The following is a 57671-nucleotide window of genomic DNA, read 5'->3' on the forward strand; positions in this document are numbered from 1 at the left end:
TGCTCTTTCCGTTGGAAAGCCCGCCGCAAGACGCCGGCCTGTCGGATGCCCTCGGGTCCACTGGCGCCGAACCAATGGGGGGAGGTCACCGCCGCTCTCCCTGATACCCGGTGCGCACCAGGTTCCCGCAAGAGCGATGGGCTGGAGTATGGGAGGGATTGAGAGGGTGTGGACAAGAATGCCGGCGGTTTCTTGTCGAAGCGAGCGGGATCAATGGATTGGCGGAGTGAAGGGGGTTGGTTTGATCCACGATTGACCGCCGCGATCAGCTTTCAACGCTGTCGAACGGATCGCAGGTCTGGGCCGCTGGCCTATTGCCAACATGTCACGAAATGGATTCCGGAAAAGACAAGCCGGCAGTCTTTTACTGCCGGCTTCGTGTTGCGGTTTGTGGACGTGGTGCGACCGGCCGCGCCTGCCTACTTGGCCGGTGACGGTTTCTTTCGGAACAATCCGATCAGATTGTCCCACAGTTCGATCTTGACGCCCTGGCGCTTCATGATGACGCCTTGCTGGATGATGGAAAGCAGGTTGTTCCAGGCCCAGTAGATGACGAGGCCTGCCGGGAACCCGGCCATCATGAAGGTGAAGACCACCGGCATCCAGGTGAAGATCATGGCCTGTGTCGGATCGGGCGGGGTCGGGTTCATGCGCATCTGCAGGAACATGGTGACGCCCATGATCAGCGGCCACACGCCGATATGCAGCAGCGTCGGCACGGCAAAGGGCAACAGGCCGAACAGGTTGAACAGCGATGTCGGATCGGGCGCGGCAAGGTCGTGTATCCAGCCGAAGAACGGCGCGTGCCGCATCTCGATGGTGATGTAGAGCACCTTGTAGAGCGCGAAGAAGACCGGAATCTGGATCACCACCGGCCAGCAGCCGGCGATCGGATTGATCTTCTCCGTCTTGTAAAGCTCCATCATCGCCTGCTGCTGCTTCATCTTGTCGTCCGCGTATTTCTCGCGGATTTCCATCATCTTCGGCTGCACCTTCTTCATGTTGGCCATGGACGCGTAGGATTTGTTGGCCAGCGGGAAGAAGACCGCCTTGACGAGAACGGTGGTGGCGATGATGGCAAGGCCGAAATTGCCCAAAAGCTTGTAGAGCGTGTCGATCAGCCAGAACATCGGCTTGGTGATGAAATGGAACCAGCCCCAGTCGATCAAGAGGTCGAAGCGGCGGATGTCGCGCTCCTGCTCATAGGCATTGATGGTGCCGACTTCCTTTGCCCCGGCGAACACCAGCGATTCAACGGTGGCCGACTGTCCGGCTGCAACCGTGATCGGGTCGCTGAGGAAGTCCGACTGATAGCGCGGGCGGCCGTCCTCGAAATAGGCGAAGCGCGGCTGGAACGGCTGCTTTGCGGCAGGGACCAGTGCAACCGCCCAATACTTGTCGGTAATGCCCAGCCAGCCATCGGTGGACTTGCCCGGCGTGAACTGCTTGTCGTCCTCCATAGCGGAGTATTTGTGTTCCTGCAGGCCTTCCTCGCCGGTCACGCCGATGAGGCCCTCATGCAAGACATAGATCGAGGCGGTCGTCGGCTTGTCGAAACGGGTCACTCGTCCATAGTTGGACAGCGTGATGTCGGCCGCGGCCGTGTTCTGGACCGTATCCGATACCGTGAACATGTAGTTGGCATCGACGGAATAGGTCCGCTTGAAGGTCAGGCCCTTCTCGTTGGTGAAGGTAAGCGTGACGGGCGTCGAGGGGGTCAGCGTGCCGTTGCCGTCCACCGTCCATACGGTCTGCGGGCCGGGCACCGTGCCTGTCGTGTCGTTGCCGACGAAGCCGATCTCCGCATAATAGCCATTGGGCAACGCTGCCGGATTGAGCAACTCGATCTCGGGCGAACGGTCGTCGACGGTTTCGTGATACTGCTTGAGCTTCAGGTCGTCGAGACGCGCGCCGGTCAAATTGATCGAGCCGACAAGCCTCGGTGTCTCGATCTTGACGCGCTGTGTCGAGGCAAGGATGTCGTCGCGGCCAAGGATGCCGCCGGCATCGGCTCCGGGAGCCGACGGGATCGCACCGGGTGCGGGTGCCGGCGTATCGGTGCCGGTCTGAGCCGTCCCTTGGGCGGCCTGAGTTTCCGCGCGGCCCGCCTCGACCTTGGCGGTTTCACGCTGCGCTTCTATGCGCGGGTTCATGTAGAAGACTTGCCACAGCGTCAGGATCAGCACCGACAGCGCGATGGTGATGAAGAAGTTACGGTTGTTTTCCATCGAAAACCCTATTGTGATCCGCGCAGTCGGCGGGAGAGTTCGGCTTTGAGCAGTCCGAACGGTGCAGCAAGCACATCGTTGCGTCCGACGATGACATAGTCATTGCCGGGCACCATGTCACTCGCCGCATGGACGCGAACAGCCTCTTTCAGGCGCCGCCGGACGCGGTTGCGAACCACGGCGTTGCCTACTTTCTTGGTGACGGTATAGCCGACACGAGGCGCGCCGCTGTCGCCGCGCTCAAGCGTTTCAACGAGAAAAAGCCGCCCGCGGCGCTTTTCACCACGCCGGACGGCTAGGAATTCCGCACGTTTCAGCAGCCGGCCGGGTCTTTGCCCTGTTGGCTTGCCTGCAGCGGGCAACGATCTCGTCTTCCGTTCAGGCGCTGAGACGCTGGCGGCCACGGTTGCGGCGGGCAGCAACGACGCTGCGGCCTCCCTTGGTGGCCATGCGTGCACGGAAGCCGTGCCGGCGCTTGCGGACGAGTTTGGACGGTTGGTAGGTACGCTTCATTTGTTTTAATACCGCGGCGTGCGGCCCTTCTTGGAACTGTCACTGGTGCAACAGGAGCTGTGCCGGGGCTCTATTTGGCGCGACCGAAACCGCGCCGGGATGGATGGCCCGAGCGTGAGCGGCTTATATGGACAAGCATTTTGGAAGTCAATGCGCGGCCTGGCCCACGCATTGACCCGGCATTGGGGAAGCAAAGCGGGCGCATTTGCGTTAGTTATCGCACAGACGTCGTGCCGTTGTTTCGGTATCTTCAGGCTGCCGCAGCCCGCCATGCCGGGCTGCGGCGGGTGTCGTGGAACGTGGTCCAAAGGGCGGCACTCCAAGGTGGCCTCGGACAATGGGGAACCCGCTTGTCTTTCTGGAGTTGCATGGGAACAAGGAGGGTGGAGGCGGTTTGGCACCGAGACGAAAGCCAAGACCGCTTCGGGATCAGGAGCGCATGAGCCAGGAAACGCCCGCCGACAGCGATAATCCGGGGCAGGACCAGCCGCACCGCACGGTGCCGCTGGCGCGCGGACTTTCCACAAAGCTTCTGTTCTTGACCATTGCATTCGTGCTTCTGGCCGAAGTGCTGATTTTCCTCCCCTCGATCGCCAGCTACCGGATGAGCTGGTTGCAGGAGAGACTGGGCACCGCCGCCGCCGTCTCGATCGTGCTTGTCCAGGGAGACCCGGCCTCGCTTTCGCGCGCCGCGCAAAACGATGTGCTGATGGCGATTGGCGCCAAGGCGATTGCAGTGCGCGATGGTGGCGTGTCGCGCCTTCTGGTGGTCGCGGACATGCCGCCGCAGGTCGATGAGCACATCGACGTTGCAAATACCTCCATGGCCGAGGAAGTGATGGGCGCGCTCGACACGCTTGCGTTCGGCGGCGAGCGCATGCTGCGCGTGTTCGGTCCGGTCGGTGACAGCCACATGGAATTCGAGCTGATCATGCCCGACCGCGACCTTCGCAGCGCGATGCTGACCTATTCGCGCAATGTCGCCTTTCTGTCGTTGCTGATTTCGCTGTTCACGGCGACGCTGGTCTATGCGGCGATCGATCGGATCATGATCAGGCCGATGCGCACGATGACCCGTTCGATGCTGGCCTTCTCGCAGGCGCCCGAAGATCCCGGCCGCGTCATCCAGCCGGCCGATCGCTCCGACGAAATCGGCGTTGCGGAGCGTGAACTGTTCCAGATGCAGGAGCGGCTGCAAAAGATGCTGGCCGAGCGCAAGCATCTGGCCGATCTCGGGCTGGCGGTGTCGAAGATCAATCACGACATGCGCAACATGCTGGCCACCGCCCAGTTGATCTCCGACAGGTTGCGGATGGCCAAGGATCCGACGGTCCAGGCCTTCGCGCCGAAATTGCTTCGGGCCCTCGACCGCGCGGTTTCCTACTCGGAAGGCGTGCTCGCCTATGGCCGTACGCAAGAGCCGCCGCCGTCGCGGCGGAAGCTGCGCCTGCGGCAACTGGTTGACGAGGTCCACGATGTTCTCGACGTCGATAACGACTTCGAGTTCGTCAACGCGGTCGAACCCGGCTTCGAGATCGATGCCGATTCCGATCAACTGTTCCGCGTGCTGACCAATCTGGGCCGCAATGCGGTGCAGGCAATGGCGGCCGATGCGGAAAGCGCGATCGTACGTCGCTTGACCATCTCGGCCGAGCGCACCGGCAGCGTTTGCCGCATTCTGGTCACCGACACGGGTCCCGGCCTGCCGCCGAAGGCGCGTGAGAATCTGTTCGCCGCGTTCCGGGGCTCCACCCGCAGCGGCGGCACCGGATTGGGCCTGGCAATCGCGCAGGAACTGGTCCGCGCCCATGGCGGCACTTTGGAGCTTGCTGAGAGCGTGGGCGGCAACACCTCCTTTGCCGTCACCATTCCCGACCAGCCGGTTCGTCTCGACCAGGCGCGCTCCGGCCTGCGGCGACTGGGATAGTCGGCGGTCATTGGCTGGACGCCGCCGTCGGTTCGATTGAAGATTGTCTCTCGCAAATCTTTGACGGATCGGCTTGCTTTTCCGAAATTCAGTCGCTAGTGAACACGGCACGTTCGCGACTGGTCGTCGAAACCAGATCGTGGGGGCCGTTCTTTGAAGGCCTTTTGCGCGCCCGTAGCTCAGCTGGATAGAGCACCAGACTACGAATCTGGGGGTCAGAGGTTCGAATCCTTTCGGGCGCGCCATTCATTCCCTTACAGCGCAAGGAACACGGCCGAGTTAGAGAGGGGCGCTTGTCCTCCTCATTCTGGCTTATACCAAGTTCATACCACCGCGTAAATCTGGCGGGTTAATCAGATCGAGGCAATTCTAACGAAATCCGGCCGCGCGGTGGGGGCCAACTCCTAGAGCCGGAGGGCGCCCGGGAGAGCTTTCAGCGCTTTTCCGTGACGAACGGAAATGTCCCTTGCATCTTTCCCGTTCGTCACGGAAAATGTTCGGACCGCAGGGAGGGCCAGCCATGTCAGATCAGGAACCTACCAAGCCAAGGCGCGGACGGCCGCCGAAGCTCGGCGCACTGTCGGCAAAGGAGCGCGCCGCCGCATACCGGGATCGGCAAGCTGCTGCCGTCGAGCGGCAGCTATTGCTCTACCGGGCGGCGATCCGTGAAATCGACAAGCTGTCAAACCCATTATCAGACCAGCGGGTGGGCGTGACGCAGGCCGACTCTCCGGCGACGGCACTCACATACATGGAAAGCCGAGTGTCCGCGATCATCCGACAGCTCGACGCTTGGCTGCTGATGGCCGGCACACCCCGAGGCGGGGAGATGGGCTTGATCCAGCCTCATCTTGACCTTGCGTATGCCGACGACCTCCAACTCGGAGAAGACCGCAGGAAGGCGGTCAAGGCGTGGAAAGAGGCGGAGGCTGCGCGTTCATCATCCAAGGCCAGGGCCGATAAATCACCCTGATTTCCCGTGACCTCACTCCCCGGCGACATCGATTCCGTCGCTCTATGGCCCCTCCAGGCGCGACATATTCTTGCGCGATCGCTGTAATCCGCCGTTCTGCCCTGAAAACCATAAGGTCCCGAGCTCGGCTAATGAGGTAGTAGCGAGGGCGGAGGACGCGCGCGAGGGAGTGGAAGCACAACCCGCGCAGCAGGTCATACAGTCCGTTCGTCGGGGTGGGTCGGTCCCGCGTCCCGGCCAATGGGCCGTCGCATACTGACGCTCCTGCGGCACACCTGTTAACCGAGCTCGCGGCCGCGAATTGGCCTCCGGTGCCGTCACGGCAATACCTTCCTGCCGGACGTTCCGGCGCCTCCGCTTTATACGCTGCTCTTCTCTCCTGGTCCGCATGTCGTGCCAGGCACGGAGCGCGGACACCCAAACCAACAATAATTGTGCATTTCGTAACCGCCGCCCTGCTAGGGCCCCCGGTGGGCACGAGGGGAGGCTGGAATGGCAGACAAATTGTCGAAGGTAACGACGTTGGACCACGCGGCCACCGCCGCTCGTTTCGACTATGATGTGGTCGCTCCGGAACGTCGTGATGCTTTGCGGGAGGACGCCCGCGAGATCCGGCTTCGCCTGATCGAGTCGGCGGGGGCCATGATGGACATCGGCGAGCGTCTGGCGCGCTCGCGATCGGCGCTGCCCCATGGAACTTGGCTTCCCTGGCTGACGGCCGAGACGGGTATGTCGGTACAGTGGGCGCGGAATTGCATCAACCTTTATCAGCGGTTTGCCGACGAGCCACTGCTCCTGTCCGACCTCGATCTCGCGCTGCCTCCCACCGCCATTGTCCGGCTAGTCGCCGCGCCGGAGGCGGCATGGGAGGACGTTGTTGACCGGGTGCGCGACGGAGAGAAGATGCGGGTCTCCGATGTCGAGGAGGTCATCAAAGGACACCGCGAGCGTGAGAGAGCAGCGGACGGCAAGGCGCCGCGCGTACAATCATCCGTCTCCGCCAGGGCTGGAACGGTTCCGGCGGTGGATGCCCTTCGCAGGTTGGCGGATCGCGCGCGCGACGACCTTGTGCCGCAAACGGTCGAGCGCATGCGGGCGATGCTCCAGGTTCTGGAAGCTGCCGAGGAAAGGCTGACGACCGGGCCGCGCGTTACCAAGGCTGAACTACAGAAACTCTGGAAGGAAGCCCAATGGCTGACCGACGCCCTTGAGCAGCTTACGCAGCGCCGGGCGGATTCGCGGGCGCATCTCGTCCACAAGACGTTTCTGGACCGTCCGGCATATGAGCCGGGACCATGGGCCGGCGCGGCGGCGTTCCTCGCCGACATCGCGTCGTCGGAGGACTGCGCCGTGACCCTACGCACGACCGACCCGGCGACTTTCGTGCGGCGAGGCGTGAGGCTGCTGCGCGCCGTCCTGGCCCATCCTTCGCCGGAACCAGTCCCACCAAAGCTGCCGAAGGGGCTGAGAAGCATCCACAACGCGCTGACGATGGATTGGATCGTGTGCCTGGAGGATGGCAAGAAGGTCGAAGACCTGGGGGACCATCTGGCGACGCTCGGCATCAGCCCGGAGGACTATCGGCGCAAATGGGGCCTCGCTGAGGAGTATCCGATGCAGGCGCCGCGGAAAATTCTCAGGCACGGGCCGACTTTAGAGGTCGATTACGAAACTGGCGAAATGCATCGCATCACGATCGAGGCCGACGAGACGGGCGGGCCGGAGTAATCCGCTGGACCGCCTTCCAGTGGGTCAGCCTTCGATGCCACAACGTATTGACCCATGCCGGGATGCCGGTCAGCATCAAAAAAGCCGCGATCACAGGGCGGGAACCCTACGCGGCTTTTCAGGGGCTGTTCAACAAAAATGAACATAGACGCTGCCATTGTAAAGCCCCCGCATAAGAGCGGGTGACCCCCAGGCCGGGATATATCCCGGCCGGACAGCAGCCTGAGACTACCCCACAAACCAAATTTGTTGACGCCCGCAGACAGCGCGGGAACTTCCATCCCGAAGGTCTGGACAAACCGCTCAGCTTCCATTGGAAGGCGGACTATTCGGCGCTGGCCGATGTGCTGGACCTTCCGGCCTGCCGGAGCGGTCGCGGCGAGACAGCGATGGCGTCCATCGTGTTCGACGCCGCGCTGACCGCACGGGCGGCCCCCGGCCGACGCATTTCCTATTCGCGCCGCAAGGCCTTCTATGCCGCCGCCGGCCGCTACCACGGGACCGGATACGGCTATGACAGCGTCGTGCAGGCGGTCGATGCCCTTGTGAACGCAGGCCATCTGGTCGAGCACGACAAGGTGAAGGGCGGCCGGGCGACGGGCTGGCAGAGTTCCTTCCGGCCAGCCGACCACCTTGCCGACGCCGTGCTGCCGAAGGCCAAGCGGCATGTCGGCGAGCTTGTCCGGCTGAAGGACGAACAGGGCAGGCTTGTCGCCTATCGCGACACCGAGCGCACTGTGCGGGACCGCCGCTTCCTGGAAACCGTCAACGAACGCATCGCGGCGGCGGACATCCGCCTTCCTGCCCCTGGCGCTGTCCTGGACGGGCATGTGCTGCGCTTCGACCGCCATGCCGTCTATCCGGACATGAAGGCCCTCTATCGGGTCTTCAATGGCGGCTGGACCCTTGGCGGGCGGATGTATGGAGGCTGGTGGCAGCAGGTGCGGTCGCACGACAGGCAGCACTTCACGATCGACGGCGGCAGAACCTGCGAGGAGGACTACCCGCAGCTTCATCCCCGCCTTCTCTACGCGATGGCCGGCCACCGTCTCGATGGCGACGCCTATACGCTGGACGGATGGGACAGGAAGCTCTGCAAGAGGGCCTTCAACATCGTCGTCAACGCCGAGACCTATCACGCCGCACGGGGCGCCCTCCTTCCCTATGTCGAGGGCGACGAGCGGCAGGCCGCAGCGCTGATCCGGGAGATGAAGCGCCGTCATTCTCCCGTCGCGCGGCATTTCCATTCCGGCCTCGGAATCAGATTGCAGTATCTGGACTCGGAAATGGCCAAAGCGGTCTTGACCGAACTGACGGTGAAGAAGGGCATCGCTGTGCTTCCCATCCATGACGGCTTTCTTGTCCGAGAGGAAGACCGCCCAGACCTCCTGGCGGCGATGGAAATGGCATTTTCCCGGCAGGTTGCCACTGTCGAGAAAACCCCTATAAAAACAACCGATTGCCCTACAAACACCCCACATAGGAAGGAACGGCGCGCCGGGACCATGCCGCCGGAACCTCCTCCCGTCTGTCCACTCTCCTTACCTGATGCGGACTTCAATACCGGAAAGGACCTTGCAATGCCGTCTTCGACCTCCGCCCCTGTCAGGCATCTCGGCCCCGGGAGCGCATCGGAGGGCGATGGTGCCCCGGCCGTGCAGGCTGAGCCGATTGTGCTGCCCGAGCGTGTTAGGACGCAGGGCTCGCGGGTGCCGTGGACATCGAGATGCGCACCCACGGGGCGCAGGCGAACGCCAACAACGGATCTGTCGCTCCTCCGGCAGATGCTGGTGCAGACAGCGGCGGCGCGTGTCCTCGCCAGCGTGGGGGAAGGCACGGGGATGGCGGCGGCGGTCGAACGCGTCATCGCCGCCATGACGGCCGAGCACCCGGACATCACCTTTCCGGACTCGCGGCCTGGACCTCGCCTAGCCTTTCGGGAAACCCGCAGCGGCCGGGGGTCGAAATCGGCGCCGCGTCTTCTGACGCCGGGCGAAGTCCTTGCCGCATGCATCGCAGAGGAACGTGGGGCCGAAGCGGAACGGGCTCAGCAACCGCAAGCAACCGGAATCGTCGCGCACGACATCGAGGCGACCTTCTGACAGGCATTACCTGCAATTCGACGGGACCGTGCCGGATGCAACTGCAAACGCCGATCAGGCCGAATCCGGTAATATTCGGCCTTCCCGGGAATTTATGAGGCCCTCAGAAGCCCATTGAGCGCCCGCGCGCGACCTCTCCCTACCTCTGACCCACGGAAAATCGCGCAATTCTCCGGAGGCCGAGCCATCGCGCCATGGCCTTCCAGAACGTGCCGAAGGGCAATCGGCGGCCTCGCCGCCCGCTTCCCCTACCGTGCTGCCTGAGTCCTCCCGTGGCGGCCCAAACCCGAAACAGGGGCCGTTCCTATGGCTTTCCTACGACAGTCACACGGGAGCCGGCCATGGCCGAGCGCAAGCGTCCCTTCGGGAGCCAGCCAGTCCCTCCTGTCCTGCCGTCAGGTTCGCATGGAACGGCCGCATCGGGCGACCGTCGCACAAGGAGACAACCCATGGCACAAGGACAGAAAACGGCCGAGACGGGCAAATCGTCCCTTCCCTCTCACGACGTCTATACCGTCGAAGGCGAGGACGCGGACAAGAGCTTCTGGACGAGGATCGGATCGGCATGGCCACACGCCGATGGCAAGGGCTTCAATCTCGCGCTCATCGCCGTCCCGTTCAATGGACGGATCGTGCTACGGGTGCGCAAGGAGGCGGGCCAATGATCCCCCGCAGCCTGTTCAACGAATTGCTCGCCAACGGCATGGAGACCGCGCGCGGAAGGGAGTGCGACTTTCATCCGGTTGTGAAGCTGTTCGACCCGAACGGCAGCGCGGTCTGGCTGCTCGCCGAAATCGATCCGGCCGAGCCCAGCCGCGCCTACGGACTTTGCGATCTCGGGCAGGGGTTTCCTGAACTCGGTTATGTGGACCTCGGTGAACTCGCTACGGTCCGATCGGGCTTCGGCCTCCCCATCGAAATCGACCGCAGCTTTTTCCCGACCAGACGCCTCTCCGAATATGCGGAGGAGGCGCGCCGCAAGGGCAGGATCGTCACCTGACAACGGTTCGGGGACAGGCTCGGCGGATGGAGCCTGTCGCCCTGTCCGCCGGACGGCTCCTTCCGGACACGCGATTGCCGCCTCGCCGTGAAGGCGTGTTGTACGGCTTCGCTCCTCCAGGCGTTGACGGCGGAGCGGTCACGGCTTCCGAGGCCTGGTGTCGGGGCTGTCGTCAGCGTCGGGTATCGGGACATTGCCGGGCGACGGATCGGCAGCGCGCCCGCCTGTCATGAGGTCCTCGCCGCGCTTTGCCCATTCCGGCGCCAGCCGGAGAATCTTCCGGTGGCGCATCGAACTCGGTATGTCCATGCCGGACACGTCGGGCGTGCCGAATGGGGCGGCTGAGATTTCCTTTTCGAGATCGTCCCAGCCAGCCGTCGCTTCAATCTCCCTGAGGAAGATTGCCAGCGGGAGCGAGAAGCGATCGAGGATCGCCCATTTCGCGCGGACAGCCTCGTTGTCGAGCCGGCCCCGATTGCGGATCAGGAAAGCCACGATCTGGGCGGCCTCCTTGCCCGTCGCGAGGAACTCGGCGGGCGGCTGATAGCTCGGCTCACGGATGCCTCCGGCTGTGTCGCCAGCATCCTCCGGATCGGGAAGCCGATCGATCTCCACGTCTTCGTCCGGCATCGACGCGAGAGGCATCCCGCCGCCGTCTGGCGCAACCTCCCCTTCCGTCCAGGAGAACGCTGGGAACGGCCGTCGCTCGAAGATCAGAATGATGAGGAAGGTTGCCGCGATGAGCGGCCAGAGCGACCGGCGGATACGACGGTGCCTTGCGTAACGTGCGGCCCGGTTCCAGGCCACGTCACCACAGCCCTTTCGGCGGCCAGCTTCGCGTTTGAAGATGGAGCGGGCGGCGGCGGGAGGGGCGCGGCCGGCACGATGGTCCCGCGAGCGAACGGTGGTGGAAGCGTTATTGGCCTCCATGATCGGCCTCCGGCTCATCCAGCGAATAGGGTGTGTGGCGCAGCACGGCGCGGTCTTCGGGGCGGCTCAGATAATGGTCGAGCCATCGGCGAAGCCCTGCGACAAGCTGCTCGCCTTTGCCGGATTCGGCGAGCGCCAGGACGGCAGCGCCGAGCGTGTATTTGAGTTGGTTGCGTGTGCGCCTGTTGGACTGGTCGAGCGACCGTCGCAGCCGTGCCGTCCTTGCCCGCGCTTTCCGCTCCCTCAATCGTGCCAGTTCCAGTTTCTGTTCGATCGATCCGGCCATATCGCCTCTCCGCTGTTGAATGCTTCGAGGACGATGTTTTGGCTGGATTTGCGCCGGCGCAAGAGCCGACACAACATCAAGGCATGAAGGATGAAATCAAAGGGCTGAGGCTCGCCTATACATTCCTTGCGGAACGTCGCTCGAAGAAAGATCTGGCGTCCGCCGAAACTGGCGCGCGCCGGCGTCGCGCGTCCGCTTTGCCGCGTGCCGGGACGGAGATCGTTCGAGTTTCGAACCGTTACCGTCGTTTCGAAATTCGAAAGGCTCGGATCGTTTCGGGATTTGAAGCTTCCAGTTGCTTCGAAGGTCGAACCGTTTCGCCCCTACCAGATTCAGGATTGGTTCGAGATTCGAACTGTCGGGATCGTTTCGGATCTCGAACCGTCGTCGCTTCGCAATCCGAACCGCTGCCGTGCCGTCGCCGGAGGTTGCCATGAGTGATTTCTTCCGCGTCCAGCTCGACGTGGTCGCCCGCGCGGAAGGACATTCGGCGGCGAAGCGGTCCGCCTACCAGTCCTGCGGTGTCGTTATCGCCCATGACGGCGAGCGTTTCGACTTCAGCCGCAAGGCTGCCGAGCACGTCCAGACGATCATGCTGACACCGAAGGGCGCGCCGGACTGGACGCACTCACCGGAATCCTTGTGGCAACGCGCGGCCGCTTCCGAAAAGCGCGTCGATGCCCAGGAGGCGCGCATCCTGGATTTTTCGATGCCGCGCGCCGTGCCGGCCGAGCTCTGGGAAGCCTGTGTCTGCCATGTCTATCAGCCCTTCGTCGCTATGGGCATGGCGATGCAGGTAGACATCCATGACAGCCCCGCCAGCGATGGCGGGCGCAACATCAACATTCATGGTCTGGCTACCTTGCGGGAGATCGACGGGGAGGGCTTCGCCACGCGCAAGAACCGGGGCTGGAACGATCGCTTCAGGGAGCGCAACGGCCGCGTCATTCGCGAGCTCTTCGCCGAGCGTTTGACGGCGTTCTGCCGCGCCCACGGCGTCGACTACCAGGGCGATGCCCGGCCCAACAGCGAGCGGGACCGTCCCGATCCGGAGCCGGAACTCCCCCGGTGGAATTTCGAGGCAGCCGAGCGGACGGGCCAGATGACAGAAGCGCTGGCCGCCCTTCAGCAGCACCGGGCGAGGCGTCGCGAGTGGGAGGCAGCGCAGGCCGAGGCGATTGAAGCAACCCTCGACCTGGTGAGGATCGAGAGCCGCATACGCGAGCGACGGCAGCGGCGCCTTGCCCCGGCGGGGACGGCAGACGCTCGGGCCGACAAGCCTGACCGCCGCGCGGGCATCCTTCGCGCCTGGCACGAAGCGCAGGACTGGATCGATGCCGACGCCGTGGCAGCCATCGCATCCACCCGATACGATGCCGAGCGATCCTGTCTCTGGATCGACCTGACGGACGGCAGCACCCTCATCGACAGGGGCGATTCGATCGCCCTTCGCGGCCGGCTCACCTGGCAAGCCGCGCTGGAAACTGCCGCAGCCGCAGAGCGCCACGGCTGGACCGAAGTGCGGGTATCCGGCGATCAGGCCTATAAGGATGCCGTCAGCGTGGCGGCCATGCTTCGCGGCATCGCGGTCACCAATCACCAGCTTTCGCCCAAGGCGCGGGCGCAGCTTGACCGATTGCTTGCGGAACGCGCCGCAGAGACCGGACTGGGAGAGAAGCCGGACCCGTCACGAAATTCGGCCGCACGTCACGAAACCCGCTTTCGTTCGATGACGAGTCACGAAATCCACCGGAGCATCACGAAACCCGCCCGAGCAGGGGCCGGAAGTCCTGCTTCAGCGCCGGACGACGAACAGCCGCGGCCCGTCCTGACGCTGAATATGTCCTGCCGGACTCCGCCATGAAATGGCTTGGAAACCGATTGGGCACGTAGTCCAGCGCAGCTTCATACGTGATCCTGGTCGCAGTAGAGGCTCAGTTCACCAAATGGCAGGCAGGCCTGCTGCTATAATCTTTTCTCGGAAGTCCGCATCCTGCCGCGCGTCGGCGAAGGCTGGGTCTATGCCGTAATAGGCGAAGCGGCGCGTCGGCGTACGCGCGAGGTGGTCCGCCGCGTCCGCCCAGGCGCCGGCCAATGCATGCCAGTGCGCGACAAAATAGGGGTCCTTCTGCGTGACGGGATTGGCTCGCGCAGCGGAGATCATGGCTTCGACCATCTGTTCAAAGCCGCCGCTCCGCCATCCGCGCTGGCCCGCCTCAGCGACGTCAAGTCCTGCGGGATCATCCGTTAACAGGAACCTCTGGGTGAGCGCAGCGAGATATTCCGGATAGTTGCCCAGGGCAAGTTCAGCGAAGGCCAGGAACCGATACGGCGACCGGTAGCCTGGCTCATTCCGAACGAGTTGCCCAAGCAGTTGCCGAGCCACCTCTGGACTCGCCCGGCCGAGCTCGATCATCGCCTGCGACACGACAATAGATCGTGACAAGGGCTCCAGTTCGCGCGCCGCCGCGATCTCGACGGCCGCTTCCCCATAGTGTCCCTGCGCCATCAGGACGGAGGCGAACCAGTGCCGGGCGGTGGCGTCCCTCGGGTCGAACTTTGCGGCGCGCTCAAGAAGCCTTGCCCCACCTTCATAATCTCGGTTCCAGAAAAACAGGATGTCGCCGAGCACACTGTGAGCCCGGGCATTCGACGGGTCTAGCAAGATTGCACGCTCGGCCGACATCCGCGACAGCTCGTAGCCTTCGTCGACGCCGGTCACGCCATATTCGACCATCAGATTGTAGACGATTGCCCGGTCCGCGTGCGCGGCGGCGAAGGCCGGCTCGATTTCCAGGGCGCGCTTCAGGAGATCGGCCGCCTGCTGGAGGCTCTCCGGCGTCCGCTTCTGCCAGAGATACGCCGCCTCGACATGAAGCGCCCGGGCCTCATCCGCGATCTGCGCGGTCCCGCCGCCGTCGGCATAGCGCCACGCCACAAGACCTGCGCCGGACGCGGCCAGGCCCATGGCCGCCAGTCCGAAAGTCAGGCGCCTCCTGTTCGGCGGTCGGCGGTTGGAGACCGCGGCCTCTACAGGCCAGGCGCCGGAGCTTTCTTTGGCCGGCTCGGTCGCCGTTTCGAGGAGTTCGTCCGGATGCCCTCTGATCCAGGCATCGAGCTCATCGGGAAAGGCATAGACAGGAACCCCCTTGCGAGCTTCGCCGCCATGCGGGCGATGGACCGGCAGATCCCGCGTGGCGGCCCAGCGCTTCACGGTGCTCTGGTTGCGGCCAAGATAGGCCGCCACGCCCCGCCAGCCGTTGAGCGGCGCGCCCCGCGTTTGCTTTTCGACTTTCTCGTCCACCTGCCCCAATCCCGCAAGCGCGCCAACCACGCAAGCCACGCAAGCCACGCAAGCCTAGCACAAATTCCCATCCTGCAAATGTTCCGTGAAGTCGGATGAGTCGGTTAGATCGCGTCATGAACCGACAAAACAGAAGCTCAGAACAATTGCGCGAAGCAATGAGCTTTTATGAGCCTTTTTGCGCTTATATATCCGTATTGCCGCAACCGCGCTTCTCGCTAGCCTATTGCGTCAGGGTAGCGGGGGAGCATGGAAGCATGTCTGCATCACATCGGCGGCTGTTGAGCGGCGTATCAGGCCTCGCGCTCGCCAGCCTCGGGGCGCTTGCGAGCGCGCCAGAAACAGCCCATGCAGAGGAATGGCTCGGGACCGTCTCGACCGATTGGTACGATCCGGCCAATTGGGATACAGGCGTGCCCACTGGGGCGCTCGACGTGCTGGTCAACAACAACAGCATGCCCAATCCGCTCGTGCTTGGCAGCGGCGCCGTCGACCTCAACGGCCGCAGCATCGCTGTCAGCGTCACCGCAGACGGCGCGATGACGCTCAGCGGCGGCGCCAGTCTGACATCGGGACAGTTGACCGTGACCCGCGATCCGGGAACGAAGGGCATCGTCACCGTCACCGGCGGCTCTTTCTGGTCGACCGACGCTACCTTCATCGGCTTTCAGGGTGAGGCTCAGCTTCGCATCGAGAATGGCGGTGTCGTCACAAGCAATGCGACGATGATCGCGCGCATCGGCGGCACCGGCACCGTCACGGTGGACGGCGCCGACTCGCGCTGGGAAATTACGGATACGGAATCCTGGTTCGGAGCCTATGGCGACGCAACAGTAACCGTCAGCGATGGCGGCGTGATTACCAACAGCGGCAGTGTTCAACTGGGAAGGCAAGATACCGGGTCCGGCGCGGTCACGGTCGACGGCACCGGGTCGAGCTGGGAGATCGGCGAAGACCTGACCATCGGCGTGGAAGGCATCGGCTCGCTGAACGTCCGCAATGGCGGCGTGGTCACCAATAGCCGCCGCGTTCACCTCGGAAGCCTGGGGTCGGCGACCGGCGCGGCTACGGTCGAGGGAGCCGGCTCGCGCTGGGAGATCGGCGAAAACCTGATCATCGGCCGGGAAGGCACGGGATCGATGGAGGTCCGTAACGGCGGCTATGTCGAAGCCGACATCGTCGCACTCGGCAGCCGGACGGCCGGAAACAGCGCTTCCCTGATTCTCGATGGCAGCGGCAGCGAGTTGCGCGCTCCTGGCGGCATCCAGATCGGCTTCATCGACGAACCTGTCATGCGCATCACAGGCGGCGCGAAGCTTGTCACAGGCAAGGTCGATCCCAATCCGTTCATCGGTCGCTCCTATGTCGGCTATCTTCAGCCGAGGGGGCGAAGCGCTTCGGTGCTGATCAGCGGCGCAGGCTCGATCTGGGAAGACGCCAAGTACATCATCATGGGCAACTCATCCGCCAACGCGACCGTGACGGTTGAGGAGGGAGCTACCTTTAACGGTGCGTCGATCGATGTCGGTCGCGGGCGCAGTATCGACGCGTCGAACCCGGCTGATCCGTTGTCTGGTCACTCCCGCCTGCTGGTTTCCGGCGCCGACACAACGGTGAATTTCGACTGGCTCGCCGTCGGCAATGGGGGAGCCAAGGGCACTGCGGACATCTCCGCTGGCGCGGTGGTCACGACCGGGCGGACTCTGCTCGGGGGTGGAGCCACTATCCAGGGAAGCGGCGGCATCGTCGCGTTGTCCGATGTCGATCTTATCCTGTCCGGCGCCGGCACAAGCTGGACAGCAACGCAAGCGAGCGAAAATTCCTTCGTCGCGGATACTGGCGCCATTCGCATCCGCGTCACTGACGGCGCCCGACTGGATGTCGCCGGAGATATGCGGCTGGTCGGCGCGTATCCTGACAGAGTGTCGACGCTGCTGATGAATGTCGAAGGGGCCGGCGAGGTCATTGCCGGCGGCGACGTGCTGCTGGGTTACGAGGGCACGTCAATCGCCAGCGCCACTGTCGATGGGACGGGATCGGACTGGACTGTCGACGGGCAGTTCGTCGTCGGCGCGGAAGGTTCCGGTACGCTGCGAGCCATCAATGGCGGCAGGATCGCCGCCGGCGGTGTGGAAATCGCTCGTGAGGCCGGCTCCGCCGGCACGCTCGTTATCGGCGGAGCGACAACGGCCGCGACGGCGGGCATCATCGACACGGCGACGATCGCCTTCGGCGCTGGCGACGGGCAACTGATTTTCAATCATACCGACGACATCATTTTCTCCGCAGCCCTTAGCGGCGACGGCGAGGTTCGGCAGCAGGCCGGACGCACCAGTCTCTCCGGTGATTCCTCCAGTTTTTCCGGCACGACCTACGTCAACGGTGGTGTGCTCACGGTTCTGAACAAGCTCGGCGGAACGGCGGAGGTTGGTGATGGATCGGTGATTACCGAACTTGCGGTGATCGGAACCGGCAATGTCGATGGCACGTCGATCAACGTAGCCAACAACGCCTTCGCGACGTTCCATAGCGGCAGCAGCGCTCGAAGCGCCGCGATCGTCTCGACCGGGACGGTGAATGTCCATTCGGGCGCCGACCTGAGCGGAGCGCGGCTTGTTGCGAATACGGGCGGTGAGTTCACCATTCGTTTCGATCCGTTCGGCGCAGAGACGCACGGCTTCGGCTCGATCGAGGGCGCGGGAGCCTTTCGACTGGCGGGAACCGGCAGCGACGATCTGGTCGAGGTTGGCTCGGACAACCGCTCCACCACCGTCTCCGGCGCGATTTCCGAGATATTCGACGCCGTCAGCCTGAGGAAGATCGGCAGCGGCGCGCTGACTCTTTCCGGTATCAACACCTACACGGGAGCGACCCACGTCAATGGTGGCATCCTGAACGTCGCCGGATCTCTGGTTTCGGCAGTCAGCGTTAATGCGGGCGGGACGCTGATGGGCATCGGCACGATCGGCGGCCTCACCGTCAATTCCGGCGGCAAGCTGGCGCCCGGCAATTCCATCGGCACGATGACCGTCGTCGGCGATGCCAGTTTCGGCGCGGGCTCGACCTATGAGGTGGAGATCGCCGCCGATGGCACGTCGGACCTTCTGGCGGTCGATGGTGCGGCCTCGCTCGCCGGAACGCTTTCCGTTCTCGGCATAGCCTATCCGACCGGATATCCGGACGCGCAGGACTACACGATCCTGACAGCGACTAATGGCGTGACGGGAGAGTTCGATACCGTCACCGACAACCTGCCCGACGTGGACGTGACGGCGATCTACAATGCCAACGACGTGGTGATCGGCTACGACAAGACGACCGACACGACCAGCCCGAAGGAGATCTATCCCAACAGCCTTCAGGCGAGCCTTGGCGCCGGGCGGCTCTTCGCCAACACCTTGCAGCAACGCGGCCAGCTTCACGGGCTGGGCGGGCACACGCTCGGCGGCGTGGTCCCGCTGGGCTACGGCCCAGTCGAGGGAAGCCATACGGCCGACAATTTCGTGACAGGCCTGCCGCGCTACGGCGTCGCCACATGGGCGAGCATCGTTGGCCTTTCGCAGGATGTGGACGCCAATGGCGGCGTGACGGGGTATGACGCGGGCACCTACGGACTGGCGAGCGGCATCGACTCGACCTTCGATCTTGGCGGCGCGCTCGGCCGGGCGGGCGTGGCCTTCGGCTATACGAACACGGACGCCGATACAGGACTTTCCACTGCCGATATCGACGCATGGCATGTCGGCCTTTATGGCGGCGTGGAGAACGGCCCATTCGCGCTCTCCGGGGCACTCTCCTACGCCTGGCAGGATTACGACTTCTCCCGCGACGTTCCCTTCATCGGCGGCGGTGGCGTAACGGCGGGGGGCGAGGCTGACGGCAGCCTCTTCGCCGCTTCCCTCGAAGCCTCCTACGACCTCGCCGCGCGCATGGGCATTCGCCAGGACATCGGCTTCCGCCTCGCCCCGACCGTCAGCCTCGATCATGTCCATGGCAGCCGCGACGGCTTCACAGAAACGGGCGCGGGCGTGCTGAACATGGTGGTCGGCGAGGACGACATCTCGCGTACCTGGCTTGGCGCTGGCATATCCATGTCGGCGCGTATCGTCGGCGAGAGCGGGGTCGTGTTCACGCCGGAACTGCAACTGATGTACGAGCACAATGTCGGCGACGACCGCGCCGTCACCGCCTCGCAGATCGTGCCGGCGGCAGCCTTGTTCACCGCGCCGGGCGTGCTGGAGGACGACGACTTCATCAGCGTCGGCGCGGGGCTCGGCATCGACTTCAACGAGCGCACCACGCTGAAGCTGCGCTATGACGGCTCCTTCGGCTCCAACACGCAGAGCCATCGCGGCCATGTGGGCCTGTCGGTCAGGTTCTGACGAAGCCGCCGTGGCCGCATCGCGCAGTCCCGTGAAGAGTGCCGCCGCCGTCCGGACGGCTCTCTTCGGCCTTGCCCTCGCACTGTGCGGAGCCACGACGGCCGCCGCACAGGAAGGGCTGCCGGGCGGCGCCTCATCCCTGAACGAGACGCATGGCGATTGGGTCGTGAAGTGCCAGCAACAGAATGCCGCCACCCGCTGCGCCCTGTCGCAGAGCCAGGTGAACCAGCAGAGCCGTCAGCGCGTGCTGGCGATCGAACTCGCGCCGGATGACGATGGTGAGACGGCGAGCGGCGTCGTGATCCTCCCCTTCGGCCTGCGGCTTTCCTCCGGAGCCGTGCTGCGGATCGACGAGGGCGCGCCTCTGCCTGCCCTCGGCTTCTCAACCTGCCTGCCAGCCGGCTGCCTCGTACCGCTGACCTTCGACGCGGCGATGGTTGCCGCGTTGCGCGGGGGAACCGCGCTCAAGCTGACGGCTGTCGCCAATGACGGCGAGCAGCAGGTGGCGTTCTCGATTTCGCTCACCGGGTTCAGTTCGGCGCTGGCGAGGGCGGCAGCGCTCGATCAATAATGCAGTTCGCGCTCGATTATCAGTGAGGGGATATGGAGTACGCAATGGGCCTGGCTCATCGATAGCGACTCGATCGACCCGTAGGAGTTAACCTTACGTCAAAGGTTTCGGGGACGGTGCACGTCCGTTGTGAGGTTCGGATGTTTGTTACGCCATCTCTGCCTCACGCCAATTCTCCGGTGGTTCGCTCGTATCTCTGAGCGCGGAGAGCTTCAGTTTCGGCCGTGCTGCCTCCCATTTTTCGAATGTGACATACCACGGTTCCGACGCCGAAAAGGATGGCTTCTCAGGTCGCGCTGGGGCCGGGTGGATTGGTGGCGGTACTGGACGAAATGAGGAGCGTCGGGGGCGATGAGAAGCCCATAAGGCATCACAGGCGGCGAATAGTGCGTCCGTCCAAGCTTCAATCGCGAACCGCTTCAATTCGAGCCGCTGCGAATAGTCATAGGCGATGCGCGTGATGTCGGCCGAGACGATCGGCGCCTGCCCGGTGGACACGTCGGCATGGTCGAGAACGGCCGAAATGGCATCACCTCGAACGGCGAGATCGGCGCAGGTCGTTGCAAACGTACGGCGCATGTCGTGCGGACTGAAGTAGGGAACGCCGTCTAGCAGGTTCGGCGCGTCCTCGATCACCTCTCCGGCTTTCGCTGCCTCATCGCGAAGCCTCCGGTCGGCCTCCAGGTCGGCAGGACGGCCGCGAAGGCGGTCGAGGAGCAACTTCGGGGAGGAACGTGACAAGGGCGCGTCGGTGTTCTCACCCAACAATCGGAGAGCCGGAAAGGCAAATTCCGACTCCGTGCCGACTGCCATCCGGACACGCTCCAGCAGCATGGAAGCGCGGTGCGGGATAGGTAGGGAATGCGGTCGTTTTCCTTTCATCACCTCTGGAGGGAAGAAGGCTACTTTCCAACCCTCCGGACCGTCTGGCCACGGCAGCACATGCACGCGCCGGAGGGACAGCCCCGCGCTCGCGCGCTGAGCCGTCAGAGCTAGCCACCATAGCCCGCAAAGCACCGTCTCCGACGTTTCCCGGCCGCTCTCGCGGCCGGGCATAGCCCGATGCTTTTCGGCCATGTAGAGGACCGTCGCGATTCCCTTCAAGGATGGATACCGGGAACGTGGTGCGGGAATGGTGGAGTCCAACTTCTCCACTTCCAGCCACCATTTCGGCGCACCCTCCAAGCCCGCGCTGCGGCTGTGCTTCTTCCGCGCGAAGGACAGGGCGCCCTTGGCGTAAGCGACGAACTGGCGCGAGGCCGTTTTCCTTCCGGCCTTCTCGCAGACGTCGCGGATCTCCTCCAGATCGCCGGGTCGGAGTTCAGACAGCAGCCTGCCGAACAGCGGCTTGGCTTCCTCCATCATCAGATATCGGCGGGCCTCCGCCGCCGTCGAAAGGGAAGGCTGCTTGACGATCCCTCGCGTTGTCATCCGGGGGTTGGAGAGATAAACGTCGGCGTATTGGGTCGCCAAATCCTCCCACGTCCATCGGCCCGCAGCGCGCGCCTGTTCGCTGGCTACCTTCGCGCTGGCTTTCTCGTGGTCCTTCCCGGCCTGCCGGGACCGCACATAGGTTCTTACCTCAGCGCCATCCCGCATGAGCGCACGAGTCTGCGCGGCAAGCTCCCGTGCAGCCTTCGCGGTGCGGATCTCCGCCAGGTTACCGAGCGACTTCGTTCGGCCAGCGAACTTCAAAATCCAAGATGCGGAGCCGCCCTGAACGCGGAGGGAAAGGCCGCGGCAGATGTCGTCGGCAATGATGAGGGGATCACCGCTCGTATGGCGGCGCGCCTCGGCTGCGGCCCGCGCCTCCTGAACTTCGGCGGGGCCGATGTCAGCTCGCTTCGATGGCATGCCCGTGAATCCTTGTTTCGCCGATCGGAACCTAGCAGGCTCCCGGTTAACGGGCTTATACCAAGCTCATACCACGCTCAACCGATAGAATCCTTCTTCAACCAACGATCCCGAGTGGCAGACGAAAAGGCCGAGCAGGGCGGAATCACGAGATTTTGGCGTTTTTCAAGGGTTTCGATGCCCAGCTCCAATTTTCAGGTAAGGACTACGAATCTGGGGGTCAGAGGTTCGAATCCTTTCGGGCGCGCCATTCAACTATCTGAAATTGTCGATGATGACCGGGTCATCAGTTGCAGAAGCGGACGGTTCCAGCCGGTGTTACGTCGTAGCCGTCAAGGTCCGCCGCGTGTGTTGCCAGATCATCGCCCGCGATGAAGCGGAGCAATGCTTGCATCGGCGGCTGGAAATAGGTGCGCTGGCGCATAACCAGGTCGAATTCCTCCCATAGGAGAGGAACGAAATCGAGATCGTGCGCGCGGGCGGCGGCACGAGTCGCGATACCACAGTCGGCCGCACCCGCCCGGATGGCGGCGGCAAGGTCCGGTCCGGTCAGGCAAGGCGGTTCGAGGCGGTTCAGATCCGAGGGGCTCACCCCTGAACGCTGCAGCAGGGTTTCCAGCAGCATTTGCGCGCCCGCGCCCTTCTGCCTTGTAGCCATCTTGACGTCGCGGTTCAGGACGTCGGCGAAACTTTGCAGTTCTTTCGGGTTGCCGGGTGGCAGGAGAAGGCCTTGCTCGCGGCGGGTAAAGGCGACAACCACGGCGTCGTGGAGCAGTGGCTGTTTCTGCACTGCCGTGGCGTTTGCCGGCTCTCCGGCCTCGTCCAGCGAATGGAAATGGATCGCTGCCGCGGCAATTTCCCCGCGAAGCAGTCGGATCAAGCCGTTTTCGCTCCCTTCGTTCAGCGAGGCCAGACCGGACCCCGACTGGCGCAGGCACCATTCCAGCAGATCATCCTGGCTGCCCCCGACGATGGGCGGCGGATTTGCAGGAACCATTCCAGCCGGCTGTGCCAGCCCGGAAAGAACCCAGCGGTCGAGTTCGTGGCGTGGGAACAGCCATTTGCCGGTGACCTTGCTGCAAGGAATCTCGTTGTTGGCGACCAGTTCGTACAGCTTTCGCTCGCCCAGGCGCAAATAGTCGGCTGCTTCGGAGGTGGTAAGTAGATCCATGCCTGCATGCATATGCATATTTTAGGTCGAATTCAATCATTTGACAGAAGTGGAGCGATTGCACAGAAACGCGGCTGGAGAGGATTATGTCCGACAGCCTGAGCGCTTGGGAATTGATCATCAGCGGCGACGCGACGCTTTATGCGATCGTGCGGCTGTCGCTGGCTGTCAGCCTGTCGGCAGTAGCCATCGCGGTGCTGGTAGGCCTGCCGCTGGGTGCCGCGGTTGCGCTCACCCGGTTTCGCGGTCGCACCGCATTGATCGTGCTTCTCAACGGTTTCATGGGCCTGCCGCCGGTGGTGGTTGGCCTGACCGTCTTTCTCCTTTTGTCGCGGTCAGGGCCGCTCGGTGTCTTTGGCATCCTGTTCACACCCCTTGCGATGGTGATCGCCCAGGCCCTGCTGGTGGTGCCGATCATTGCGTCACTGTCACGCCAGACGATCGAGGATCTTTGGCATGAATATCGCGACGAACTGACGGCGATGAATGTCGGGGCGGCTGGGCGCATGGCGACGCTGTTGTGGGACAGCCGCTACAGCCTGCTCACCGCGCTGCTGGCAGGTTTCGGCCGCGCCGCCGCCGAAGTCGGCACGGTCATGATCGTCGGCGGCAATATCGACGGTTTCACCCGTACCATGACGACCACGATCGCGCTGGAGACATCCAAGGGCAACCTGCCGCTCGCGATGGGGCTGGGCCTGATCCTGATAACGCTCATTTTGATGATCAACGCCGCCGCCTGGGGCGTGCGCGTCTGGTCAGAGCAGCGGGCGGGTTGAGCATGCGCGACCTGTCGAGCGATCTTCCGGTCAGGCTCGAAGGCGTGTCGCTGCGTGCCGGCGCCACCACGATCCTGGATCGCGTGGACCTGTCCATTGCCCCCGGCGCGCCGACGCTGATCGTGGGGCCAAACGGTTCGGGCAAGACGTCCCTGCTCAGGCTTTGCATGGGGCTTGCCACACCTTCCGAGGGCAGGATCAGTTGGGGCGGGCGCGATGCGCTGCGCCCCGGACGTCTGGCCATGCTGTTCCAGCGGCCGGTCATGCTGCGCCGCTCGGTTGCAGACAATGTCGTCTATGGCTTGGCGAAGGCCGGCCTGCCGCGCAAGCAGCGCATGGCCCGCATGGAGGAGGCGCTCTCGCGCGTCGGCCTGCTGGAGCTTGCAAGCCGCCCCGCAAGGCGGCTTTCAGGCGGAGAGCAGCAGCGTGTCGCCCTGGCGCGTGCGCTGGCTCGTGAGCCGGAACTCCTGCTACTCGACGAGCCGACAGCCAGCCTCGATCCTGCCGCCACCCGCGCGGTCGAGGAGATCATCACGATGGCCTCGCAGTCCGGCATCAAGGTGGTCATGGCATCGCATGATCTGGGTCAGGTGCGCCGTCTGGCAGGAGAGGTGGTCTTTCTCGTTCGTGGCCGTTTGTGCGAGCGCGCTGGCGCCTCTGATTTCTTCGATCGTCCTTCAACCCTTGAGGCCGCGGCATTCGTGCGCGGCGACCTCGTCATCTAGAAAATGGGAGTTTCCATTGTTGAACCGTCGTCTCTTTTCCGCATTCGCCGCGCTGGCATTTCTAACCGCCAGCAGTTTTTCCGCTGTCGCGCAGGACAAGTCGATCGTGGTGGCTTCCACCACGTCTACGCAGGATTCGGGCCTCTTCGATTATCTTCTGCCGCTGTTCAAGGCCAAGACCGGCATCGACGTGAAGGTCATCGCGCAGGGCACCGGGCAGGCGCTGGACACCGCGCGGCGCGGTGATGCCGATGTCGTGTTCGTCCACGCCAAGGCGCAGGAAGAAAAGTTCCTGAGCGAGGGCTTCGGCGTCAAGCGCTACGACGTCATGTACAATGACTTCGTGCTGATTGGGCCGAAGAGCGACCCGGCCGGCATCAAGGGAACCAAGGATATTACCGCGGCCTTTGCGGCCGTCCTTGCCAAGCAGGCGCCGTTCGTCTCACGCGGCGACAAATCGGGCACGCACAGCGCCGAATTGAAGCTGTGGAAGGAAGCCGGTGTCGATATCGATACGGCAAAGGGCGAGTGGTATCGCGACATCGGCCAGGGCATGGGCGCGGCTTTGAACACTGCCGGCGCCATGAACGCCTATGTGCTTGCCGACCGTGGCACCTGGCTTTCGTTCAAGAATCGCGGCGATCTTGAGGTCGTGGTCGAGGGCGACAAGCGGCTGTTCAACCAATATGGCGTCATGCTGGTCAATCCGGAAAAGTTCCCGACCGTGAAGGCCGATCTCGGTCAAAGCTTCATCGATTACCTCGTTTCCGATGAAGGACAGAAAGCGATTTCCGAATACAAGATCGACGGCCAGCAGCTGTTCTTCCCCAACGCCAGCCGCGATCCTTCCTGATCGCATCGCGTCGCGGATTTTATGCAGTGGCGGAAAGGGTGTTCCTTCCGCCACTTGCCTTTGCCGGTTGCAAACCCGATCACACCTGGCCCATCATTGGGCATGAGCAGAACGCAGCCTTCAAACGGCGCGCTGACCAGCCTCGAATCGGCGCTCGCCGAACTGCTCGACGGGCTGGTTGCGGTCGCCCCTGTTTCCGTGCCGCTTGAACAGGCGCGCGGTCGCATTGCCGCCGCAACGGCAGAGCTTGCGGTGCCGCAGCCTGAATGGAACAGGGCTGTCATCGACGGCTGGGCCCTGCGTTCGCTCGACCTTGCCGGTGCCTCATCCTATTCGCCGGTTCCCCTGATCAATGCCCCGGTATGGGTCGAAGCCGGCGACAAACTCCCCGATAGTTGCGACTGCGTCCTGAAGGCCGAGCTTGTCGAATCGGAAGGGCCGATCGCGCAAGCCTATATGGATGCGATTCCCGGCGAAGGTATCCGCCGTACCGGCGAGGACATTTCGGCGGGTCGGCCGGTTCTTCTCGATGGCCGCCGCATAGGCTTCGCCGATATCCTGGCCGCGCGCGCCGCCGGATTTGAAAGGGTTGCGGTGCGTTCGCCCAACATTGGCCTGATCGATGTGGCTGCGGGCGACGGCCGTTTGCTGACCGTGCAGTTGATCGCCGATTTGCTCGAGGGGGCAGGAATGCGCGTCTCCGTCAAAACTTCGGCACGCGACGCCAAGTCGATAGCCGGCGCATTGGCCAGCCATGAATGCGACTTGATGGTTGTCGTTGGCGGCACCGGATTTGGCCGCACTGACGCGACAGCGCAAGCGTTGTCGATGGATAATGCGCTGATCGCACATGGCATTGCGCTGCGGCCCGGCCACACCGTTGCCACCGGAAAACGCGGCCCTGTCCCTGTGGTGGCGCTACCTGGCGCACCCGATCAGGCGTTTGCCGCCTATCATGCGCTCGTGCAACCGGTGCTCGACCGTCTCACTGGCCGCACAGGCAGATTTGGCATCACATTGCCCTTGGCGCGCAAGATTTCGTCGACGGTCGGCATCGCCGAAATCGGGTTGGTTCGACAGGAGCAAGCCGGGTGGATGCCACTTGGCGTTGGCGATCTTTCGCTGGACCATCTTCGCATGGCAGATGCTTGGCTTGCGATTGCCGCAGACAGTGAGGGATATGCAGCAGGGGCGCCGGTCGAAGCCTTTCCACTGCGCATGGCCTGAGATAAGGACCCGGCATGGCCAACTCATCCCGCTCTCCAGCCCCCCGCCGTTCGGAAGGGGTTTCGCAAGACCAGTTCTTGACCGTCCTGTCACGCGAGGATGCCATAGCCCGCTTTGATGCGGCGCTGTTTCCGCGTGACGTGCCGGCGGAAGAGCGTTTGCTGGCCGATGCGCTCGGCCTGGCCCTGGCGCGCGATATAGTGGCGCCTCTCGATGCGCCGCCCTTTGATCGTTCGGGTGTTGATGGCTTCGCCGTCCGGGCGGCAGATATCGCCTCTGCTTCCGAGGCAATGCCCGTGCGTCTTAGTTTGAATGGAGAAGTCATAGCCTGCGGTGTCGAGCCGACCGAAACCGTCGCTGCTGGTACGGCAACGACGATCGCGACGGGTGGTCCGCTGCCGCGCGGCGCCGATGCGGTCATCATGGTCGAACATACCCAGCCGGTTGGCGACAGCGCCGTGGAGATTCGGCGCAGTGCATCGCCTGGCCAATTCGTCGCCTATGCCGGATCGGATATTGCACGGGGCGAGGTTCTGCTGCGCGCGGGAACGCAGATCGGGTCGCGGGAAATCGGCATGCTGGCCACATGCGGCGTTTCGCGGGTCGCTGTTGCGCGAAAGCCCCGAGTTGCTGTGCTGTCGACCGGCGACGAACTCGTCCAGCCGGGAGAACCGTTGCGCCCGGCTGCCGTATACGATGCAAACGGTGCGGTCGTCAGTGCGGCAATCGCCGAAAATGGCGGAGAGGCTCTGTTCCTTGGCGCAATTGCGGATGACGAGGCTCGGCTCGAACATGCCATGCGCGATGCTCTTGCGGTCTCCGATATGCTGATCCTGTCCGGCGGCACGTCAAAAGGCGCCGGCGATCTCAGCCATCGGATCATTGCCCGGCTCGGTCAACCGGGGATCGTTGCACATGGCGTGGCGCTGAAGCCGGGCAAGCCGCTTTGTCTCGCCGTTTGCGACGGAAAACCCGTTGTAATCCTGCCGGGGTTCCCGACTTCCGCCATGTTCACCTTTCACGACATTATCGTGCCGGTGCTGCGCCGTATGGCTGGCCTGCCGCCAAGAGCAGAGACTCAGGTGACGGCGGAAATCCCGCTGCGTGTCGGCTCGGAACTCGGGCGCACGGAATTCGTGATGGTGTCGCTGGTCGAAGGCGACAACGGCCTCGTCGCCTACCCGACCGGAAAGGGCTCGGGCGCCGTTACTTCGTTTGCTCAGGCTGACGGTTTCGTTCGTATCGACGCGCTTTCAGATCATCTGCCTGGTGGGGCGCAGGTTGACGTGACGCTGTTTACGCCACATGTGCGGATTCCCGACCTGGTCATTATCGGCAGCCATTGCACCGGGCTCGACCTTGTGTTGGCACCGCTCGCGCGCACTGGCCTTTCTGCCCGGTCGCTTGCTGTCGGGAGCCTTGGCGGGCTGGCCGCGGCCAGGCGTGGCGAATGCGATCTGGCACCCATCCATCTGTTCGACGACAAGACCCAGACCTACAACACACCCTTCCTGGGCGAAGGGTTCGAACTCGTGCCGGGCTGGCGGCGCATGCAGGGTATCGTCTACCGGCCGGGAGATTCGCGCTTTGAAGGCAAATCGGCTGACGAGGCGCTTGCTGCTGCGCTGACCGATGCGGACTGCATGATGGTCAACCGCAACCAAGGGGCAGGGACCCGCATTCTGATCGACAAACTGCTCGGGCAGGCACGGCCGGATGGCTACTGGAACCAGCCACGCTCCCACAATGCCGTTGCGGCCGCAGTGGCGCAAAAGCGCGCGGACTGGGGCGTGACCATTTCAACCGTCGCCCGCGCCAGCGGGCTTGGGTTCATTTCGCTAACGGAAGAGCACTATGATTTCGCGCTGATTTCGAGGCGCAAGTCCCGGCCGGCGGTGCAGGCCTTCCTGGAAGCGTTGCGCTCGCCCGCAAGCCGCGCCGAACTGGAGAAAGCCGGCTTTCGACCGGCTTGATGCATGTCGCCCGAAAGTGGGAAACGGTTTCGGATAACGGCAAAAAGCAAATACCTGACGTGCGGCCTGCGTATCTGAAAGATCGCGACTTCACTGGTTCGCAAGTTTTGCCAGCCGCTCCGCCTCGGACAGATCTTCCACCGTATTGGCGTTGAAAAACGGATCGACCGGTTCGACGGACCAGGTCACCGTGGCAAGCCGGTAGCGCGCGGTCCAGCGGTCGATCTTGCGCAAGTTTTCCTCCACCAACGCATGGCGCAGATCGTCGCGCAACGCGACACTCCACAGGCCGATCACCGGATGTGAGCGCCCGTCGGATGCGGCGACCGCGAGTTGGGCATCTTCGCGCAGCCGGGCCTGGTGGAGCCGTTCGACCAAATCGCGCGGCAGGAAAGGGCAATCGCCGGCGGTGCTGACCAGCCACTGGGTCTGCGGCTGGTTCGCGGCCGTCCAGTCGAGCGCGGCAAGCACGCCGGCAAGCGGTCCAGGATAGTCCGCGACTGTGTCGGCCACAACCGGCAGGTCGAAAGCCGCAAAGCGGCCGGGATCGCCATTGGCGTTCAACACCAGCTGCTCGCATTGCGGCGAAAATCTTTCGATGACGTGGTCGAGGATCGTTCGGCCGCCGATTTCGCGCATCGGCTTGTCGCCGCCGCCCATGCGGCGCGCCAGTCCGCCAGCCAATATGACCCCGACCGTCTGTGGCAGCTTATTCGTCATTTTCGGAACTCTTGCGTGCGTGCTTTGGGCGCTCTTCTTCTATGGTGGAAATATCCTGATCGAAAACGATCCGCTTTTCACCGGAGAGTGCCGTGAAACGTTTGCCTCGGGCCCGCCCGACCAGCGTCAATCCCGTTTGCCGCGCCAGCTTCACGCCCCAGGAGGTGAACCCCGATCGCGACACCAGGATCGGAATTCCCATGCGCACAGTCTTGATCGTCATCTCTGAGGTGAGGCGGCCCGTGGTGTAGAGAATTTTGTCCGAGGGGTCGATGCCATGGCGGTACATCCAGCCGGCAAGCTTGTCGACGGCGTTGTGGCGACCGACATCTTCCATGTAGCAGATCGGCTCGCCCTGCTTGCAAAGCACGCAGCCATGGATCGCGCCAGCCTCAAGATAAAGCGAAGGCACGGTGTTGATGGTACGGGTCATCTGATAGAGCCAGGACGTTCTCAATTCGGCCGCGGGAAGTTCGATGTCCTCCATCGCCTCCATGAGATCGCCGAAGGTGGTGCCTTGCGCGCAGCCTGAAGTAAGCGTCCGTTTTTTCAGCTTCTGCTCGTAATTCGTGTTGGTCTCCGTTCGCACGACCACGACCTGAAGATCGTCGTCATAATCGATCTCCGTGACGACATCGTCGGGCTTGAGCATGTTTTGGTTGAGCAGGTAGCCCAGCGCCAGATAGTCTGGATAGTCGTTGATCGTCATCATGGTGACGATCTCCTGAGCGTTGAGATAGAGCGTGAGGGCGCGTTCGACGGGAACCGTAGCTTCAACGGCCACGCCGGTTTGGTCTATTCCTGTCACCCTTTCGGTAAGTCGGGGATTTTCCGGGTCGGGCATAATGGCAGGAATGTCGCTTCGGTCTCTCATGTCGTTTATATTTTCCGTCTGTGTGCCGCGCGCAAGGCCTGTCGCGGCAGTCGCGCCACGACGTTTACACGAAATAGCTCGCACGTCAGCCTTATCTAGTGGTAAGTCGCCCAACCCCAAGGTTCGCGTTGAGTGAAAGGTAGATTTCGGAGGATGGCACAACTTTCCGACGACTGCTTTGCTTTTGCCGGCCCTCTGTTGCCAGTAGATGAAGCAGCCCAACTGCTCGCAGATCGCCTCACCGTGGTGGAGGGCGTGGAGGATGTCCCCGTCGTCCTTGCCGACGGGCGTATATTGGCGCGCGATCTGATCGCGCCTCTGCCGCTGCCGCCTTTCACGAATTCGGCTGTCGACGGATATGCAGTGCGCGGCGTCGACTTGCCGTCGGGTGAAAAGAAGACGTTTGCCTTGGTCGGTCGCATTCAGGCGGGCGGTGGCGAAATCGTCACCGTGGGCCCAGGCGAAGCAGCTCGGGTCTTCACCGGCGCTCCCATGCCCGCCGGGGCGGATACCGTCTTCATGCAGGAAGACGTTGATCTGACGCACGAGGGTCACGTCATTCTACCGCCCGGCCTGAAACGTGGTGCCAATGCCCGTCCGGCCGGCGAAGACGTTGCGGTCGGGCAGGTCGTGTTGCGGGCAGGACATCGCATGCGGCCCCAGGATGTGGCTCTTGCGGCCGCCTTGGGCCAAACCAAGATCGAGGTTCGTCGCCGTATCCGCGTCGCCGTGTTTTCAACCGGCAATGAAATCGTCGCGCCCGGTGCACAGCGTGGTTCCACGCAGCTTTTCGATTCCAATCGTTTCATGCTGAAATCCATGCTTGCTCGTCTGGGCTGCGAGATTTCAGACCTCGGGATCCTTGGTGACGATGCCATCGCGACGGCTTCCGTCATCAAGAATGCGGCTGCGGAGCATGATCTGGTCCTGACCTCCGGCGGCGTCTCGACGGGCGATGCGGACTACGTCAAGACGGCGGTAGAGAGCATTGGCACGCTTGTCTTCTGGCGCATGGCCATCAAGCCTGGCCGCCCCGTCGCCATGGGGGTGGTCGGAGGAACCCCGTTCCTTGGGCTTCCCGGCAACCCGGTGGCGAGTTTCGTCACTTTCGTCAATGTCGCCCGGCCTGCCATATTCGCGTTGTCCGGCACGCAATCCGGACCTCCTGCCGCGATCCGGTTGCGCGCGGCCTTTACTTACAGAAAGAAGGCTGGCCGCCGTGAATATGTGCGCGCCAGCCTGCGAACCGCGGAGGACGGCACCGTCGAAGCGATGAAGTTCCCGCGCGAGGGGGCGGGGTTGCTGTCGTCGCTTGTCGAAACCGATGGCCTCGTCGAGCTTCGCGAGCGGATAACAAGCGTTGAAGTTGGCGAAACGGTTTCCTTCCTGCCTTACGCAAGTCTTCTCTAAAGGGCACTCCTGCTGCTTGCGCGGCATTGACCGTAACCAAGGCACTTTCAAGTTTGTGACTTGGCCTTGATCGAGGAAGATAATAGGCTTTCTCAAATGACAACGATAAAGCTCGATCTCTCTGGACTGAAATGTCCCCTGCCTGCCTTGAAGACCCGCAAGGCTCTGGGTGCCGTGGGGGCGGGCGGTAAACTCGAAGTCCATTGCACCGACCCTTTGTCGGCCATCGACATTCCCAATCTCGTACGCGAAACCGGGGATCGTATCGAAAATACGGAACGCGCCGGCGACCGGATAATATTCCTGATCGAAAGGCGTATGGACCCAGGCAGCGATGTGAGACGATGATGAGCGGGTTTGTTGGTATCAAGGCTGCATATTCAGGCAAAATTTGCTGAAACGCTAAAAATATGTATCCTTGGGAATATCTTTTGCCTTATAGTCAAAATCCGACAACCTCTTTTTGGGTCGTCGCCGAAGAAACGTCGTCAGGGGAGAGAGCATGACAGTTCAAGATCGCCGCCGCCGCGATCGGGGTCCGAAGGGCCGTGGGCTTGATGATGTCGCGCTTCGGGAAGTGAGAGCTCTCCTGGGATCGCGGGAACGTCGGCGCGACCTATTGATCGAGTTTCTCCATCTGATCCAGGACAAGTACGGGTGCCTCTCGGCCAGCCATTTGCGGGCGCTGGCGGAAGACATGCGGCTGTCCCAGGCGGAAATCTATGAAGTTGCATCGTTCTACGATCATTTCGACGTGGTCAAGGAAGGCGATGTCGCGCCGGCGCCGCTGACGATAAGGGTCTGCGATTCCATCAGCTGCATGCTGGCTGGCGCGGAGGACCTGGTTGCTGGTCTTGCCGCCGGCGTGGACCCGAACGCAGTTCGCGTCGTGCGCGCGCCTTGCATGGGCCGCTGTGCCGGCGCGCCTGCCGCCCGCATCGGCGATCGCGAGGTCGACCATGCGACGACCGAGAGCCTGCTGGATATGGCCAGAACCGGAGATACGGCGGTTGCGGTGCCTGGCTACACCGGACTTGCAGCCTATCGCGCTGAAGGCGGCTATCAACTTCTTGCAAAGATGCGCAGCGGCGAGGTGACCGCCGAAGCGTTGATGGCGACGATGCAGAGCGCTGGCCTGCGCGGCCTTGGCGGAGCGGGTTTCCCCGCTGGCAAGAAGTGGGAGTTCGTTCGCTCCTATCCCGGCCCACGCCTGATGTCGATCAATGGCGACGAAGGCGAACCGGGCACTTTCAAGGACCGCGTCTATCTGGAGCGCGACCCGCACCGTACGCTGGAAGGCGCGCTGATCGCCGCCCATGCGGTGCAAGCCGAGCGCATCTATTTCTATATGCGTGACGAATATCCGGCGGTGCTGCATATATTGCGCACCGAAATCGCCGCATTGGAAGCTGCCGGCCTTGCAGCGCCCGGCTTCATCGAGCTTCGGCGCGGTGCAGGTGCCTATATCTGCGGCGAGGAAAGCGCGATGCTGGAATCGATCGAAGGCAAGCGCGGGCTGCCGCGCCACCGGCCGCCTTACATTGCCGAGGTGGGCCTGTTTGGCCGTCCGACGCTCAACCACAATGTTGAGACGCTGTGGTGGATCCGCGACATCGTCGAGAAGGGTGCGGAGTGGTTTGCCGCCCTTGGCAAGCCCGGCCATCCTGGCGTCCGATCGTGGTCGGTTTCGGGCCGGGTCAAGAATCCCGGCGTCAAGCTGGCCCCGGCCGGCGTCACCGTGCGCGAACTGATCGAGCAGCATTGCGGCGGCATGGCCGACGGCCATGTGTTCAAGGCCTATCTGCCGGGTGGCGCTTCGGGTGGCATCCTGCCGGCCTCGATGGGCGACATTCCGCTCGATTTCGGCGGCGAACTGGCCAAGCAGGGCGCGTTTGTGGGTTCACATGCCGTCGTGGTATTCTCCGATCACGACAGCGCCAAGGCGGCAACGCTCAACCTGTTGAAGTTCTTCAAGCATGAGAGCTGCGGCCAGTGCACGCCGTGCCGCGAGGGCACCGGCAAGATGGTGGCGCTGTTGCAGAAGGACGGCGTACTCGACGAGGTGGGCCTGCGCGACCTGGAGACAGTGATGCGCGACTCTTCCATTTGCGGGCTCGGCCAGGCCGCGCCCAATCCGGTCAACCACTTGCTGACGCATTTCCGTGAGGACATCTGAGATGACGGGTAAGGTCGAATTCACCCTTGACGGCAAGGCGGTTGCCGCGGCCGAAGGCGAGACCATATGGGAAGTGGCCAAGCGTGAGGGCACCAATATCCCGCATCTGTGCCATGTCGATCTGCCCGGCTACCGCACCGACGGCAATTGCCGCGCCTGCATGGTCGATATCGAGGGCGAGCGCGTGCTTGCCGCCTCGTGTATCCGCAAGCCGACTCCCGGCATGGTGGTCAAGACCGACACCGAGCGCGCCGAGAAGTCGCGCGAAATGGTGTTCGAGCTTCTGGCCAGCAATATGCGGCCTGCCAACGACGGTCCCGACAACCAGTCGGCCTTCTGGCAGTGGGCTTCGACGATGGGAATCTCCGGCAGCGACCGGTTCGAATCCAAGTTCGATGCCGTTGACGTGGCCGAGTTCGACATTTCCAACCCCGCCATCGCCGTCAATCTCGATGCCTGCATCGCCTGCGGCGCCTGCGTGCGCGCCTGCCGCGAGGTCCAGGTCAACGACGTCATCGGCATGGCCGATCGCGGCGGCCATACGATCCCGGTCTTCGACATGCACGACCCGATGGGCCTGTCGACCTGCGTTACCTGCGGCGAATGCGTGCAGGCCTGCCCGACCGGCGCGCTCTACGAAAAGACGCTGATGGACAGGGCCGGCAAGACCCGCGTCATCCAGGAATTCGACAAGGTCGTCGACACGCTGTGTCCGTTCTGTGGCGTCGGCTGCCAGACCAGTGTCGCCGTCAAGGATAACAAGATCGTCCAGATCGACGGCCGCAACGGTCCGTCCAATGAAAACCGGCTGTGCGTCAAGGGCCGCTTCGGCTTCGACTACGCGATGTCTCCGGAACGGCTGACCAAGCCGCTGATCCGCCGCGACGACGCACCCAAGGCCGGCGATGCCGATATGCGCAATGTCGATCCGCTCACCGTGTTCCGCGAGGCGACATGGGAGGAGGCGATGGAACGCGCCGCCGGCGGTCTGAAGAAAATACGCAGCGAGCATGGCGGCCAGGCTTTGGCCGGATTCGGCTCGGCCAAAGGCTCCAACGAAGAAGCCTATCTGTTCCAGAAGTTCGTTCGCCAGGCGTTCGGTTCCAACAACGTCGATCACTGCACGCGCCTGTGCCATGCTTCCTCCGTCGCGGCGCTCATGGAAGGCGTTGGCTCGGGCGCTGTGTCGGCGCCGTTCATGGACGCCATGAAGGCGGAGTGCGTCATCGTCATCGGTGCACGCCCGACCACCAACCATCCGGTCGCGGCCACCTATTTCAAGCAGGCGGTAAAGCGAGGCACCAAGCTCATCATCATGGACCCGCGCGGCCAGGACATGATGCGTCACGCGACCCATTCACTGCGCTTCCGTCCGGGTAGCGACGTTGCGATGCTGAACGCGCTGCTGCATGTCATCGTTGAAGAGAAACTCTATGACGAGCAGTATATCCAGGCCAACGTCACCGGCTTCGAGGCGCTGAAGGCCAAGGTCAAGGACTTCTCGCCCGAGGCGATGGAAGAGGTCTGCGGCATCGAGGCTTCGGTGCTGCGCGATGTCGCGCGTACCTATGCCAAATCCGAACGCTCGATGATCTTCTGGGGCATGGGCGTTTCCCAGCACACCCACGGCACCGACAATTCGCGCTGCCTGATCGCGCTGGCCCTGATCACCGGCCATGTCGGACGCCCCGGCACCGGGTTGCATCCGCTTCGCGGCCAGAACAACGTCCAGGGCGCCTCCGACGCCGGCCTGATCCCGATGTACTTCCCGGACTACAAGTCGGTGGAGAACATCGACATTCGCGGCCAATACGAGAACTTCTGGGGACAGACGCTTGATCCGAAGCGTGGCCTGACGGTGGTCGAGATCATCGATGCCATCCATGCCGACGAGATCAAGGGCATGTACATCATGGGCGAGAATCCTGCGATGTCAGACCCGGACCAGATCCACGCCCGCGCCGCTCTTGCCAAGCTCGACCATCTGGTGGTGCAGGACATCTTCCTGACCGAAACCGCATGGCACGCCGATGTGGTGCTGCCGGCCTCGGTGCATGCCGAAAAACTCGGCACCTATACCAACACCAACCGGCAGGTGCAGCTTGGCCGGCCGGTGCTGGATTTGCCCGGTGAAGCTCGCCAGGATCTTGACCTCATCATCGAGCTTGCCAAGCGGATGGATGTCAACTGGACTTACTCTCACGTCTCGGATGTTTACACGGAGATGGCGGCGGTGATGCCGTCGCTGAAACACATCTCCTGGGAGCGCATCGAGCGCGAGGAATCGGTGATCTATCCGGCCGACGGTCCCGATGTACCCGGCAATGAGATTGTTTTCTCCTCGGGCTTCCCGACCTCGGACGGGCGCGGCCGTATCGTGCCAACCGACTTGCTTCCGCCGGATGAAGTGCCGGACGAGGAATATCCGCTGGTGCTCACCACCGGGCGCATCCTCGAGCATTGGCATACCGGCGCCATGACCAGGCGCGCGGGCGTGCTCAACGCCATCGAACCCTACGGCATTGCCGCCATGAACCCTTACGAGATCGAACGGCGTGGCCTTTCGATAGGCGACGTTGTCCAGGTCGAAACCCGGCGCGGCATGGTCGAGGCGATCCTGCGCGCCGACCGCGAAGTCGCGGACGGTATGGTGTTCATGCCGTTCTGCTTCAACGAAAGCCCGGCCAACAAGCTCACCAATCCGATGCTTGACCCTTATGGCAAGATCCCGGAGTTCAAGTACTGTGCAGCACGTGTCGCGCCACTCCAGCAGCACGCTGAGGCCGCCGAGTAGGTCGACCGTATGACCGCTCTGAAAGTTTGCTTGATGTGAAGGCACATCAAGCAAACCGGACTTGGCTGCCCCCAACTATTGGGGGGTGGCGGCTGGTGTCGTGACCGGGGTAAAGCCGAACTTGCTGAATATGGCCTGACTTGAAGGCGACAAGATAAACAAGGCGAAGGACAGCGCCGCCGGTCGGGACCCGACCAGAGGCGCCATTGTATATTCCGGAACGACGCTGACCGCAGTGGGAAGTTCGATCAGTTCTACATTCTCCAGACCATCCGCGCGTTTTCTCATCCCCGTCAGATAGCCGAAGCAAACGTCGATTGTGCCGTCATTTATGGATTGGGCGATTGCATCGCGCTTTATTTCCGCTGCTTGCATCAAAGGGCTGCCATTAAATTTTCGCGTCTTTGAATCAAGAACGGCAAACGCCCCCGGCTTGAATTGTTCGACCCTGCGAAAAACGTTCCACGTATAGTCGCCGGAAAGCCCTTTTGCTGGCGTCACGGCTCCAATGTGAACATCCGGATTGAGGATTTTGTCGATCAGGTTGTTCCGGGTTACGTTTGCGTCGCGCCGGACCAGCGCACACATGGCGTTACGGGCAAACACGATCGGAGGCCTTGCCAATCCCAAATCCGTAAGGCGTGACGAGTTGGCAAGGTCGGCCGACAAAAACAAATCCGGTCTATCGCCTGTCTCTATGCGCTCCCTCAAAGGTCCGATCGGGCCATGTTGCACAGAGACCGGAATTCCCGTCATTTCAAAGAACGACGCGGCAACCGCGGACAGAACATTGCTCAAGCTTCCAGCCGCGTAAATCTGTATCGCCGATTGCCTCGAATGACCCGGCGATCTGCTCTCGGCCTTTGAGTTCGCACTGCCTGTGGCCGTTCCGCTTGAAGACTCGCGAAGATCGGCTCTCAACCGGTCATAGTTTTCCAGCAGCCGTTTTCCCCAGGCGAGCACCTTCTCGCCGTCATCCGTAAGCCCTCTGAAAGATTGCCCACGCTCAATCAGTTGAACATCGAGATCCTTCTCGAGCTTCTGGATTGCCGATGAAAGGGTAGGTTGCGAGACGTTGCAGACCCTGGCTGCTCGTCCGAAGTGCTTTTCCTGCGCCAGAATGGCAAAAAAGAAGAGATGCCTGATCAGCATGTGATCCCACCTGTCGCTTTACGTAACAGCAGTCAGGCCGTTGCCGGAACCGGGGCGGCGGCCAGGAAGGCGGCGAGGCCGGCCTTGAGCGCGTCGGCGCCTGCCGCGACCGTCTGCTTCGCCGGCGAGAAGCCGGCGCCGAGCATCTTGCGTCCGAGCATGTGGTCGGCGGGCCGGTTGACGGATTCGATTGCGATCAGCCTGTCGCCCGAAAAATGATAGATCGAGAACTTGTTGTCTTCGGTTTCGCCGACCGCCACATGGTTGTCGGCGCCAGTGGTCAGGCCGACCATCTGCAGTTTCATGTCGCCGATGTCCGACCAGAACCACGGCACCGCGGAATAGGCGTCCGACCCGCCGACGATGGTTCGCGCCGCAAGGCGGGCGTGATCCGTGGCGTTCTGCACGGACTCCAGCCTCACGTCGTCGCCGGTGAACCAGTGCCGGTAGGAAGCAACGTCGCCGATGGCGAGGACTTGCGGCTGGGAAGTGCGCATCTGCTGGTCGATACGGATGCCGTTGCCGGTCGCGATGCCTGCGGCCTCGGCCAGTTCGACATTGGGAACCACCCCGACACCGACGATGACCAGTTGCGCCGGCAGGCGTTCTCCGTTGGATGTGACCGCTGCTGAAACGCGGCCGTCATGGCCCTCCAGCCGTGAAACGGTGATGCCGGTGAGGATACGCACCCCGGCTGCCTCGAGCCGTTGGCGCACATGGCTGCCGATCGCCGGCGCGACGACCCGGCCAAGCAATCGGTCGGCAGCCTCGATAACGGTGACATTGCGTCCGCCGGCCCTGAGCGTGGCCGCGATTTCCAGCCCGATGAAGCCGCCGCCCAGTATCACGACGTCGGTGCAGGCAGTGCTCAGGTCACGGATCAGGCGCGCGTCGGCGACGGAACGCAGTGAAACGACCCCGCCAAGATCCGTGCCCGGAAGCGGCAGCGTGCGCGGCCTCGATCCGGTCGCCAGGATCAATCGATCGAAGGCAAGCGAAGCTCCGCCGGAAAGCTCGAGCCGTTGTCCGGCGAGATCGATACGGTCTATCCTCAGGCCGGGCCGATAGTCGATCGCATTGCCGCTGTAGAAGGCCTCGCCGCGCAGCGGTTGCGGCTTTGCCGCGGCATCCTTGACGAAGGTCTTGGACAAGGGCGGCTTGTGGTATGGCAGTTCGTCCTCGTCGCCGACCAGCACGACCGGCCCCTCGAAACCTTCCTCGCGCAGACTGGCCGCCGCCTGCACGCCGGCATGGCCAGCCCCGACTATGATCACACCGTTCTTCATCGCAATCAGCTTTCCGAAGTCCGAAGAGTAGAATTTCCTGCCAAGTGGCGATTGCCTGGTTCCGCCGCAAGTAGCCTTATTCGGGTCGCACCCGGAACGGCACGATGTCAACTCAAACGATGGGGATGTGGTCGGGCTTGGCTGGATCGAAACTTGACCATCTTAGTTTAGAATATTTCTAAACTATTGTTTCAATTACCTTTTCCTGACGATTCTGGTTGACTTTAACATTTGTCGCCGTTTTATGGAGAAGGGCGCTCCGGCGTCCGTCCTTTGATGTCTGGGCCTTTAACCCTTTCGATTGGAGGTAGTCGGTGTCTCGCATGGCCAGCCGCGTACTTCGCGCAAATCTGGTCTTCTCCGCACCCGGTGCGGTTTTGCGCTGCGACGCCGGTCCACCTTGTCGAAACATATCGGTCGGGCAGGCCATGTTGACCACGTTGTCGCGGTCGGATGGTTTTGTGGTATTTTCGAGGAGATGAGGGTGATGGTCCAAACGAGAACTATGGTCCGCAGCAAGGGCAGGCTGGCTGCAATCGGCGCGACCGCGCTGCTGACGGCTGCGGCATTCGTGCTGCCAGCCAGGGCCGAAACCGATGCCAAGGCGGTCGTCAAGACCTATGCCGACATTGCGCTGGCCAAATACGAGGATTCGTTGACGACGGCCCAGGCGCTCGATGCGGCCGTCGATGCCCTGGTCGCCAAGCCTTCGGCGGAAACGCTCAACGCTGCTCGCGATGCATGGAAGGCATCGCGCATTCCCTACCAGCAAACGGAAGTCTATCGCTTCGGCAACGCCATCGTTGACGACTGGGAAGGGCGGGTCAACGCCTGGCCGCTGGACGAAGGCCTGATCGACTATGTCGATGCCGGCTATGGCACGGAGTCCGACGAGAATTCGCTCTATACCGCCAATGTCATCGCCAACAAGAAGATCGAGATCGACGGCAAGGAGATCGACGCCTCGAAGCTGACGCCGCAGTTTCTGTCGGAAACGCTGCAGGAGGCAGGCGACATCGAAGCCAATGTCGCCACCGGTTACCACGCCATCGAGTTCCTTCTGTGGGGTCAGGATCTGAACGGCACAGGGCCCGGCGCAGGCAACCGCCCCTACACGGATTTTGATGCCGCCAACTGCACCGGCGGCAACTGCGACCGCCGCGCCGAATATCTGAAATCGGCGAGCGATCTTCTGGTCGCGGACCTCGAAGAGATGGTCGGTAACTGGAAGGAAGACGGCGCAGCACGCAAGGCGCTCGAGGGCGGCGACGCAAAGGCCGGCCTTTCAACCATCCTGACCGGGATGGGTTCGCTTTCCTATGGCGAAGTTGCCGGCGAGCGCATGAAGCTCGGCCTGTTGCTGCATGACCCGGAAGAGGAGCATGACTGCTTCTCCGACAACACCCACATCTCGCACCTTTACGACGCGGTCGGCATCCGCGACGCCTATCTCGGCAGCTACAAGCGCGTCGATGGTTCGGTCGTCGAAGGTCCGTCGTTGGCGGATCTGGTCAAGGAGGTCGATGCGGCGCTCGACGCAGAGCTTTCCGGCAAGCTTGACGTTACGGTCGCCAAGATGGAGGCCATCCAGGCGCGCGCCGTGGGCGGTGAAGCCTATGACCAGCAGATCGGCGAAGGCAACACGGAAGGAAACGCCACCGTGCAGGCGGCGATCGATGGCCTGGTCGACCAGACCAAGTCGATCGAGCGCGCCGTGTCTGCCTTGAAGCTCGACGCCATCGCCTTCGAGGGATCGGACAGTCTCGACGCACCAGACAAGGTATTCCAGTAACCGGGAGCCGTCATTTCCAGCCAAGCGGCGCGCCCGACGCGCCGCCAAGCCAGACCGATAGAAAATGCTGATCTGCCATTGCAACATCATCACCGAAAAGGAAGTCGAACAGGCGATCATAGACCTGCTCGACCAGGATGCGTGGCAGTTGATCGTGCCTGCCAAGGTCTATCATTCGATGAAGAAGCGCGGTCGCTGTTGCGGCTGCTTCCCAAATGTGGTCGAAACGATAATTCGGGTAACCGAGCAGTACCACGCGCGTTCGGAGGCGGGCGCCGTGGACATCGTTTCACACTTGGATCGCGTAAGAGACTTGCGCGTCCAATACGGGAGCAGGACCCATGAAAGGCGAAAGTCAGATCATCGAGCGGCTTAACGAAGCTCTCTTTCTCGAGTTGGGCGCCGTCAACCAGTACTGGGTGCACTACCGCCTTCTCGAAGACTGGGGTTACATAAAGCTGGCCAAGAAGGAACGCGAGGAATCGATCGAGGAGATGCAGCACGCCGACAAGCTTGTGGCGCGCATCATCTTCCTTGAAGGTCATCCGAACCTCCAGTCCGTCGCGCCCTTGCGCATCGGACAGAACGTGAAGGAAGTTCTGGAATCGGATTTGGCCGGCGAGTACGACGCGCGAACCTCCTACAAGAGGTCGCGCGAAATCTGCAACGAGTTGGGCGACTACGTCACCATGAAACTGTTCGAAGAGCTGCTGTCCGACGAGGAGGGTCATATCGACTTCCTCGAGACGCAGCTTGATCTGCTCGCCTCCATCGGCGAGGAAAAGTACGGACTGCTCAACGCTGCGTCGGCCAACGAGGCCGAATAGGACATGCGGGAATGCGGCGCATCATAAATTTCATGCGCCGCGCGCGGCGGGCCGGTTCAGGCCTGCCGCTATCCCGAAAGCCCAATGGCAAGCTTGCTTGCCTGGGTGCCGCGTTGCTTCTCGTGCTGGCCACGCCGGCCGGTACGCAGGAGCCCTCCGGGCTTGCGTCAGCCCGCAACGATCTGACGCCGAAGGATCAGCACCGCGTCGAAGCCGTCACCACTCCGACCACGGATTTTTCCAAGCCTGAACTGTTCGAACTGATGCAAGGCGGCGCCGGTACGTCGAAGAAGCGGGTCAACGCCGATTCCTTCTCGCATTCGTCGGCCAACATCACGTTCGAGGAAGAAGGCACCTTCAAGCTTGGCAACGCCATCTTCCGCAAGAACTGGGTGTCTTCCCCGTCCTCGACCCAGGCGTCCGATGGCCTGGGCCCGCTGTTCAATGCCCGTGCCTGCCAAAGCTGCCACCTGAAGGACGGGCGTGGCCATCCGCCGGAAGACAGCCTCGATGCCACGTCGATGTTCCTCAGGCTGGCGCGTGAAGCCGGCACGGCCGAAGAAAAGGCAGCGGTTGCGCAGCACAAGGCCCTGAACTTCCCTGATCCGGTATACGGCGGCCAATTGCAGGACCTTGCCGTGCCCGGTCTCGCCAGCGAAGGCCGCATGCGCATCACCTACGAGGACCAGCCGGTTACCCTTGGCGACGGCACGGTCGTTTCGCTGCGCAAGCCGACTTACGCGGTGGGCGAGTTGGCATATGGGCCGCTTGATGCGCGCACCACGCTCTCGCCGCGCATCGCCACCCCGATGATCGGGCTTGGCCTTGTCGAGCAAATCCACCCGGCAGACATCCTTGCCGGCGCCGACCCCGATGACCGGGACGGCGACGGGGTTTCCGGCAAGGCCGCGATCGTGCGCGACCCGGCAAACGGTGAGTTGACGCTTGGCCGCTTCGGCTGGAAAGCGCAGGCGCCGTCGATCCGCCAGCAGTCGGCTGACGCCCTTGCTGGCGACATTGGCGTTTCCTCGCCGGAAGCGCCTCGCCACTGGGGAGATTGCACCGAGACACAAGCCAAGTGCCGTGCCATGCCGGCCGGTGTTCAGCCGCGCCTGGGCGATACCGAGGCTCCGGTGCCGGTGATGGACCTTGTCACCTTCTATTCCCAGAACCTTGCCGTGCCCGCCCGGCGCGACCTCGACCAACCTGAGGTTCTTGCGGGAAAGAAGGCGTTCTACGAAATGGGCTGTGTCGCGTGCCACACGCCGAAATTCGTCACGCGCCGCGACGCGCCGAACAAGGCGCAGTCCTTCCAGTTGATCTGGCCATATTCGGATTTCCTCCTGCATGATTTGGGAGAAGGTCTTGCCGATGGCCAGCAGGTTGGCGACGCTTCCGGAAGCGAGTGGCGTACGCAGCCTTTGTGGGGCATCGGTCTTACCGAACGCGTCAACGGCCACACCTTCTTCCTGCATGACGGGCGCGCCCGCAACCTCACCGAGGCGATCCTGTGGCATGGCGGGGAGGCCCAGCGCGCGAGGGACAATTTTGCGGCAGCAAGCGCTGCCGAACGCGCAGCCTTGGTCAAATTCCTGGAAGCGCTATGAAGCTGAAGCGTCTCACCGTTGCCGTGGCCTTGCCGTTTAGTTTGTTGCTGGCGCAGCCGGCGCAGGCTGCGGTCAAAGCGTCGGATGTCATCGGCCAGGCCATCAATGGTTTCATACGCCCCGCCTATGCGGACCTTCATGAACGCGCCGCAGCGTTGAGCACGTCCATGCAGACGCTGTGCGCGACGCCGAACGATGCCAACCTCGATTCTGCGCGCTCTGCATTCTCAGAAGCAGCCATGACGTGGTCCTCCGTCGAGATCATTGCCTTCGGCCCGATCCGCGAGGGCAATCGCTTCGAGCGGATGCTGTTCTGGCCCGACCGCAAGTCGATAGGTCTGAAACAGGTGCAGGCTGCCCTTGCCGCCAGCGATCCGTCCGCTGCCGAGGCTTCGCAAATGGAAGGCAAGAGCGTTGCCATGCAAGGTTTCGGCGCGCTGGAATATCTGCTTTTCGGCACCGATGCCGACATACTTTCAGCGAAGGATGGCGCTTATCGTTGCGCCTTCGGCAGTGCCGTCGCCGGCAATATCGAGACAATGAGCGGCGAGGTCAGCGTCGAGTGGAACAAGCCGGACGGCTTTGCCGCGGTCTGGGCCAATCCGGCAAGCGACAACCCGGTCTATCGCACCGGCTCCGAGGCCGTGACCGAATTGATGGGCGTCTTCATCAACGGGCTGGACATGATCCGCGACGTGCGCCTGAAAGGTTTCCTGGGCAACAACCCGGATGCTGACAAGCCGAGGCAAGCGATCTATTGGCGCTCGCAACGCACGGCCGCCTCGCTGGCGGCAAATCTCGACGGCATGGATCGCCTGTTCCAGAGTTCACATCTCATCGACGCGCTGTCGCCGGATGCGCGCTGGATCGCCGAGTCCATTCATATCCAGTTGGTGAACGGCGTCGCCTCAGCCAACGCGGTTTCCGGGCCGATCGACAAGACCCTGGCCGATCCCGGACAGCGAAAGCAACTGGACCAATTTGCCCTGGTGACGAGCAGCCTGTCCAATCTGTTCGGCACGCGGTTGAGCGCCGAGTTTGGCCTGACCGCCGGCTTCTCGTCGCTCGACGGAGACTGACCGTGCGGGTCCTCATCGACCGCCGCGATTTCCTGCGTGCCGCAGGCGCCAGCTTCGCCGCGGCGATGGCGCCGGGCGCCTGGGCCAGTACATTGGCCACGGATGCCGTCTTCGCCACGGCTTTCGTTCGGCGTGATGGCAGCCATGGCGCCGCCGTGCTGTCCGAGGCCGGCAAGGTGCTCCACGCCATCGATCTGCCGGAGCGCGGTCACGACATCACCTTCGATCCAATCTCCCGGCGCTCGGTCGTCTTCGCAAGACAGCCCGGTACCTTTGCCATGGTTTTCGACCATGCGGGACGTGAGAAGCCGCTCGCCATCTCCAGTGTTCCGGGGCGGCATTTCTTCGGTCATGGCGTATTTTCGCCGGACGGGAGGCTGCTTTACGCCACCGAAAACGATTTCGACAATGCCGCCGGCGTGGTTGGCATCTACGATGCGCTTTCGAACTTCGAGCGCGTCGGCGAGTTCCCGACTTACGGCGTCGGCCCGCATGAATTGCTTTTGCTCGGCGACGACAGGACCATCGCGGTGGCCAATGGCGGCATCGAGACCCACCCGGACTACGGCCGCGCCGAACTGAACATCGCAACCATGAAGCCGTCCTACGTGCTTGTCGACCGCATCAGCGGCGACCTGCTCGAAAAGCACGAACTGCCATCGAACCTCAGCAAGCTTTCGATCCGGCATATGGCGGCCGACGGCGAGGGAACGGTGTGGTTCGGCTGCCAGTATCGCGGGCCGGTAACCGACAGGCCGCTGCTGGTCGGACGCGCTGCGCGCGGCAAGGACCTGTCGCTTGTCGATATGCCCGGCCAGGTGCTGGGCGGTTTTCGCAACTACATCGGCTCGGTGGCGACCAACCCCGCCGCCGGCACCGTGGCCGTTTCGTCTCCGCAGGGCAATTCGCTGGCCATCATCGAAGCGGCCACCGGCAAGGTCGTATCGGCGAGAGACCTGACCGAAGTGTGCGGCGTGGCGCCGGATGGTCCGGGTTTCATCGCTACAACCGGCGGCGGCGTTATTGTCGGGCCGGATGGCAGCACTTCGACCGATCCCGATCACGTGTGGGACAATCACATGCTGCGCATCGAGGCCTAATGCATGTCACCCGAAAGTGGGAACCGGTTTCGGGATAACGACATGCACAAATACTTGAAGCGCGGCCAGCGAATCTGAAAGATCGCGACGCGCTCTAAGAACGGCGGTTCAGGCTTTCAAGAGCCATTCATGCTCGGCGGCGTTGTGGAATTTCCATGTGCGCTTCGGTCCCGCCATGACGTTGAGATAATAAAGGTCGTAGCCGTGGCAGGCCGCGCATGGATGGTAGCCCTTAGGCACCAGGACCACGTCGCCGTCCTCCAGCGCCATCGCCTCGTCCAGCGAGCGGTCATCCGTGTAGACGCGCTGGAAGGCGAAACCCTGAGGCGGATTGAGCCGGTGGTAGTAGGTCTCTTCCAGATAGGATTCGGCCGGCAGATTGTCCTTGTCGTGCTTGTGCGGCGGATAGCTCGACGTATGCCCGCCCGGCGTGATCACCTCCACGACCAGCAGGGAATCGGCAGGTTCACCTTCCGGCAGGATATTGGTCACGTGACGCGTGTTGGTGCCCTTGCCGCGCGTTTCCTGGCCGAGTTCGTCCGGGCCGATGACACGAACGGGCAACCCGCCGCCAAGTCCGGGTGCGGAGCAGACGGCAAGCTCCAGTTCGGTGCCGGCGCGCACTGACCAATCCGAGCCCTGCGGTACGTAGACCGACCAGGGCTTGCCCTCGAACGGCGACATGCGCTCTCCCAGCAGGCCCAGGTCCTGGCCGCCGGCCTCGACCTGGCCCTTGCCGGTGATGAAGACGAGGCAAACCTCCCGGCCGGCGGTTTCGCCGGATGCGGTATCGCCGGGGCGCAGGCGATGAAGGTCGAAACCGACATAGCGCCATCCGGCACTTTGCGGCGTCACATGGACGATGCGCCCATGGCCGTCTTTCTGCGATCTGACGAGAAGCTTCGACATGCGATGACCTATTCCTTCGGGGCGGCGGGGTCGGATGAGCTTTCTTCTCCCGCCGGCTTGTAGGCGTAGAAGAACTGCCAGTAGCCGTAGAGGCCGAACCCGAGCGCGATCACGCCCCAGAACGGGGTGCCGGTCGCAAACTCGACCACGGCCCACACCAGGCACACCACCACAACTGCGATGCGCCGCCACCGCGGCCGGAAGAAAGGATGTTCGGAGTCTTTGATCATGCTGATACTTGTCTCGCTCAGGCGTTGGGAAAACCCTGCGTCTCGACAGTGTAGCCCGCAGCCGTCATCACGCGCATCAGCTCCTTGTAGCCCACCTGCGCCATCTTGAGCGGTGGATTCGTCTTCGGGTCCTGTTCGGCCTCGACCACGAACCAGCCCTGATAGCCGTAGTCGGCGAATTTCTGCACGATTGCTGCAAAATCCAACGACCCGTCACCCGGGACGGTGAAGGCGCCGAGAGCCACCGCGTCGAGGAACGATTGCCGCGTGCGGTCCAGCCCGTCGATCACGTTCATGCGCACATCCTTCACATGCACATGATTGATGCGGCCGTGATGCTTGTCGATGGCGCGAAGCACGTCGCCGCCGGCGAAGGCGAGGTGGCCGGCATCGAGCAGCAGCGGAATGCCTTCGCCCGAATGGTTCATGAAGGCATCGAGTTCATGCTCGAATTGCACGACGGCGGCCATATGGTGATGGTAGGAAAGCGGCATGCCCTGTTCGGCGCACCATTCACCGAACGAGGTCACCTTGCGAGCATAGGCCTTCATCTCGGCGTCGGACAGCACGGCCTTCGTGGCGAGCGGCTTCGCGCGGTCGCCCTGAATCGAGCGGCCGACTTCGCCATAGACGATGCAGGGCGCATCCACGGCCTTGAACAGGTCGATCATCGGCCGGATGCGGTCCTTGTTTACCGCCAGGTCCTCGTTCGCGAGCGTGCCCGAAAACCAGCCGCCGCACAGCGTCACGTCCGCCTTCTTCAGGATCGGCAGCATCACCTTCGGATCGTTGGGAAAGCGGCGCCCCATCTCCATGCCGGTGAAGCCCGCCGAACGTGACTGGCGAAGGCATTCTTCCAGCGATACGTCATCGCTGAGTTCGGCGAGATCGTCGTTCCACCATGCGATGGGGGACATGCCCAATTTGGCCTTCACGTCACACCTCCGGTTTGCGTCGCCCTGGGGGCAGGACCAGTTTCCATCCATGTCGCTATCCCGAAACCGGTTCCTACTTTTCGGGCCGCATGCGTTAGCTGCCGATGGACTGCATCTGCCGCTTTTGTTCATAAGTCTTGCGTGCCGCCTCGACTTGCGGGCGCGCGCTCACTTCGGGCACCGCTACATCCCACCAGAAGCCGCCGGCCTCGGTCGAAACCAGCGGGTCGGTTTCGATGACGATCACCGTCGTGCGCGTGTTGGCCTTGGCGGCTGCGAGCGCCGTTTCCAGCCCGGCGATCGACGACACCTTCTCCGCGATCGCACCCATGCTTGCCGCGTGCGCGGCAAAGTCGATATCGGGCAGCGCCTCGTGCCGGGTGTCTTTCAAGAGATTGTTGAAGTTGGCGCCGCCCGTCGCCATCTGCAGCCGGTTGATGCAGGCAAAGCCGCGATTGTCGAGCAGCACGATGGTGAGTTTCAGCCCGAGCATCACCGACGTGGCGATCTCGGAATTCAGCATCAGGTAGGAACCGTCGCCGAGCATGACGACGATCTCCTCGTCCGGCTTCGCCATCTTGGCGCCGAGCCCGCCGGCAATCTCGTAACCCATGGCCGAGAAGCCGTATTCGGCGTGGAACGATCCCGGCTTGCCTGCCTGCCAAAGCTTGTGAAGCTCGCCCGGCAGTCCGCCGGCGGCGTGCAGGACGGTCGCCTGCGCCCCCATGACGCGTTGGACCGCACCGATCACCTGCGCATCCGAAGGATAGGCGGCGTTCGTCGTGGCGGTCACCTTGGCTGCCTCGGTCTGCCAAGCCGTCTTGCCCTTGCGGGCGTCTTCGCTCCAGCTTGCAGGGACTTTCCAGCCTGCCAGCGCTTGACCCAGTTCGGTCAGCCCTTCCAGTGCGTCCGCCACCAGCGGCAAGGCCCGGTGCTTGCCGGCATCGAACGGCTGCACATTGAGCCCGATGATGGTCTTGCCGGCATTCTGGAACAAGGACCATGACCCGGTGGTGAAATCCTGCAGCCGGGTGCCGATTGCCAGCACCACGTCCGCCTCCTTGGCCAGGCGGTTGGCGGCTGCGGTTCCGGTCACGCCGACTGCCGCCATGTTGAGCGCATTGACATCGGGCAGCGAGGATTTGCCGCCTTGCGTCTCGCACACCGGAATGCCGGTGGCCTCGACGAATTTCGCAAGCTCGTCGCAAGCCTGCGAATAAAGCACGCCGCCGCCAGCTACGATCAGCGGTTTCTTCGCGGCTTTCAACGCGTCCGCCGCCGCCGCCAGTTCGGAGCGGTCGGGGCGTGGCCGGCGCGGGGCCCAGACCCGCTCGGCAAAGAAACTCTCGGGATAGTCATAGGCCTCGGCCTGCACGTCCTGGCACAGCGACAGCGTCACCGGCCCGCATTCGGCCGGATCGGTTAGCACCTGCATGGCCCGGTTGAGCGCCGGAACGATCTGTTCGGGCCGGGTGATGCGGTCGAAGTAGCGCGAAACGGGGCGGAAGCAATCATTGACCGACACCGTGCCGTCGCCGAAATCCTCGGCCTGTTGCAGAACGGGGTCGGGGATGCGGTTGGCGAACACATCGCCGGGCAACAGCAGAACCGGCAAGCGGTTGACATGGGCGAGAGCCGCAGCCGTCACCATGTTGACCGCGCCGGGGCCGATCGAACTCGTCGCCGCCATGAAGCGCCGGCGGAAATTCGCCTTGGCAAAGGCGATGGCCGCATGCGCCATCGACTGTTCGTTCTGGCCGCGAAAGGTAGGCAACCGGTCCTGGACCGAATAAAGCGCTTCGCCGAAGCCGGCGACATTGCCGTGGCCGAAGATTGCCCATACGCCGCCGAAGATCGGCACCTTGCGGCCCTCGACCTCGGTCATCTGGGCGCACAGGAAGCGGGCCAGCGCCTGTGCCATCGTCAGGCGGATTGTGTTTGCCATGATCGCTCCTCCCGCTGTGTTATGCCGCCTTGCGGCCACGCGCCGCAAGCCATGCTTCGGTGAGTTGCAGAAAGCGGGAAGCCATGTCCGCGATGGCTTGCTCGTCGCTCATGCGCCCCGTGAGCCACTGCTCCGCGGCATGGATGAAAATGGTGCGGCCGACCGCAAAGCCCTTGACCATAGGTGCATTGGCGGTTGCGGCAAATGCCGCCTTCAACTCGTCTGGAGGCGCTTCGAGACCCAGCAGCACGACGCCGCGGCACCAGGGGTCGTTCTCGAGGATCGTCGCTTCGATGGTCGCCCATGCCGCTGGAGAGGCTTGCGGCTCAAGCTTCCACCAATCCGGCTTGATGCCGAGCGCATAAAAATCCGCCAGGGCTCGCGGAATGGTGGCGTCGTCGATCTTCCCATGCTTGCTGGCGATGATCTCGATCAGCAGTTCGCGCCCGATCTTGCGCGCTGCCTCGAACAGGCCAAGCAGTTTCTGCTGCTGCTCGGCCTTGAGTTCGGCCGGATCGTCGGGATGATAGAAACACAGGCACTTGATGCAGTGGTCTGCCGGCCATTCGACCAACTGCGAGCCGATGTCCTGCGAGAAGTCGAAGCGCAGCGGCCGCGAACCCGGCAACTCGACCGGCCGCCCGAGCCAATCGAATTTGTGGCGGGCGAACTCGAACATCGCCTTGCGGCCATGCCTTTCGTCGATCAGCATGCCGTAGCCCGGCCGGCCACCGGCGACTTGGCTGGCCGCCTTGACTGCCAGCACCTTGAACGCCTCGATACGCGCCGGATCGGCGCCGGCCTTCCTGGCCACGTCCTCGAGTTGGGAACGATGGTCGCACGCGAAAGCCATCAGCGACGGGATCTCGCGCCGCCGCGTCGTTGCCCAATGGATGTGGCTGATCGCCTCGTCCTTGCGCAAGGCCAGATGCCGGCTGCCGTTGTTCAGGAAGAACTGCAATTCTGCGAATGTCGGATATTCGGGCGAGCAGAGCAGGCGCGACACTGCGAACGCGCCACAGGCATTGGCCCATGTCGCCGCCACTTTGAGGCTTTCGCCGCCAAGCCATCCGCGCAGGAAGCCGGACATGAAGGCATCGCCCGCGCCAAGCACGTTGTAGACCTCGATGGGAAACCCGTCGCCGACGATGCCGTCTTCGAGATCGTCGGGGATTGCGCCGTCATAGACGATGCAGCCCATGGCGCCGCGCTTGAGCACGATGGTTGCCTCGGACAGCGAGCGGATGGTCTTCAGCGCCGCCAGAAGGTCGTTTTCGCCGGAGGCGATCAGCACCTCTTCTTCAGTGCCGACGACAAGATCGCAGTCCGGCAGCACGGTCTTGAGGCGCGCCGTGACGCGGTCGGATTTGATATAGCGCCCGAACCCCTCGGCGTGGCCCGCCAGGCCCCACAGATTGGGCCGGTAGTCGATGTCGAACACCACCTTGCCGCCGCTGGCCTTGATTGCCTTCATCGCCTTGCGTTGGGCGGCATCGCTGTTGTCGCGGGAAAAATGGGTGCCGGTGACGACGATGGCTTTCGCCGACTGGATGAAGCTCTCGTCGATGTCTTCCTCCGACAGGGCCATGTCGGCGCAATCGCTGCGATAGAAGATCATCGGCGATACGCCTTCGTCCTCCACCGACAGCAACACCAGCGCGGTGAGGCGCTCGGAATCGGTCTTGAGGCCGTCCACGCAGACGTTTTCGCGGCGCAGTTGTTCGCGGATGAAACGGCCCATCTGCTCGTCGCCCACGCGCGTGAGCAGGGCCGAGCGCAAGCCGAGCCGCGCCGCCCCGACGGCGATGTTGGCCGGGCAGCCGCCGACCGACTTGGCAAAGGAGGTGATGTCCTCCAGCCGCGAGCCGATCTGCTGACCGTAAAGGTCGACCGAGGCGCGACCGATGGTGATGACGTCAAGCGGCGCAGCTTGTGCTTCCACGGCTTCGCTCATGCTCAACTCCCGGCAACCTCGTTGGCTGGATATCGGGCAGCTCTAACGGCTACACCTGTCAATATGAAATATTAGTTCCAAAACATAGTCAACATGGAATGCATGTTCTTTTGTGAAATGCGCGGAACCTCGCGTCTCAACGCTCGCCGCCGCTGCGCCTTTTCTCCGCGACGCCGACGGCCAGCGACATGGCCAGCGCCATCGTTGCGGACAGCGAACGGAAGCCGGAAAAATCGGCTTCGGCCACTTCGAACCAGACCTTGGCGAATTGCGCGAGCGGCGAAAACGAACTGTCGGTGATGGCGATGATCGGCACGCCTTGTTCCGACAGAAAGCGGGCTTCCTCGACGGTAGACGGCGAATAAGGGGAGAAACTGATGGCAATCGCCGCATCCCGTTCGGTGGCGAAGCCGATCATTTCAGGGGTCAGTCCGGCAGCCGACTCGACCAGTTGGTTCCTGATGCGAAGTTTGCCAAGCGCATAGGCGATATAGGAAGCCACCGGGTAGGACCGGCGCCTGGCCAGCACATGGACCGTGTCCGCCTTGGCCAGCAGCGCGATGGCTTGTTCAAGATGTTCCTCGTCCACGGAGCGTGAAAGATTTTCCAGCGACGTGGTGGCGGCCGTGACGAAGCCGTCGAAAATGGCGCGGTGCCCGCCTTCTCTTTCTGCTTTCGTGCGCAGCGCCAGCAGTCTTTCGTCATAGGATGAGTTGCGCTCGCGCAGGCGCTCGCGAAACACCGACTGCAGGCTGGTGAAGCCGTCGAAACCGAACTGCTGCGCGAACCGGACCAGCGTCGAAGGCTGCACGCCTGCGGTGGCCGCGATGCTGGCGGCGGTGCCGAAAGCGATATCGTCCGGATTGTCGAGCGAATAGGCCGCGATCTGCGCAATCCGTTTGGGCAGGCCTTGGCGCCGCTCCAGGATCGTGGCGCGCAGTGTCTCGAAATCGCGGGGCACCCGTTCGTCCATGTCCGTTCCAGTCGATTGATCGACCCCTCTGTGCCCCATCATAGCGGTCCTGTGCAAGAATGTCATAAAAAATGAGCGATACGTTCCATTTCAAGGGTAAATGGATTAATCAATCCATATTGGTTTCGGAACTGGAGAGCGAAATGGTCGGCGTGGGCCTTGTTGGAACTGGCTTCATGGGCAAATGCCACGCGATCGCGTGGAACGCGGTCGGCACCGTCTTTCCCGAGGCCGGCAAGGTCAGGCTGGTGCATCTGGGGGAGGCCAATGAGGAGTTCGCCCGCCGCCGCGCGGCGGAGTTCGGTTTCGCCAAGGCATCGGGTGACTGGCGCGCGGTGATCGACGATCCAGAAGTCGATGTCGTTTCGCTGACGACACCCAATCAGTTCCACCCCGAGATGGCGATTGCCGCGCTCAAGGCCGGCAAGCATCTGTGGTGCGAAAAGCCGATGGCGCCGGCTTTTGCCGATGCCGAGGCGATGGCGGCGAGCGCACGCCGGTCGGGCAAGGTTGCCGTTCTTGGCTACAACTACATTCAGAGCCCCGCCATTCGCCATATCGGCAAACTGCTTGATGAGCAGGCCATCGGCGAAGTCAATCATGTCCGCATCGAGATGGATGAGGACTTCATGGCCGATCCCGAGGCGCTGTTCTTCTGGAAGCATGAGGCCTCATCGGGCTATGGCGCGCTGGATGATTTCGCGGTGCATCCGCTTTCGCTGATTTCCGTTCTGTTCGGCCGGGTCGCGCGCGTCATGTGCGACATGGCCAAGCCATACAAGGACCGTGTGACGGCCGACGGCGGCAGGCGGGCCGTGGAGACCTACGACATTGCCAGCGTGCTGATGCGGCTTGAGAGCGGCATCGCCGCCACCTTGGCCGTCAACCGCTCCGCCTGGGGGCGCAAGGGCCGTATCGCGTTGCAGATCTTCGGTTCGAAAGGATCGATCCTGTTCGATCAGGAACGCGCCAACGAGCTTCAACTCTACGTAACCTCGGACCGTCCGACCGAACAGGGCTATCGCACCATCCTGATCGGCCCGCAGCACGATCCCTACGGTGCGTTTGTCCCGGCGCCGGGCCACGGCCTCGGCTTCAACGATCTCAAGATCATCGAATGCCGCGAACTGCTGGCCCGCCTTGCAGGGCGGCCTTCGCGCATGGTCGATTTCACCGAGGGGCTTGAAATCGAGCGCACCGTGCATGCGATGGCGCGCTCATTCGAGCAACAAAAGTGGATCGAGGTCCGGTGACCTCGATTATTCTCCGATCACGCCGGCGACGTTCTGGTCGTAGTCGACCAATGACCCGGTCATGACGCCCGATTGCGGGCTCAGCATATAGGTGATCAGCCTGGCCAGTTGCTTCGGCTTCACCAATTGCCCCATCGGCTGTGCGGCTTCCGCTTTCTCCAGCCAATTGGCAGGCGCGTTGTGGAACTTCGCCTGCACCAATGCCTCGCCCTCCGTATCCATCCAGCCGGGCAGCACCGCATTGCAGCGGATGCGGCTCGTGCGGTAGCCGCTGGCGACGTTCTTGGTCAGCGTCATCAAGGCGCCCTTGCTGGTGGAATAGGGCGTGAGAAACGATTGACCGGCATGGGCCGACATCGACAGGACGTTGACGATCGATCCCGGCGCCTTGCTTTCCAGAAGATGCTTGACCACCCCTTGCATGAGGAAGAACGGGCCGCGCACATTGGTGGCGAAGATCTGGTCGAACAGGTCTTCCGTGGTATCGATCAGCGATCCGCGCGCCGATGTCGCCGCGGCATTGACGAGGCTATTGATGCTGCCGAAATGTTCGAGCGCGGTCGCGACCACGCGCTGGCAGTCGGCGACTTTGGCCACATCGGCACTGATGAACAGCGCGTCGACACCACGGCTCTGCAAGGCCGCCGCTGCCTTGTCGCCCTTTTCCTGCGAGCGCCCGACCAGCGCCAACGCCTTGCAGCCCTCATCCGCGAGAGCCTCTGCAACGGCAAAGCCGATGCCTTGCGCGCCGCCGGTGACGATAGCGCGCGTTTGCGAGTTACGATTGTCCATTCCGCTCAACGAGAATGCTCCTGTCCTGAATTCAGCGTGATGCGTCGAGGCGGACGGTCTTGCCTTGCTTGACCGACTTCAGGGCGGCTTCTGCCAGTTTGAGCGCCGCCAGTCCGTCCAGCCCGCTCGGGCTGACTTTCTTGCCTGCCGTCGCCGAGGCGATGAAGGCCGCGATCTCGTTCGCATAGGCGTCGATGTAGCGGGTCATGAAGAAGTCATGCAGCGGTGGGCGGGTGTAGCCCTTTTCGTTGGCCAGTTCGATCGACACCGGGCGTTGGTTCTCCGCCGCGATCATGCCCTTCGAGCCGTGCACTTCGATGCGCTGGTCGTAGCCATAGGTGGCGCGCCGCGAGTTCGAAATCACGCACTGCTTGCCGGACGCCGTTTCCAATATGACGCTGACGCTGTCGAAATCGCCGGCAGTGCCGATCTTCTTGTCGACCAGGACGGACGCATGCGCGCTCACCGCGACCGGCTCTTCGCCGAGAAGGAAGCGCGCCATGTCGAAGTCGTGAATGGTCATGTCGCGGAAGATGCCGCCGGAGCGGGCAATATAGTCGAGCGGCGGCGGGCCGGGATCGCGCGATGTGATCGTGACCATCTCGACCGTGCCGATGGCGCCGTCGTCGATCGCCTTGCGCACCGCCGCGAAATGCGGATCGAAGCGGCGGTTGAAGCCAACCATCAGCGTCGCCTTGGCCTTGGCCACGACGGCGAGGCACTTTTCCACGCGCTTCACGTCGAGGTCGATCGGCTTTTCGCAGAAGATCGCCTTTCCGGCCTTGGCAAAGCGTTCGATCAGGTCGGCATGTGTATCGGTCGGCGTGCAGATGATGACTGCATCGATGTCTGCGGCTTTCTCGATCGCTTCGATGGTCCGGATCTCGGCGCCATAGGCGGCCGAGATTTCCTTGGCCGCTTTCTCGAACGCGTCGGCGACGGCGGCCAGCCGCGCGGTCGGATTGGCGGCCACGGCGCGCGCGTGCACCTTGCCGATGCGGCCTGCACCGAGCAGGCCAAAGCGAATTGTCATGACAACCTCATTTCCAATGTTCGGGGGGTTCTATCGCGTGTTTCCGGCTCTAGTGGAGCGAATTTGACATTTGAATCCCAGTTTGCGTCAAGCGCCGTTTCAAATGTCAAATTCAAAGCTCCCCTAGAATCACAGACTTGCTAGTGGTTTCCTGATCCAGACATTTGCCAGAGCGCCTTGCATCGGACGGATGCAAATGTCTGGATCAAACCACTAGGCAAAGTTCGGCGCGTCCACCGCCGCCTTCACGCCCGTGATTAAAGATACGATCTCGTTGCCGTCGGTCTTGCTGCGGTCGACGGCGCCGACGATGCGGCCGCGCCGGAACACCCAGATGCGGTCGACGAGATCGAACACCTGCCTCAGGTTGTGGCTGATCAGGATAAGCGGAATGCCGCGGCTTTTCAGCGTGCGAATGATGTTTTCCACTTGCGCGGTCTCTTGAACGCCCAGTGCCGCGGTCGGCTCGTCCATGATGATGAGCTTGGAGGCAAAACTCGCCGCGCGGCTGATCGCAACGCATTGCCGCTGGCCGCCCGACATATTGCGGATCTTGTTCCTGAGGTCGGGGATTTTGACGCCGGTGGTGCGCAGGGCGTCCTGCGCATGGGCAAGCATCTTGCGTTCGTTGAGAATGCTGAACGGCCCCAGGTTGAAGTAGCGCTCCTCGCGGCCGAGGAACAGGTTGGACGGCACGTCGAGGTCGTCGGCCAGCGCCAGGTTCTGGAACACGGTCTCGATGCCGTGGTCCCGCGCTTCGATCGGGCTTTTGAATTCGACCTTGTTGCCGTCGAAGTAAATCTCGCCGGCGCTTGGCTGCTCGACGCCGGTGATCTGGCGCACGAAGGTCGACTTTCCCGCGCCGTTGTCGCCGACAATGGCGACATGTTCGCCGTCCCTCAGTTCGAAGTCGGCGTCCTCAAGCGCATGCACGCCGCCGTAGCGCTTGGCCAGTCCGACCGTCTTGAGGACTATGTCCGTTTGCCCGTCGCTCATCTCAATTCCTCCTGCGAGGTGTCATATCGACTGTGGAAGCCATCGTCAGTTCCTGCCGCGATAGCGCTGGCGGTAGACGTCGAGCACGACGGCGCCGACAATGATCAGGCCCTTGAGCATCTCTTGATAGTAGGCGTCGATCCGAAGGAAAGTGAACCCCGATATGATGACGCCGAAAATCAGCATGCCGAGCGTCGTGCCGGCGATGGAGCCGCGGCCGCCGGCGAGCGAGGTGCCGCCGATGACGGCCATGGCGATGGCGTCCAGTTCATACATGACGCCCATTCCCGACTGTGCGGTGAGGCCACGCGCCGAAAGCACGACGCCCGCCAGGCCGGCAAGCAGGCCTGCCACCACGTAAACGAGAATGAGATGCCGCTCGACATTGATGCCGGACACGCGCGAGGCCTGTTCGTTGGAGCCGATCGCGTATGTATGGCGGCCATAGATCGTGTAGCGCAGGATCAACTGGAACAGGATCGCCACGGCGATGAAGATCAGCACCGGCGTCATGCCGGCGCCGATTGCGGCATAGCCGTCGGTCGGGAACGAAACCGGCTGGCCTTTGGTGTACCATTTGGCAATGCCGCGCGCGGTGACCATCATGCCCAAGGTGGCGATGAAGGAAGGGATCTTGGTGTGGGCGATCAACAGACCGTTGACCAGGCCCGCAAGCAGGCCGCAGCCAAGGCCGACTGCGATAGGGACGATCACAGGCAGGTCGGTCAAGGCGGGGAAGACGGCGCGCGGATAGGTGCTTACCTGCGCGAAACTCATGGCGATCATGGCCGTTGCGCCCACGACCGACCCTGACGACAGGTCGATGCCTCCGGTGATGATGACCTGCGTGACGCCGATGGCGATGATGCCCACGACCGAGACTTGCAGGATCATGATCCTCAGCCGCTCGACATTGGCAAGGAAGCTCTGTCCCTGGACCAGCCAGCCAAGCACCTCGAATATGAGGGCGATGACGATGAGCCCGATCAGGACATTGATCTCGGCCGGGCGATTGCGCCGGATGGGTGGAGCGTCGGAAGCTTTGGTTGGGTTTGCCGCCTCGGTCATGATCCGCCCTCGTTTCCACTCATGTCACGGTTGATCGAAGTGTGCGTCGGACGGAGCTTCTGCTCAATCGGCCCGCTTGGCTGACGCGAGATCGCGGCAACGGCAGTTGCGTTCCATGCCCGGGCAACAGTTTGCTGTCCGGGCATGGCCGCCGCTGTGGCTCAGTTCTTCGACAGGTACTCGTCCACGTTGGCCGGAGTCACCAGTTTGAACGGAATGTAGACCTTGCTGTCCACCTTT

The 57671-nt window shown here is 62.9% G+C and carries 48 protein-coding genes and 1 tRNA gene (1 of these 49 running past the window's edge); 26 read left to right on the top strand and 23 right to left on the bottom strand.

All coding sequences use genetic code 11. From position 1 onward, the window contains the following. Positions 1–419 precede the first annotated feature (419 nt). From yidC to rpmH, 3 genes are read right to left on the bottom strand one after another with little or no spacing between them, the layout of a single operon-like run. Positions 420–2228 (bottom strand): membrane protein insertase YidC, encoded by a 1809-nt coding sequence (gene yidC, locus ASD64_RS08085; protein WP_056103454.1) that lies wholly within the window; start codon positions 2226–2228, stop codon positions 420–422. 8 nt (positions 2229–2236) lie between these two features. After that, positions 2237–2590 carry a ribonuclease P protein component gene (gene rnpA, locus ASD64_RS08090; RefSeq protein ID WP_056103457.1) on the bottom strand — a complete coding sequence of 118 codons (354 nt, stop codon included), beginning with the start codon at positions 2588–2590 and terminating at the stop codon, positions 2237–2239. Positions 2591–2606: 16 nt separating this feature from the next. Beyond that, positions 2607–2741, bottom strand: coding sequence for a 50S ribosomal protein L34 (gene rpmH / locus ASD64_RS08095; protein ID WP_056103458.1), 135 nt, complete (start codon positions 2739–2741; stop codon positions 2607–2609). Between the two features lie 439 nt (positions 2742–3180). Between rpmH and ASD64_RS08100 the strand changes: the two genes are divergently transcribed. From ASD64_RS08100 to ASD64_RS08130, 7 genes are all read left to right on the top strand, one after another. Further along, entirely contained in the window at positions 3181–4668 is a 1488-nt protein-coding gene (locus tag ASD64_RS08100) for a sensor histidine kinase (protein WP_056103460.1), read from the top strand. A 168-nt stretch (positions 4669–4836) separates the two neighbouring features. After that, positions 4837–4913: transfer RNA gene (locus tag ASD64_RS08105), tRNA-Arg, on the top strand. A 275-nt stretch (positions 4914–5188) separates the two neighbouring features. Next, on the top strand, positions 5189–5641 hold the full coding sequence (locus ASD64_RS08110; protein ID WP_156460071.1) for a hypothetical protein: 453 nt from the start codon (positions 5189–5191) through the stop codon (positions 5639–5641). A 522-nt stretch (positions 5642–6163) separates the two neighbouring features. Next, positions 6164–7369, top strand: coding sequence for a MucR family transcriptional regulator (locus tag ASD64_RS08115; RefSeq protein WP_056103466.1), 1206 nt, complete (start codon positions 6164–6166; stop codon positions 7367–7369). A gap of 389 nt (positions 7370–7758) precedes the next feature. Continuing rightward, positions 7759–9471, top strand: coding sequence for a hypothetical protein (locus tag ASD64_RS08120; RefSeq protein WP_156460072.1), 1713 nt, complete (start codon positions 7759–7761; stop codon positions 9469–9471). Between the two features lie 449 nt (positions 9472–9920). Next, a complete protein-coding gene (locus tag ASD64_RS08125; RefSeq protein WP_056103472.1) occupies positions 9921–10136 on the top strand; it encodes a hypothetical protein in 216 nt (71 codons plus the stop codon). Next, positions 10133–10471: a DUF2958 domain-containing protein gene (locus ASD64_RS08130; protein WP_056103474.1), complete on the top strand. Its 339-nt coding sequence runs from the start codon at positions 10133–10135 to the stop codon at positions 10469–10471. The genes ASD64_RS08125 and ASD64_RS08130 overlap by 4 nt, the downstream gene beginning before the upstream one ends. A gap of 138 nt (positions 10472–10609) precedes the next feature. Here ASD64_RS08130 and ASD64_RS08135 read toward each other — a convergent pair whose 3' ends face one another. Continuing rightward, the gene (locus ASD64_RS08135; RefSeq protein WP_056103478.1) at positions 10610–11401 is read right to left on the bottom strand and encodes a hypothetical protein; all 792 of its coding nucleotides are present in this window, start codon (positions 11399–11401) and stop codon (positions 10610–10612) included. Further along, positions 11388–11687, bottom strand: a complete 300-nt coding sequence (locus ASD64_RS08140) for a hypothetical protein (RefSeq protein ID WP_056103481.1) — start codon at positions 11685–11687, stop codon at positions 11388–11390. Before ASD64_RS08140 ends, ASD64_RS08135 begins: the two co-directional genes overlap by 14 nt. A gap of 433 nt (positions 11688–12120) precedes the next feature. On the opposite strand from ASD64_RS08140, the gene ASD64_RS08150 reads away from it, so the two are divergent. Then, positions 12121–13551, top strand: coding sequence for a MobA/MobL family protein (locus ASD64_RS08150; protein ID WP_056103489.1), 1431 nt, complete (start codon positions 12121–12123; stop codon positions 13549–13551). Between the two features lie 75 nt (positions 13552–13626). On the opposite strand, the gene ASD64_RS08155 is transcribed toward ASD64_RS08150, so the two are convergent. Next, complete coding sequence (locus ASD64_RS08155) at positions 13627–14991, bottom strand: tetratricopeptide repeat protein (RefSeq protein ID WP_156460073.1); 1365 nt, start codon at positions 14989–14991, stop codon at positions 13627–13629. Positions 14992–15248: 257 nt separating this feature from the next. Here ASD64_RS08155 and ASD64_RS08160 point away from each other — a divergent pair, with 257 nt between their 5' ends. Together ASD64_RS08160 and ASD64_RS08165 are read left to right on the top strand one after the other, a co-directional pair. Then, on the top strand, positions 15249–19373 hold the full coding sequence (locus ASD64_RS08160) for an autotransporter domain-containing protein (protein ID WP_056103494.1): 4125 nt from the start codon (positions 15249–15251) through the stop codon (positions 19371–19373). A 10-nt stretch (positions 19374–19383) separates the two neighbouring features. Next, the gene (locus ASD64_RS08165; protein ID WP_244480739.1) at positions 19384–19944 is read left to right on the top strand and encodes an invasion associated locus B family protein; all 561 of its coding nucleotides are present in this window, start codon (positions 19384–19386) and stop codon (positions 19942–19944) included. Between the two features lie 147 nt (positions 19945–20091). Here the strand turns inward: ASD64_RS08165 and ASD64_RS08170 are convergent, their stop codons facing one another. Both ASD64_RS08170 and ASD64_RS08175 read right to left on the bottom strand, forming a co-directional pair. Continuing rightward, positions 20092–21798: an integrase family protein gene (locus tag ASD64_RS08170; protein ID WP_056103497.1), complete on the bottom strand. Its 1707-nt coding sequence runs from the start codon at positions 21796–21798 to the stop codon at positions 20092–20094. 286 nt (positions 21799–22084) lie between these two features. After that, positions 22085–22969 carry a helix-turn-helix transcriptional regulator gene (locus ASD64_RS08175; RefSeq protein ID WP_056104916.1) on the bottom strand — a complete coding sequence of 295 codons (885 nt, stop codon included), beginning with the start codon at positions 22967–22969 and terminating at the stop codon, positions 22085–22087. An 86-nt stretch (positions 22970–23055) separates the two neighbouring features. Here ASD64_RS08175 and ASD64_RS08180 point away from each other — a divergent pair, with 86 nt between their 5' ends. The 5 genes from ASD64_RS08180 (at position 23056) to ASD64_RS08200 (ending at position 28526) form a co-directional block, all read left to right on the top strand. Next, a complete protein-coding gene (locus tag ASD64_RS08180) occupies positions 23056–23748 on the top strand; it encodes an ABC transporter permease (protein ID WP_056103500.1) in 693 nt (230 codons plus the stop codon). Positions 23749–23750: 2 nt separating this feature from the next. Continuing rightward, the gene (locus ASD64_RS08185; protein ID WP_156460074.1) at positions 23751–24473 is read left to right on the top strand and encodes a phosphate ABC transporter ATP-binding protein; all 723 of its coding nucleotides are present in this window, start codon (positions 23751–23753) and stop codon (positions 24471–24473) included. Positions 24474–24489: 16 nt separating this feature from the next. After that, positions 24490–25326, top strand: a complete 837-nt coding sequence (locus ASD64_RS08190) for a substrate-binding domain-containing protein (protein ID WP_200957814.1) — start codon at positions 24490–24492, stop codon at positions 25324–25326. A 102-nt stretch (positions 25327–25428) separates the two neighbouring features. Further along, positions 25429–26553: a molybdopterin-binding protein gene (locus tag ASD64_RS08195; protein ID WP_056103507.1), complete on the top strand. Its 1125-nt coding sequence runs from the start codon at positions 25429–25431 to the stop codon at positions 26551–26553. A 14-nt stretch (positions 26554–26567) separates the two neighbouring features. Further along, the gene (locus ASD64_RS08200; protein ID WP_056103510.1) at positions 26568–28526 is read left to right on the top strand and encodes a molybdopterin biosynthesis protein; all 1959 of its coding nucleotides are present in this window, start codon (positions 26568–26570) and stop codon (positions 28524–28526) included. Between the two features lie 90 nt (positions 28527–28616). Here the strand turns inward: ASD64_RS08200 and mobA are convergent, their stop codons facing one another. Both mobA and fdhD read right to left on the bottom strand, forming a co-directional pair. Further along, positions 28617–29246, bottom strand: coding sequence for a molybdenum cofactor guanylyltransferase MobA (mobA, locus tag ASD64_RS08205; protein ID WP_056103514.1), 630 nt, complete (start codon positions 29244–29246; stop codon positions 28617–28619). Beyond that, complete coding sequence (gene fdhD, locus ASD64_RS08210) at positions 29236–30120, bottom strand: formate dehydrogenase accessory sulfurtransferase FdhD (RefSeq protein WP_056103516.1); 885 nt, start codon at positions 30118–30120, stop codon at positions 29236–29238. Before fdhD ends, mobA begins: the two co-directional genes overlap by 11 nt. Before the next feature lie 153 nt (positions 30121–30273). Here fdhD and glp point away from each other — a divergent pair, with 153 nt between their 5' ends. The 4 genes from glp (at position 30274) to fdhF (ending at position 36500) form a co-directional block, all read left to right on the top strand. Further along, positions 30274–31530, top strand: coding sequence for a gephyrin-like molybdotransferase Glp (gene glp, locus ASD64_RS08215; protein ID WP_056103520.1), 1257 nt, complete (start codon positions 30274–30276; stop codon positions 31528–31530). A gap of 96 nt (positions 31531–31626) precedes the next feature. Next, positions 31627–31878, top strand: coding sequence for a sulfurtransferase TusA family protein (locus ASD64_RS08220; protein WP_056104920.1), 252 nt, complete (start codon positions 31627–31629; stop codon positions 31876–31878). A gap of 154 nt (positions 31879–32032) precedes the next feature. Continuing rightward, on the top strand, positions 32033–33706 hold the full coding sequence (locus tag ASD64_RS08225; protein ID WP_056103522.1) for an NAD(P)H-dependent oxidoreductase subunit E: 1674 nt from the start codon (positions 32033–32035) through the stop codon (positions 33704–33706). A gap of 1 nt (position 33707) precedes the next feature. After that, entirely contained in the window at positions 33708–36500 is a 2793-nt protein-coding gene (fdhF, locus tag ASD64_RS08230; RefSeq protein WP_056103525.1) for a formate dehydrogenase subunit alpha, read from the top strand. A 75-nt stretch (positions 36501–36575) separates the two neighbouring features. Here the strand turns inward: fdhF and ASD64_RS08235 are convergent, their stop codons facing one another. Continuing rightward, entirely contained in the window at positions 36576–37652 is a 1077-nt protein-coding gene (locus ASD64_RS08235) for a LysR family transcriptional regulator (protein WP_056103527.1), read from the bottom strand. 32 nt (positions 37653–37684) lie between these two features. Beyond that, complete coding sequence (locus ASD64_RS08240; protein WP_056103530.1) at positions 37685–38938, bottom strand: NAD(P)/FAD-dependent oxidoreductase; 1254 nt, start codon at positions 38936–38938, stop codon at positions 37685–37687. A gap of 487 nt (positions 38939–39425) precedes the next feature. Between ASD64_RS08240 and ASD64_RS08245 the strand changes: the two genes are divergently transcribed. From ASD64_RS08245 to ASD64_RS08270, 6 genes are all read left to right on the top strand, one after another. Beyond that, positions 39426–40730 (top strand): imelysin family protein, encoded by a 1305-nt coding sequence (locus ASD64_RS08245; RefSeq protein ID WP_244480740.1) that lies wholly within the window; start codon positions 39426–39428, stop codon positions 40728–40730. A gap of 64 nt (positions 40731–40794) precedes the next feature. After that, positions 40795–41106, top strand: coding sequence for a (2Fe-2S)-binding protein (locus ASD64_RS20575; RefSeq protein WP_082549916.1), 312 nt, complete (start codon positions 40795–40797; stop codon positions 41104–41106). Next, positions 41072–41557, top strand: a complete 486-nt coding sequence (bfr, locus tag ASD64_RS08255) for a bacterioferritin (protein ID WP_056103540.1) — start codon at positions 41072–41074, stop codon at positions 41555–41557. Before ASD64_RS20575 ends, bfr begins: the two co-directional genes overlap by 35 nt. A gap of 11 nt (positions 41558–41568) precedes the next feature. Further along, a complete protein-coding gene (locus ASD64_RS08260; protein ID WP_056103542.1) occupies positions 41569–43164 on the top strand; it encodes a di-heme oxidoredictase family protein in 1596 nt (531 codons plus the stop codon). After that, entirely contained in the window at positions 43161–44243 is a 1083-nt protein-coding gene (locus ASD64_RS08265) for an imelysin family protein (protein WP_056103545.1), read from the top strand. Before ASD64_RS08260 ends, ASD64_RS08265 begins: the two co-directional genes overlap by 4 nt. 2 nt (positions 44244–44245) lie before the next feature. Further along, entirely contained in the window at positions 44246–45343 is a 1098-nt protein-coding gene (locus tag ASD64_RS08270; RefSeq protein WP_056103549.1) for a DUF1513 domain-containing protein, read from the top strand. A gap of 108 nt (positions 45344–45451) precedes the next feature. Here ASD64_RS08270 and iolB read toward each other — a convergent pair whose 3' ends face one another. From iolB to ASD64_RS08300, 6 genes are all read right to left on the bottom strand, one after another. Beyond that, positions 45452–46252, bottom strand: coding sequence for a 5-deoxy-glucuronate isomerase (gene iolB / locus ASD64_RS08275; RefSeq protein WP_056103552.1), 801 nt, complete (start codon positions 46250–46252; stop codon positions 45452–45454). Positions 46253–46260: 8 nt separating this feature from the next. Next, positions 46261–46479 carry a hypothetical protein gene (locus ASD64_RS08280; protein WP_056104921.1) on the bottom strand — a complete coding sequence of 73 codons (219 nt, stop codon included), beginning with the start codon at positions 46477–46479 and terminating at the stop codon, positions 46261–46263. A 20-nt stretch (positions 46480–46499) separates the two neighbouring features. Then, positions 46500–47417, bottom strand: a complete 918-nt coding sequence (gene iolE, locus ASD64_RS08285) for a myo-inosose-2 dehydratase (protein ID WP_056103555.1) — start codon at positions 47415–47417, stop codon at positions 46500–46502. A 94-nt stretch (positions 47418–47511) separates the two neighbouring features. After that, positions 47512–49362, bottom strand: a complete 1851-nt coding sequence (gene iolD / locus ASD64_RS08290) for a 3D-(3,5/4)-trihydroxycyclohexane-1,2-dione acylhydrolase (decyclizing) (RefSeq protein WP_056103557.1) — start codon at positions 49360–49362, stop codon at positions 47512–47514. Positions 49363–49381: 19 nt separating this feature from the next. Then, entirely contained in the window at positions 49382–51316 is a 1935-nt protein-coding gene (locus ASD64_RS08295) for a bifunctional 5-dehydro-2-deoxygluconokinase/5-dehydro-2-deoxyphosphogluconate aldolase (RefSeq protein WP_056103561.1), read from the bottom strand. Positions 51317–51452: 136 nt separating this feature from the next. Next, positions 51453–52289 (bottom strand): MurR/RpiR family transcriptional regulator, encoded by an 837-nt coding sequence (locus ASD64_RS08300; RefSeq protein ID WP_056103563.1) that lies wholly within the window; start codon positions 52287–52289, stop codon positions 51453–51455. Between the two features lie 143 nt (positions 52290–52432). Between ASD64_RS08300 and ASD64_RS08305 the strand changes: the two genes are divergently transcribed. Beyond that, positions 52433–53542 carry a Gfo/Idh/MocA family protein gene (locus ASD64_RS08305; protein WP_056104923.1) on the top strand — a complete coding sequence of 370 codons (1110 nt, stop codon included), beginning with the start codon at positions 52433–52435 and terminating at the stop codon, positions 53540–53542. A 6-nt stretch (positions 53543–53548) separates the two neighbouring features. Here the strand turns inward: ASD64_RS08305 and ASD64_RS08310 are convergent, their stop codons facing one another. The 5 genes from ASD64_RS08310 to ASD64_RS08330 all read right to left on the bottom strand — a co-directional run. Continuing rightward, positions 53549–54334 carry an SDR family oxidoreductase gene (locus tag ASD64_RS08310; protein WP_413813593.1) on the bottom strand — a complete coding sequence of 262 codons (786 nt, stop codon included), beginning with the start codon at positions 54332–54334 and terminating at the stop codon, positions 53549–53551. A gap of 31 nt (positions 54335–54365) precedes the next feature. Beyond that, positions 54366–55367 (bottom strand): inositol 2-dehydrogenase, encoded by a 1002-nt coding sequence (gene iolG, locus ASD64_RS08315; RefSeq protein ID WP_056103568.1) that lies wholly within the window; start codon positions 55365–55367, stop codon positions 54366–54368. A 213-nt stretch (positions 55368–55580) separates the two neighbouring features. Next, positions 55581–56363 carry an ATP-binding cassette domain-containing protein gene (locus ASD64_RS08320; RefSeq protein ID WP_056103571.1) on the bottom strand — a complete coding sequence of 261 codons (783 nt, stop codon included), beginning with the start codon at positions 56361–56363 and terminating at the stop codon, positions 55581–55583. A 45-nt stretch (positions 56364–56408) separates the two neighbouring features. Next, entirely contained in the window at positions 56409–57431 is a 1023-nt protein-coding gene (locus ASD64_RS08325) for an ABC transporter permease (protein ID WP_056103574.1), read from the bottom strand. A 161-nt stretch (positions 57432–57592) separates the two neighbouring features. After that, positions 57593–57671 carry the final stretch of a sugar ABC transporter substrate-binding protein gene (locus tag ASD64_RS08330; RefSeq protein ID WP_056103578.1) on the bottom strand. It continues 863 nt past the right edge of the window, so 79 of the gene's 942 nt are visible here — the last part of the coding sequence; its start codon lies off the right edge, out of view; its stop codon occupies positions 57593–57595.

It is taken from the genome of Mesorhizobium sp. Root157 (genome assembly GCF_001427385.1).
Lineage (GTDB): Bacteria > Pseudomonadota > Alphaproteobacteria > Rhizobiales > Rhizobiaceae > Mesorhizobium.

Excerpts from the sequence above, each read along its gene's own strand:
- ASD64_RS08325 (WP_056103574.1), bottom strand. The coding sequence starts at position 57,431 with ATGACCGAGGCGGCAAACCCAACCAAAGCTTCCGACGCTCCACCCATC.
- ASD64_RS08110 (WP_156460071.1), top strand. The coding sequence starts at position 5,189 with ATGTCAGATCAGGAACCTACCAAGCCAAGGCGCGGACGGCCGCCGAAG.
- ASD64_RS08235 (WP_056103527.1), bottom strand. The coding sequence starts at position 37,652 with ATGCTGATCAGGCATCTCTTCTTTTTTGCCATTCTGGCGCAGGAAAAG.
- ASD64_RS08225 (WP_056103522.1), top strand. The coding sequence starts at position 32,033 with ATGACAGTTCAAGATCGCCGCCGCCGCGATCGGGGTCCGAAGGGCCGT.
- ASD64_RS08245 (WP_244480740.1), top strand. The coding sequence starts at position 39,426 with ATGGTCCAAACGAGAACTATGGTCCGCAGCAAGGGCAGGCTGGCTGCA.
- ASD64_RS08100 (WP_056103460.1), top strand. The coding sequence starts at position 3,181 with ATGAGCCAGGAAACGCCCGCCGACAGCGATAATCCGGGGCAGGACCAG.
- iolG (WP_056103568.1), bottom strand. The coding sequence starts at position 55,367 with ATGACAATTCGCTTTGGCCTGCTCGGTGCAGGCCGCATCGGCAAGGTG.
- ASD64_RS08320 (WP_056103571.1), bottom strand. The coding sequence starts at position 56,363 with ATGAGCGACGGGCAAACGGACATAGTCCTCAAGACGGTCGGACTGGCC.
- ASD64_RS08140 (WP_056103481.1), bottom strand. The coding sequence starts at position 11,687 with ATGGCCGGATCGATCGAACAGAAACTGGAACTGGCACGATTGAGGGAG.
- ASD64_RS08170 (WP_056103497.1), bottom strand. The coding sequence starts at position 21,798 with ATGCCATCGAAGCGAGCTGACATCGGCCCCGCCGAAGTTCAGGAGGCG.
- rpmH (WP_056103458.1), bottom strand. The coding sequence starts at position 2,741 with ATGAAGCGTACCTACCAACCGTCCAAACTCGTCCGCAAGCGCCGGCAC.
- fdhD (WP_056103516.1), bottom strand. The coding sequence starts at position 30,120 with ATGAGAGACCGAAGCGACATTCCTGCCATTATGCCCGACCCGGAAAAT.
- yidC (WP_056103454.1), bottom strand. The coding sequence starts at position 2,228 with ATGGAAAACAACCGTAACTTCTTCATCACCATCGCGCTGTCGGTGCTG.
- fdhF (WP_056103525.1), top strand. The coding sequence starts at position 33,708 with ATGACGGGTAAGGTCGAATTCACCCTTGACGGCAAGGCGGTTGCCGCG.
- ASD64_RS08220 (WP_056104920.1), top strand. The coding sequence starts at position 31,627 with ATGACAACGATAAAGCTCGATCTCTCTGGACTGAAATGTCCCCTGCCT.
- iolB (WP_056103552.1), bottom strand. The coding sequence starts at position 46,252 with ATGTCGAAGCTTCTCGTCAGATCGCAGAAAGACGGCCATGGGCGCATC.
- ASD64_RS08300 (WP_056103563.1), bottom strand. The coding sequence starts at position 52,289 with ATGGACGAACGGGTGCCCCGCGATTTCGAGACACTGCGCGCCACGATC.
- ASD64_RS08120 (WP_156460072.1), top strand. The coding sequence starts at position 7,759 with ATGGCGTCCATCGTGTTCGACGCCGCGCTGACCGCACGGGCGGCCCCC.
- ASD64_RS08240 (WP_056103530.1), bottom strand. The coding sequence starts at position 38,938 with ATGAAGAACGGTGTGATCATAGTCGGGGCTGGCCATGCCGGCGTGCAG.
- ASD64_RS08125 (WP_056103472.1), top strand. The coding sequence starts at position 9,921 with ATGGCACAAGGACAGAAAACGGCCGAGACGGGCAAATCGTCCCTTCCC.
- iolD (WP_056103557.1), bottom strand. The coding sequence starts at position 49,362 with ATGGCAAACACAATCCGCCTGACGATGGCACAGGCGCTGGCCCGCTTC.
- ASD64_RS08185 (WP_156460074.1), top strand. The coding sequence starts at position 23,751 with ATGCGCGACCTGTCGAGCGATCTTCCGGTCAGGCTCGAAGGCGTGTCG.
- ASD64_RS08195 (WP_056103507.1), top strand. The coding sequence starts at position 25,429 with ATGAGCAGAACGCAGCCTTCAAACGGCGCGCTGACCAGCCTCGAATCG.
- ASD64_RS08160 (WP_056103494.1), top strand. The coding sequence starts at position 15,249 with ATGTCTGCATCACATCGGCGGCTGTTGAGCGGCGTATCAGGCCTCGCG.
- ASD64_RS08175 (WP_056104916.1), bottom strand. The coding sequence starts at position 22,969 with ATGGATCTACTTACCACCTCCGAAGCAGCCGACTATTTGCGCCTGGGC.
- ASD64_RS08150 (WP_056103489.1), top strand. The coding sequence starts at position 12,121 with ATGAGTGATTTCTTCCGCGTCCAGCTCGACGTGGTCGCCCGCGCGGAA.
- ASD64_RS08135 (WP_056103478.1), bottom strand. The coding sequence starts at position 11,401 with ATGGAGGCCAATAACGCTTCCACCACCGTTCGCTCGCGGGACCATCGT.
- ASD64_RS20575 (WP_082549916.1), top strand. The coding sequence starts at position 40,795 with ATGCTGATCTGCCATTGCAACATCATCACCGAAAAGGAAGTCGAACAG.
- bfr (WP_056103540.1), top strand. The coding sequence starts at position 41,072 with ATGAAAGGCGAAAGTCAGATCATCGAGCGGCTTAACGAAGCTCTCTTT.
- ASD64_RS08260 (WP_056103542.1), top strand. The coding sequence starts at position 41,569 with ATGCGGCGCATCATAAATTTCATGCGCCGCGCGCGGCGGGCCGGTTCA.
- ASD64_RS08200 (WP_056103510.1), top strand. The coding sequence starts at position 26,568 with ATGGCCAACTCATCCCGCTCTCCAGCCCCCCGCCGTTCGGAAGGGGTT.
- ASD64_RS08180 (WP_056103500.1), top strand. The coding sequence starts at position 23,056 with ATGTCCGACAGCCTGAGCGCTTGGGAATTGATCATCAGCGGCGACGCG.
- ASD64_RS08130 (WP_056103474.1), top strand. The coding sequence starts at position 10,133 with ATGATCCCCCGCAGCCTGTTCAACGAATTGCTCGCCAACGGCATGGAG.
- ASD64_RS08310 (WP_413813593.1), bottom strand. The coding sequence starts at position 54,334 with ATGGACAATCGTAACTCGCAAACGCGCGCTATCGTCACCGGCGGCGCG.
- ASD64_RS08305 (WP_056104923.1), top strand. The coding sequence starts at position 52,433 with ATGGTCGGCGTGGGCCTTGTTGGAACTGGCTTCATGGGCAAATGCCAC.
- ASD64_RS08265 (WP_056103545.1), top strand. The coding sequence starts at position 43,161 with ATGAAGCTGAAGCGTCTCACCGTTGCCGTGGCCTTGCCGTTTAGTTTG.
- mobA (WP_056103514.1), bottom strand. The coding sequence starts at position 29,246 with ATGACGAATAAGCTGCCACAGACGGTCGGGGTCATATTGGCTGGCGGA.
- glp (WP_056103520.1), top strand. The coding sequence starts at position 30,274 with ATGGCACAACTTTCCGACGACTGCTTTGCTTTTGCCGGCCCTCTGTTG.
- ASD64_RS08295 (WP_056103561.1), bottom strand. The coding sequence starts at position 51,316 with ATGAGCGAAGCCGTGGAAGCACAAGCTGCGCCGCTTGACGTCATCACC.